Source organism: Zobellella maritima (assembly GCF_003075035.1).
Taxonomy (GTDB): Bacteria; Pseudomonadota; Gammaproteobacteria; order Enterobacterales; family Aeromonadaceae; genus Oceanimonas; species Oceanimonas maritima.
On record NZ_QCZE01000001.1, the window covers coordinates 229890 to 286269 of the forward strand.

Here is a 56380-nt window from a genome sequence, read left to right on the forward strand (position 1 = left end):
GCCGGTTTATCAATTTGAAGGAGTATCGAGTTTTACCGGCTTGGCCGATGGCCGGGCCTTTGCGCAACGGTGCGCAACAACAACCTCAAGGAAGGAGTAAGTGATGATGCGAAAACTGCTGGTCTCTGCATTGGTATGCGCCGCCATGTCGGGAACCCCGGCGATGGCGGAAGACACTATCAAGCTGAAGGTTATCGGGCAACCGCTGGCCACCGGGCTTATCCAGAAGAACAAGGAGCAGCCCTTCTTCGAAACCCTGGCCGAGAAAACCGGCCTGCCGCTGGAGGTGAACTACAAGCCGCTGGATACCACCGGCATCAAGGATGTGGAGCAGCTGCGGGTGCTCAAGTCGGGTATGTTCGATCTGGTCTCGCTGCGTATGTCCCAGATCTCCCGCGACGAGCCCACCATACTCGGGCTGGATCTGGTCGGCCTGAGCCCGGATTTCGCCCAGGGACGCAAGGTCGCCGAGGCCTACAAGGATACGGTCGACAAGCGGCTGCAGGCGCGCTTCAACACCAAGCTGCTGGGCGTCTGGCCGTTCGGTCCCCAGGTGATGTTCTGTAACCATCCGATCGCCAGCCTGTCAGATGTCAAGGGGCTGAAAGTCCGGGTCTATGATCAGAACCTGGCCCAGTTTGTCGAGTCGGTGGGCGGCATTCCCGTGCCCATCGGTTTCGGCGACGTGCACCAGAGTCTGGCTCTGGGGGTGATCGACTGCGCCATTACCGGCCCCAGCTCGGCCAACTCCGCCGGCTGGCCCGAGGTCACCACCCATGTGCTGCCGTTGGGCTTCCAAATGGCACTCAATGGCTATGGTATCAATCTCAAGGCCTGGAACAAGCTGGCACCCGAGCAGCAGGTCAAGCTGCAGGCCGCTTTCGATGAACTGAACGAGGAGATCTGGCGCTATTCCGAGGAGCTGTACCTGGACGCCGGCCGCTGTAATGTCGGTGGCGAACCCTGCACCACGGGCAACAAGTTCGATCTGGTCGAGGTGCCGGTGTCCGAACAGGACCTGAGCATTGTCGCCAACACGGTGAAAGACGTGTCTTTCCCCACCTGGGCCGAAGTCTGCAACAAGACCAATCCCGACTGTGCCAGCGATTGGAAGCGTGATGTCGGCGCCATTGCCGGCATGTAATGCCGCACTGAGGCGGGGGCTTGCCCCCCCATGTCTGTAAAACGGAATTAGCTGGCTTCCCACCGACACGCCGTAAACCCATCCATGGGGGCTCTGCTGCGCCGTCCTGGCGCAGGAGGTCGGCTTGAAAGCCAGCCAATCCCGTTCACTGACAGGCATCGGGGCCGGTTTTCCGCTTTTACGCTGCGACAAGGAGGTAGGTAATGAAACGAATTGAATATATGGCCGGCATGGTGTTTGGGGGGATCTTCCTCCTGCTGTCCCTGCTGGTGGTGGTGGAAACCCTGTTACGCAAGTTTTTCAGCGTGTCGTTGCAGGGTGTGGATGAACTGGGCGGTTACGCCCTGGCGGTGGGGGCAACCCTGTCTTTTACCCTGGCGTTGCTGGGCCGTACCCATATGCGTATCGACATTTTTCATGAAAAGCTGCCCAAGTCCCTGCAGACCCTGTTCAACTGGCTGTCCGCGGTGCTGATGGCGCTGTTCGGGATCTTCCTGTTCTGGGTCTGTCTGCAAATCGTGCAGGAAACCCTGGACTACGGCAGCACGGCGCAAACCCCCTGGGCCACGCCGCTTAAATATCCTCAGGGCATCTGGCTTGCCGGCCTCACCGTGTTTGCCTTCGCGGCCACCCTGTACAGCCTGCGGGCGACCTGGTTGTTGCTGAGCGGCCGCACCGGTCAGCTCAATGAGGAATTTCATCCCAAGGGGGTAAGCGAAGAACTGAAAGAAGAGCTGGAAGATTTCAAACACCGCCAACAGGCAACCGTGTCCCACGAGGGGGAAGACGTCCTCGGGGGCGTACCGGCACAGGCCGTCAGAGAGGGCGTGAAATGAGTTTATCCGTGGTTTTTGTAGGCTTCTTCGCCATGTTGGGACTGCTGCTGCTGGGCATGCCCATCGCCGTCAGCATGGCGCTAATCGGGGTGATCGGCGGGGTCATGGTATTTGGTGTTCCCTTTGTCGACTCCATCGGTGCTGTGGTCTGGAGTGTACACAACGAGGCAATCCTGACCGCCATCCCACTGTTTATCCTACTCGGTGAACTGCTGCTGCGTAGCGGCATCGCCGACAAGATGTACCTGGCGATGGCGGCCTGGCTGGGGCGGCTGCCTGGCGGACTCTTGCATACCAACATCGGCTCTTGTGCGCTGTTTGCAGCCACCTCCGGCTCGTCGGTGGCCACCGCCGCCACCATAGGCACAGTGGCCCTGCCGTCGCTGAACGAGCGCGAGTATTCCATGCGCCAGTCGCTGGGCAGCCTGGCCGCGGGCGGCACCCTGGGGATCCTTATCCCGCCCAGCGTCAACATGCTGATCTACGGTTCACTGACCAGCAACTCCATCGGCAAGCTGTTTATGGCCGGTCTGATCCCGGGCATATTGCTCAGCCTGCTGTTCATGGTCTATATCGGCATGTCCAACCTGGGCAAGGGCGGCAAGCGGGAAGAGATCATCCCGCTGAGTGAAAAGCTGCGCATGTCTCGCTTCCTGATCCCGCCCGCCGTGGTGTTCGGCATCGTCATGGGCAGCATCTATTTGGGGATTGCCACCGCTACCGAGTCGGCCGCCCTCGGGGTGATCACCGCCCTGTTTTTCTCCTGGCGCGCCGGCCGGTTGAACCTGGAGTTCCTGCAGGAAAGCTTCGTGCAGACCGCACGTATCACCGGCATGATACTGCTGATCATCACCGCCGCCTTCGTGCTCAACCTGACCATCAGCCTCACCGGGGTGGTGGACGAACTGACCGACTGGGTGACCTCATTCGGATTGAGCATCACCGGCCTGCTGCTGGTGCTGATCGTCTTCTACCTGGCGCTGGGGATGTTTATGGACGTGCTGTCGATGCAGGTGCTGACTATCCCCATCACCTATCCGATCGTCACCGCCCTGGGTGTGGATCCCATCTGGTACGGGGTGTTTGTGGTGCTGATGTGTGAGCTGGCGCTGATCACCCCCCCGGTGGGCATGAACCTGTTCGTGGTGCAAAGCGTGCGCAAGGACGGCGGCAATATCCAGGATGTTATGTGGGGTGTACTGCCGTTCATGCTGATCATGATGCTATTTACCCTGTCGCTGATGGCCTTTCCGGAGATCGCCCTATGGCTGCCGAACATGATGAGTTAATTCACCGCAGCTGGCGTCTGGGCGCCACTGAGCTGGCGGCGGCCTTTGCCGCCGGCACCCTGACCCCGCTTGAAGCCTGGCAGGCCTGCGCCGCACGTATCCGGGCGCTCAATTCCGAGCTAAATGCGCTGATCGTATACAACCCCCAGGCTGAGGCCGCCGCCGAGGCCAGCACCCTGCGCTGGCGCCAAGGCCGCCCCCTGAGCGTGCTTGACGGGGTGCCGGTGACCATCAAGGACAACCTCAATGTAGCCGGCTTGGTCACCACTTGGGGCAACCGGGCCTTTGCCGAACGGCTGGCTGAGGACGATGAACTGTCGGTGGCCCGTTGCCGCCGGGCCGGGCTGGTGATCCTGGGCAAGACCAATGTGCCCGAGTTTACCCTGGAGGGCTATACCGACAACCCCCTGTTCGGGGTGACCCGCAATCCCTGGAATACGGCCCTGACCCCGGGCGGTTCCAGCGGCGGCGGAGTAGCCTCGGTGGCCGCCGGTTTTGCGCCGCTGTCCATCGGCACCGACGGCGGCGGATCCATCCGCCGGCCGGCGTCCCACACCGGTCTGGTGGGTTTCAAGCCCTCCATCGGCGCGGTGGCGCGGGTCAACAGCCTGCCCCAGGTGATGCTCGATTTCGAGGTGATTGGCCCCATTGCCCGCTCGGTGGTCGATGCCGCCGCCCTATTCAATATCATGGCGGGCGAAGATGCCCGGGATCGCAAGTCGCTGCGGGTCAGCCAAGGGCCGGTCGACTGCCAGACGCATCCGCCGCGGCTGCGTATCCTGTATGTGCCGCGCTTCGGCGACAACCCACTGGATCCTCAGATCGCCGCCAGCGTGGGCGGGGCGGCAGCCACGCTGCGCGCCCTGGGCCATGAGGTGAGTGAAGGGGAGCTGCCCTTCAGCCTGGACTTCGTCGATGCCTTCTGGCCGATGCTGGCCGCGGTGGCGGTGGCGGCGCTGTTCGAACGCTATCCCGAGGCTGAGCCGCTGGCGGCGGAAAAATTCCGCACCCAGGCGGCTCGGGGACGGGACATGGGCGCGGCGGCCTATCTCAATGCCCTGGAAGATATCGATGCCTTCCGCCGTCGGGTCGGTGAGGCCTTCGAGCAGGTGGATGTGATTATGACTCCCTCGGCGGCGGCGCTGCCCTGGCCGGCTGAGCAGGGCTATCCCACCGAGATCGACGGCCGGGAGGTCGGCCCGCGAGGCCATGCCATCTACACCGGCTGGGTCAATGCCTGCGGCCATCCGGCCATCAATCTGCCGTCGGCGCAGGCACAGCAGGGGCTGCCCATCGGCTTTCAGCTGGTCGGCAACTTCGGCGACGATGAACTGCTGTTCCGGCTGGCGGCCGAGTATGAAAGTGCCGTCCGGGCGGGTTGGCAATGGCCCGGTGAAACGGCGAAAGGCCCCTGATACACAACGATAACCTTATGGGAAGCAATAAACACATGGAGAACAGTCAATGACCTCAGTAAACACCAGCGTGAACAACGCCGTAACCCTGCTGCACATCGCCTATCGGGCGGCGGGCCAGTTCGAGGCGCTGCCGGCATCCTGTGCACCCCAGACGGTCGAGCAGGCCTATGCCATTCAGGACGGGCTGGCCCGCAAGCTCTGGCTCGACCAGGGACTGCGCACCTCCTGCTGGAAGGTGGGGGCGCCCAAGCCAGGTGTGACTCCCTACAGCGCGCCCATTCCTCCCCAGCGGGTGCATGACAGTGGTACCCTGGTCGACACCGATGCCTTTCACATGATTGGCATCGAGGGCGAGCTGGCCTTCCGACTGGGGCGTCCCCTGGAACCCAGGGCCACATCCTATTCGGACGCTGAAGTGAGGGACGCCATCGGCGAGCTGTGCGTGACCATAGAGCTGGTGGATACCCGGCTGCAGGACTGGCAGCAGGCCGGTGCACTGTGGCGGCTGGCCGACAACCAGATCAACGGCGCCCTGGTGGTAGGCAGCGGCATCGCCGACTGGCAAGGCATCAAATTCGGCAGCCAGCCGGTGATCCTGCGCTTCAACGGCGTCGAGCAGGCCAACAAGACAGGCGGCCATCCGCTCGGCGATCCCACCCAGCTGCTGGGCTGGGCGGTCAACCACCTGGTGGCCCGCAACGGCGGCCTGCAGGCGGGGGATCTGATCACCACCGGCACCTGGACCGGGATGATCTTCGTCGAGCCGGGCACCGAAGTTGAGGTGGTGTTCCCCGGTATCGGCGAGGCCAGGGTCAGCCTGGGCTAGGTGCAGTTCGGTTCGTTTTGTTTTTGGAGGCCCCTGGTGGGCCTCTTTCTGCTTTAGGTGAGAAGGATCATCATCATCGTCTGGTTATTACCCCTGGGCCTGTGCCTGGCTTTTGGCGCCGCCCTGTTGCTGCCCGCGCCCGGCCTGTGGCTGAACGAGCTGGGCCTGCTGCCCTGGCTGGTGGCGTTGATCTTCCTGGTGAATGGCCTGCAGACCCGTTTGCAGCAGCTGCGGCCGGAGCCGGGATTTGGCCGTACCCTGCTGATGGGCGCGCTGATCAACCTGCTGCTGTCGCCATTACTGGGCTGGCTGATCTACGCATTCAGCGGACTGGATGACAGCCTGCGGCTGGGGCTGATGGTGATATCCATGGTGCCGCCGACCCTGTCGTCCTGCGTGGTGCTAACCCGCATTAGCGGGGGCAAGGCCAGCTGGTCGCTGTTTCTGACTCTGGGACTCAATTTCATGGGTATCGGCACCATTCCCTTTGTACTAAGCCTGCTGGTGGGTAGTTCGCTTCAGCTTTCCCCCTGGCCCTTGCTACTGACCCTGGTCACAATCGTGTTGTTGCCCTTTGTCGGCGGCCTGCTTTTGCGGCTGTGGTTTCCGGTCTTGGGGGCCAAGCCCTGGCTGGGCCTGGTTCCTACCTGGAGCGTAATCGTCACCTCCTGGATCACCCTGTCGGCCAGCCAGCAGGCCTTGTATCAGTTGTCGCCGGCGGCGCTGCTGACGTTGTCGGCCTGGTCGTTGCTGCTGCACCTGGCTTTGCTGCTGTTGTGCCTGCTGGGCGGCCGGCTGTTGCGATTGGCGTTGGCGGAGCGCCGGGCACTGTTGTTTACCGCTTCCCAGAAAACCATGCCGGTGGCGGTGAGCGTGCTGGTGAGTCTGGCTTCGGCCAGTGGCGCGGCCGTGGTCAGTTGCATCCTTTTTCACTTCTTGCAGATGTTGTTCGACTCCTTGTTGGCTGCCAGGATAATGCGGCGGCTGGCCAGGATGGACGAGCAGGAAGAAGCCCTGATTGGCTGATGAGGCACCTTGAGCAGGGGGCGAGCCGACATTGCGGCAAGAAAGACAACCACGAAGGTGTTTGCAGGAGCCCCGACCTCGGGGCGATTAGAGATCGACAGCAGGTATTTTCCCAGCTGGAACCTGATCCATAGGCGTGGTGATCAGCGCTGATGCCGATGCAGGGTATCGAGGAAGGTATCCAGTACCAGGTTGGGGCGGCGGCTGCGGGCGGTGATGGCGCAGAAGGAAGTGGTAAAGCCCTGGGTGCTGGGACAGATGGCTTTGAGCCGACCTTGCTCCACCCAGGGGCGGGCATAATGGTTGGGCAGATAGCCAAGGTAGCAGCCGGTCAGCAGCAAAAACATGATGCCCTCCCGATCATTGGCCCGGGCGCCCCTGGGGTGGGCCAGATACAGTGCCTGGGCTTCGGTCGGTTGGGCAAAGCTCGGGATGACCAGTTCGAAGCGGGTCAGTGTCTGTTCATCTATTTCCTGCTCCGGGCAGGTCGCCAGCGGATGATGGGCGGCGCAATAGAGGCTGGAGGCCTCTTCGTAAAGGGGCAGGTATTCCAGCCCTGGCAGCTCACGGATCCGGGGTACCACCCCGATATTGAGCCGGCCGTCGAGCACGCCTATCTCTATGTCGTCCGAGGGTTGCATATGCACATTGAGCCTGATCTCGGGGCCCCGGGCCTTGAGTTCGGCCAGGCCATGGGTGATTTTCATGCCCGGATGGCTAACCAGGTTGTCGGTAATGCCGATCGCCAGCTCGCCCCTGAGATGCTTGTGCAGGCCGTTGATCTCGGAGCGAAAATTCTCGATGGCACCGACCAGACGATCACTTGCCTCCAGTACCTGCCGGCCCTCGTCGGTGAGTGCAAACCCGGCCCGGCCGCGCTGGCACAGTTTTAACCCCAGGCGGCTTTCGAGGTCGGCCATCTGCATGCTGATCGCCGCCCGGCTGATACCCAGGCTGACTTCCGCTGCCGAAAAGCCACCGCAGGCCGCCACGGTGCGAAACACCTTGAGCAATTTCAATTCAAAATCGCTGACCTGAGCCAAGGCCGCCTTTTTTCCTTCCGCCATTGCGCCGTTCCCTAAAGAATCGAGTGACCTAGCTTATCAGACCAACTGGCGCTTCCTCTATACAGGAGGTCACCAGTCCTTTGAATAGCTTCAGATACCATCGCGGCGGGGTTGCCCCTTCTACAAGGATCGCGGCTCCCACAGCCAGCCCAGAATCGGTAATTGTCTATGTAGGAGGCCCGCCCCGGGGCGGTTGACCACAAGGCTATCGAAGATCTTCAGATTTACTGTGGGAGGTCCGACCCCGGGGCGATATGACTACCAGGCTATCGAAGATCTTCAGATTTACTGTGGGAGGCGCGACCCCGCGGCGATATGGCTACCAGGCTATCGAAGATCTTCAGATTTACTGTGGGAGGCGCGACCTCGCGGCGATATGGCCACCGGGCCATCAAGCATCTCGGAGCCGACGCTGGAGTTTGAGGAAAGCGTTAAAAGTTAAGTATCTGCTTAACTTTGGTTAATTAAGTTTAAATTTATCAAGACTAACTCCGGTCGCAAAATAACGACATCAGCCGGTACTGGTGCCGACAGTGAGCATAACCAAGGAGCAGTGATGAACACCATGATTACCCCATCTGCACAGGAGCGGGCCCAGGTGCTTAACCTGGACGCCTATTGGATGCCCTTCACCGGCAACCGGGCGTTCAAGGCCGCTCCCCGTTTAATTGCCGAGGCCAAGGGTGCCTGGTTTACCGACACCGACGGCAACAAGCTGTTCGACAGCCTGTCGGGCTTGTGGTGCACCGGCCTGGGACATCAACATGCCAAAATCAACGAGGCCATCAGCCGCCAGCTACATACCCTGGATTATGCGCCGGGCTTCCAGGTGGGCCATCCGTTGGCCTTTGAGCTGGCCGAAAAAATCGCCGGGCTGGCACCGGCGGATTTGAACCGGGTGTTTTTTACCAACTCGGGCTCGGAATGTGCCGACACCGCGCTGAAGATGGCACGGGCCTACTGGCGCGCCCGGGGCAAGCCGGAAAAAACCAGGCTGATCGGCCGGGCCCGAGGCTATCACGGGGTCAACGTGGGCGGCACCAGCCTGGGGGGCATCGGCGGCAACCGCAAGCATTATGGTCAGCTGCTGGATGCGGATCATCTGCCCCATACCCTGCTACCGGAAAATGCCTTCAGCAAGGGCCAGCCTGCCCAGGGTGCGAGCCTGGCCGACCACCTGCAACAACTGGTCGAGCTGCATGATGCCAGCAATATAGCGGCGGTGATCGTCGAACCCATGGCCGGCTCCGCCGGGGTGATAGTGCCGCCTTTGGGGTATCTGCAACGGCTGCGGGAGATCTGCGATCAGCACGATATCCTGCTGATCTTCGACGAGGTCATCACCGGTCTCGGGCGCATGGGGGCCATGTTCGGCGCCGATGCCTTCGGCGTGGTACCGGACATTATCAATGTGGCCAAGCAGCTGACCAACGGTGTGATCCCCATGGGTGCGGTGATTGCCAAGGAACACATCTATCAGGCCTTTATGGAGCAACCGGGTCCCGACTATCTGCCCGAGTTTGCCCATGGTTATACCTATTCCGCCCACCCGGTGGCCTGTGCCGCAGCCATGGCGTCGCTGGATGTCCTGGTAACAGAAGACATGCCGGCCCGGGTGCGCTCCCTGATGCCTCATTTCGAGGAGCAGATCCACCGGCTCAAGGGATTGCCCCATGTGGTGGATATTCGTAACTGCGGACTGGCCGGTGCCGTGCAGCTGGCCGCCTATCCGAATGAGCCGGTGCGTCGGCCGATGGAGCTGGCGCTGGCGCTCTGGAAGCAGGGCTACTATGTGCGCTTCGGCGGCGACTGCCTGCAGTTTGGCCCACCCTTTATCTCTACCCCCGACGAGCTGGAACAGCTGTTTAATGCGGTGGCGACTACCATCAAGGCTCAGTCATAGCGGCAGCTGTCTATCGGGATGGAATAACCCCACGCCAACACGCAGCAAGTACATCCGTGTAGCTCAGCGATGGCATCCATGCCATCGACGGTTGGCTTAGGGAATTATGCCGTCCCTCTTCGTAACCGGCAGCTATGCGAGTGTGAGGCAAAATATTTTCAAGATTAACAAGCAAAAGGACCACAAGATGAGAAAGGTAGGCCACCTGATCAAGGGTGAACAGCAGCTGCAAGGTGAGCTGCTGGATGTGTACAACCCCTCTACCGGCCAGGTAACCAGCCAGGTTTTCATGGGCGATGAAGCCCTGGTAGCACAGGCCGTTGCGGCCGCCAGGGCGGCATTTCCCGCCTGGCGCGACACGCCGCCGGCCAAGCGGGCACGGGTGATGTTCCGCTTCAAGCAACTGCTGGAAGAGCGGGCCGACGATATCTGTGCGCTTATCAGCGAGGAGCACGGCAAGACCCTGGAAGATGCCCGGGGCGAGCTGCTGAGGGGCATAGAAAACGTGGAATACGCCTGCGGCGTGCCCGGGCTGCTGAAAGGGGATTATACCCGCAATGTGGGGCCCGGTATCGATGCCTGGTCCGACTTTCAACCGCTGGGCGTGGTGGCGGGCATTACCCCCTTCAATTTCCCGGCCATGGTGCCCTTGTGGATGTATCCCATGGCCCTTGCCTGCGGCAACTGTTTTATTCTAAAGCCGTCGGAGAAGGATCCCTCAGCTTCGCTGCTGGTGGCGGAATTGTTGAAAGAGGCGGGCTTGCCCGATGGGGTTATGAGTGTGGTGCATGGCGGCAAGTCAACGGTGGATGCCCTGCTGACCCATAAGCAGGTGAAGGCCATCAGTTTTGTCGGTTCGACCCCGGTTGCCGAATATATCTATGCCCAGGGCACGGCCAATGGCAAGCGAGTACAGGCGCTGGGTGGCGCCAAGAACCATGCGGTATTTATGCCCGATGCGGATTTGGACAATGCGGTGAATGCGCTGATGGGCGCCGCCTACGGCTCCTGCGGCGAGCGCTGCATGGCGATTTCGGTGGCGGTGTGTGTGGGCGATACGGTGGCCGATGCGCTGATCGCCAAACTGGAACCCAGGATCCATGCCTTGAAAATCGGTCCGGGCACCCGGCAGGGGCTGGATATGGGCCCGGTGATAAGTTCTGAGCAGCTGACCAGGATAGAAGGCTATATCCAGGCCGGGGTGGAGCAGGGCGCCGAGCTGACTGTCGATGGCCGGGGCTTGCTGGTGCCCGGTCATGAACAGGGCTATTTCCTTGGCGGCTGCCTGTTCGATAAGGTCACGCCCGAGATGAGCATCTACCGGGAAGAGATCTTCGGGCCTGTGCTGTGCGTGGTGCGGGTGGCCAGCCTGGAAGCCGCCATCGAGCTTATCAATGCCCATGAATACGGCAACGGCACCTGTATCTTCACCCGCGATGGCGAAGCCGCCCGGCTGTTCGGTGACCAAATAGAAGTGGGCATGGTCGGTGTTAATGTGCCGCTGCCGGTACCCGTGTCTTACCACAGCTTCGGCGGCTGGAAACGTTCGCTGTTCGGTGATCTGGCCGCCTACGGCCCCGATTCGGTACGTTTCTATACCCGCCGCAAGACCATTACCCAGAAATGGCCGGAGCGAGCCAGTCATCAGGCCTCTGATTTTGCCTTTCCGAGCATGTGATCGCACGCTGTGGGAACGATTCCTGTGGGAGGGGCGAGCTTGCCGCAATGTGTTGTTGAACAGCGCATCGCCCCGAGGCCGGGCCGCCCATTGGCCCGGCAATCTCGTCGTGATGAATCCTTACCCCTTTCCATCACCGGAGCAAACTGTCAAAATACTCGCCTCTTGGGGGAGTAATCTTTCGGCGCCCGCCGAAACAGCTGTCAACAATCTCTAAGCCGAAGGCTTATGGCAGTTGTGTCCTGTTGGATTGATGAGACCTGAGGCAGATTCACTCGCCGGGCGGGAAGTGGGTTTGTCTCTGGTATCGGTTATCCCGCCCTGAAGAGCCATTATGTTACCCACAGCTGTGAAATTTCTGTTTGCAAACCATGCCGCCGTTACCGGAGGTTGCCCATGCTGATGTCCATTGCCGCCATTGTGCTCGGCCTGGCCGTGCTGGTATGGAGTGCCGACCGCTTTGTCGACGGCGCCTCGGCCACCGCCCGTTACGCGGGTATGCCGCCCTTGTTGATCGGTATGGTGATTGTCGGTTTTGGCACCTCGGCACCGGAGATAGTGGTATCGATTATTTCGGCGCTGGAAGGCAATCCGGGTCTGGCTCTGGGTAACGGATATGGCTCTAATATCGCCAATATCGGGTTGATTCTGGGGGTAACGGCGTTGATAAGCCCGATTGCCGTGCACTCTCAGGTGCTGCGCAAGGAACTGCCGATCCTGATATTGATCACCTTGCTGTCTCTGGCGCTGGTGTGGAACGGCATGTTGACCCGGCTGGATGCGATTATCCTGCTCGGCGTTTTTGTGCTGCTGATGGGCTGGAGCATCATGCAGGGCATGCGTGACGGTAATGATGCCATGGCCGCCGATGAGCTCAAGGAGCTGGATGACAACCTGATGACCCTCAAGCAGGCGCTGTTCTGGTTGGTGGTGGGCTTGCTGCTGCTGATTGTCAGCTCCCGCATCCTGGTATGGGGGGCGGTGAATATTGCCCAGGCCTTTGGGGTGAGTGATCTGATCATCGGCCTGACCATAGTGGCCATCGGCACCTCATTGCCGGAGCTGGCTTCGTCCATCGCCGCGATCCGCAAGAACGAACACGACCTGGCCATCGGCAACGTGATCGGCTCCAACCTGTTCAACACCCTGGCGGTGGTCGGTCTGGCCGGTGCCATCAGCCCGCTGGCGGTGGCGCCCGAAGTGATCAGCCGAGACTTCATGGTGATGGGCGGCCTGACCCTGTCGCTGTTTGTACTGGGCTACGGCTTCAAGGGCCGTCAGGGACGTATCAACCGCTTCGAGGGCGCGTTTTTACTGCTGGCCTATGTGGCCTATAGCGGCTGGCTGGCCAGGGAAGTGCTGGCGGCGGTATAAGTTGATGGTCGCGCGCCACCCACAACAAGCCCAAAATCGGCAATGGTCTTTGTGGGAGGCGCGACCCCGCGGCGATATGTGGGAGGCCCGGCCCTGGGGAGATATCGCCGCTTCCCCCAGAGTGGTGGTTCGCATCCCAATTCCTGGTTCGCGTAGCCATGACCCAAATAATACCCGTTCTTATTATTACTACGTTATTCAAAGAAAATCAGTAACTTAAGTTTTAGTTTGATTTGAAAAAACCTGTCGCGACGCCTATCATAGCGGGCTGAAACGAGAGGGGGATCTATGCAAGGCGATAAGCAAGTTATTGGCTATCTGAACCAGGTATTGGGAATTGAACTGACATCGATTAACCAGTATTTCCTGCATGCGCGCATGTTCAAGAACTGGGGCCTGCAGGCGCTGAACGAGCGCGAATACAAGAAATCCATCAAGGACATGAAGCAGGCCGACAAGCTGATCGAGCGGATCCTGTTCCTTGAAGGGCTGCCGAACCTGCAACACCTGAACCGGCTGCGTATCGGTGAAACCACCGAAGAAATGCTGCAGTGTGACTATCAGCAGGTAGAAGAGCAGCTGACCGTGCTGAAGGAAGCCATCGCCTACTGCGAGTCGGTCAGGGATTATGTTTCCCGCGAGCTGCTCACCGAAATCGAAGAATATGAAGAAGGTCATCTCGACTGGATCGATACCCAGCTGGGCCTGATCGGCAAGGTGGGTATTCAGAACTATCAGCAGTCACAGATATAAGAGGATATTCGGATGAAAGGTAACCAGAAAATCATCGAGGCCCTGAACGAGCTGCTGGCCGGTGAACTGAGTGCGATGGATCAATATTTTATTCATTCCCGCATGTACGATGACTGGGGATTCAAGAAGTTGTTTGATCGCATCGATCACGAATTCGAAGACGAGAAGCTGCATGCCTCCAAGCTGATCGAGCGCATCCTGTTTCTGGAAGGCACCCCCGACATGGTGACCCGGGTGCCGCTGAATATCGGCAAGGACGTCCCCGCCATGCTGCAGAGTGACCTGGATCTGGAATACAAGGTGATTGAGGATCTGCGCAATGTCATGGCCCTGTGTGAGCAGGAGCGGGACTACCAGACCCGGGACATGCTGCAGGTATTGCTGGAAGATACCGAGCACGATCATACCCACTGGCTGGAACAACAGCTGGGCCTGATCGACAGGGTCGGCCTGCAGAATTATCTGCAATCCCAGATGGGCTGAACATCCCTCGCATTTTTTAAACCGCCGTCAAGGCGGTTTTTCGTTTCAGGGGCACAGCAGCTTGGCAGCGGTTCGGATCTTCCTCCGGCGCCCCAAATTGGTGTTTTTATCGATTGGCATCCAAAATAGAGTTTCAAATGGATTTGCAAGTCAGTAAGTGACGGACCTGTTGCCGCCGATGCAACTCAATCCAGACGGGATATACAAAGATGAAACAGCTCATTATTGCCGCCTTCATGTTGCTCATCTCTGCCTGTTCCAGCCTGCAGACCCCCGGAGAAACCAATATAGCGGTGAGCAGCCTGCTCGATGAAATCCAGATCGCCATCAATGAAATAGACAAGAGAACAGCCGGCAGTTCCCTGCCGCCCTTCCGGAGTGCCGAGATACAGCTGTCTACCACGGCGGGAAGAAAAGCCGATGGCAGTGCCGCCTTGGTGCTGGCTGGTGGTGCCGGCAAGGCCACCACCCACGCCAATACCCTGACGCTCGAATTAATCCCTGCCGCAGACAGCGTCCGGATCCCGGGGAGGAGTACGGGACATGACATTGCAGATTATGTTATTGCCGCGGTTACGGCCATCGATGGCAAGCGGTTCCTCAAGTTGCATACCCTGAATGTGGAAGCCGGGCTTGAGGTGCGACGCACCCTGGAAGGGGGAATTGACGTCGAGCTGGCCGGCATGTCGCTGGAAGGCAAACATTCGGTTGAGGCATCGACGGGACATCGCCTTAAGCTGACCTTTGCCCATGCCGCCTATATGGAGCAGCAGCCGTTATAGTCCGGGGTGGAGAGCCCCGGTTCGGGCATGCCATAGCGTGCCCCGTGCTTTTAGATGAAGCCTTAATCTCACTTCAACCCGGGAGTCTGGATATGTCTAATCATCGACAGCGCCTGATCGTACTGTTTGACGGTACCTGGAACGATCCCCAGGACAATACCAATGTGGTGCGGTTGGCACGCAGCATAGTCCCGTTTGACGGCGAACGGCGGCAGCGCTTTTTCTACGATCCCGGGGTGGGCACAGCGGCCCTGACCCGGCTGGCCGGGGGCGTATTCGGTGCGGGACTGAGCAGGAATCTGCGTCAGGGCTATGATTGGCTGGCCCGGAATTATCGGCCGGGAGATGAAGTCTGGGTATTCGGCTTTAGCCGGGGCGCCTACACCGCCCGCAGCATGGTGGGCATGATCCGCAAATGTGGCCTGCTGCATATCATCACCCCGGCCGGCCTGGCCGCCGCCGAGCGGTTGTATCGCAACAAACACGCCGCGCCCGATGGAATACAGTGTCGGCAGTTCCGGGCCAGCTACAGCCGGGAAATAAGCATCCACCTGCTCGGGGTATGGGACACAGTGGGGGCCCTGGGTGTGCCGGGCACCCTGATCTCAGAACGTGGCCTCTATTGCTGGCATGACACCCAGCTGTCGAAGGTGGTCGAGCGGGCATATCAGGCCATGGCTCTCGACGAACACAGGGCCGCCTATGATGCGGTGCCCTGGACCAGCGCCGACGGCCTCAAGAAACCCGAACAAATAGAGGTAGAGCAACGCTGGTTTATCGGCGCCCATGCCAATGTCGGCGGCGGCTACGGCACGGATCCCCTGGCGGATTTGTCTCTGAGCTGGCTACAGGACAAGGCGGTCGCAGCTGGACTGAAGCTGGAGCCCTTTACACCGGCGGTCGACGCCCATCAGACTCAGCCCCATGACTCCTTTAGCGATTTCATCGGCGGCGCCTATGCCTGCTATCGAGGCTGGTTTCATGCCGGCGATGGCCGTCATTATCGACGGCTCGACCGGGATCATGAGGGCAATCGTGCCATCGGCATCACGGTCGATGCCTCGGTCTGGACCCGCTGGAAAAGCGTAGCCGGTTACCGTCCGCGTACCCTGACCGATGCCGGACTGAACCCGCCGGACTGATGTCGGGCAGGCCGAAATTAGTCCGGGTGAAGACATGGTGGGGACAGGGTGTGGGTTGCGGATAACCCGGCTTTCACCGCTAGGGATGAACTGCTGTTGATGAAAAGGTTCCATTTGGGAATAAATATTCTTGATTGTGAATATGATATTTGTTCTTATTCGCACTTACGTTTATTAATGCAGTTGCGAAATGGATTTGAACATGATGCCCAAACTCAGCCCTCTTGCCCTTGCTGTCTCTCTGGCCTGTGGCCTGCCGGTTACCGTTATGGCCGACTCCGTCTACACTCTCGACGATGTGCTGGTGGAGGCCGAGTTATATCAGGGATACGCCGAGTACGCGCCCACCTCCGGCACCAAGACCGATCTGGCCTGGCAACAGGTGCCCCAGTCGGTGTCTGTGGTGTCCCGGGCGGAGATGCAGGACAAGGGGGCCATCAGGCTGGTGGATGCCCTGGAAGGGGTGGCCGGGGTCAACAATACCCTGGGGGAGGGTAGCCGGGATCAGTTCGTGATTCGCGGCTTCGATGCGCTCAACGATACCTACCGGGACGGTCTGCGCGACGACGGCGGTTTCCAGACCTTCCGCAGCCTGGCGAACATAGAGCGGGTGGAAGTGGTGAAGGGGCCGGCCGGCGCGCTCTATGGCCGGGGCTCGGCCGGCGGCATCATCAACCTGATCAGCAAGCGGGCCGATGGTCGGGATGTGCTGGATGTGAACCTGAGTGCGGGTAGTGAAAGCCGCCTGGGCAGCCGGCTGGACGCGGGCGGCAAGTTGAGCGATTCCCTGAATGGCCGCATCAACCTGGAATGGCGCGAAGGCGACAGCCATGTGGATGAGGTGGACTACAGCGATTACTTTATCGCCCCCACGGTACGCTGGGAGTTGGGGCAGCAGCATACCCTGGATCTGGATCTGGAGCTCCTGCACCAGGAGGTCACCCCCTATCGCGGGGTTCCCTCGGTGGATGGTCGGCCGGTGGATGTACCGGTAGAAACCTACTACGGGGCCCGCAACGATTTGCAGGAAGCGGACAGCCAGCGCCTGGCACTGACTCACAAGCTGGCACTGGCCGAGGACTGGGAGTGGATCAACCGCGCCGCCTATAACCGCATTACCCTGGAGCAGAAGGGAACCCGCAACGCGAGTGTATCCGGTGATCAGTTGGCGCAGACGGTCAACAACTTCGGCTTTGATCCCCAAACCAGTGCCACCCTGCAATCGGAGCTGGTCTGGAACACCGACCATAACCAGCTGTTGATGGGGGTGGACTACAACGAATTCGAGCGCGATTTCACCCTGAGCAAGCTGAATGCCCCCAGCCAGGATCTGTTCGACCCGGTCAGCCGGGACACCGCCAACCCGGGCTTTACTCCCTCGCGGGAGAATCGAACCGACTCCCTGGGCTACTACCTGCAGGATGTGGTCACCCTGGGACCCTGGTCATTGCTGGGCGGGATGCGTTATGACCGCATGGCCCTGGAGCAGGAAACCAGCAGTGGCCAGAGCAGTGCCAATGACGACAGCAAGCTGAGCCCGCGACTGGGGCTGGTGTATACCCTCAACGATCAGCTCTCCTTTTACGGCAGCTGGGGGCGTTCCTGGCAGCTGCCCTACGGCGGCATCTATATCAACCCATCGCTGGCCCAGTTTTTCCGTACCGATTTACGCGAGCTGGGGGTTAAATCCTTCCTGTTTGAAGATCGTTTGATGCTGCACGGTGCCCTGTTCCGTATCGATCAACAGCAGCCCAAAACCAACCCGGACGGGGAAGTGATTGCCCGCAGCGAATTCCGCCATCAGGGCCTGGAGCTGGAAGCCCGGGGTCAGATCACCGATGCCTGGAATATCGCCGCCGGCTACAGCTACCTGGAGGCGGAAGATAGGGAAAGCGGGTTTCGTCCCAATGACGTGTCTGATCACCTGTTCTCCCTGTGGACCAGCTATCAGACCGATTTCGGCCTGAAGGTGGGCGGCGGCGTCAAGTACGTGGGCAACCGCTTTGCCGGCAACGACGAGGCGGTAGAGCTGGGCGATTACACCAAGGTGGATCTGATGGCCGCCTACAGCTGGCAGCAGCGCCATACCCTGCAACTGAACATCGACAACGTGCTCAACGAGAAATACATACTGGGCACCACCTCCGGCGGCAGCGGCATGCACCAGCTGGGTTACGGGGCCCCGGCCCAGTGGATGCTCAGCTACCGTTACCAGCTGTGATCCCGGCTGTTGTTGCCATCCATTATCCAGACTCAATAAACAGAACGGGGCCAGGTGCCCCGCTTCTTTACCATGGCTGAAGACCGGTGCGAACAGGTTCGCTTCACCGCGCCCTGCACCTGTCGGGCCGAACCCGGCCATGCGCTTATTGTCGGTACTCGCTGCGCTTCCTTATCTCACCAGGCTCCATATCGTGAATCACGACGAACCCGGCCACTCAGCCTGGCCAGTATAAAGTGAGCCGCCCGTAACAATCCCATAAGCAGCGGTCCAAACAGCCAAAGCAGCCAGCTGCCGAGGTAAAGTGCCGGGATCAGCAGCAACAGCCATCCGGCAAGCTGCACGGCCAGCACGGGGAAGCCCAGCACATCGGCGACACCGGCGAGCACGTCACTGACAATACTGGGGTGTGTCACCACCAGGTAGCCGGCACCGACAATCAGGGGCCATTTCGCATAGCGGGCACTGGTCAGCACCATACGCCCGCCCTGGCTAACCCGGGCAGCCAGGGCCGCCGAACGGGCGCCTCGGCTGGCGCCCTGGGTGGTGACCGCGGCAGTACGCCCCATATGCAGCACTTTCACGGCACTTGATAAGACCAGCACATCGACCGATGCCCAGCCGATATCGGCGGCGGTGAGCGCTTCACCGGCGCGGTATTTGGTTTCCAGGCTGCGAATGCCGCTGGTAAAAAACTGGTTCAGCCCTTCCAGCATGCGTTCGGACACAATCCACTGGGTTTCCCCCTGGGCGTCCACCACAAACTGGCCGAGAAAATCATGGCCTTCGCGCTTGATGAAGTTGATGGCATACCAGCCACGTTCTTCCGGAGTCAGCCGCTGATACGGAGCCGAATCTGTGGTATTGGCACTTTCCTGGGAGCCGGCAAAGAATTGCCTGATGGCCTGGTAGCCCTGATCCGCCTGGTTTATCAGCTCGATGGTCTGGACTGGCCGGGTCATAAAGTGATGGATCGGCGGCAGAATCGTTTCCCCGTAGCGTCCAAGAATCTCCTGAAATTCAGGCTCCTGGCCGTAGCGCGAAAATACCTTGCGGGCCATGGCCGGATAACGGATAAACGCCGCCTGCGCCTTCACCAGCAGCAACGGGTCATCGGCTAGATCCAGCAACACCGCCTGAACCCTGAGTGACTCTTGTTTAATGCCGGGAAACCCTTCCAGCACATCGCCGGCCCGGATCTGTATCAGTTTCTGCTCAATGGGAACCGGGTGGACGGCCACACTGGCCACCGTCGCCAGCAACAGGGCCAGGCCACAAATCATAAATAGCTTCTTCACAGGTTCACCACCAATATCACTCCATGGCCAAGGGTATATCCGGTTTGCGCCGAGTCTACAACCGTTAACGGTATTCTGGTTTGGAAACAGTGGGCTGCTAGGCCTCATCACCCTGGCGACGGGCTTTGTGGCCAACTTTGCCGGCTTTACCCAACTGGTAGCCTTGTTCTATCTGTTGATCGGCTATCTGAGTCTGCTCCTGGTGGGCGCGCTTATCTAGGCCCCCTTCAAGCTCAGGCTGGACGCCCGCCAGCCCGGCATGGCACAGGCCATTAACAGCACCGATTGAGCGTCCGCCGGAACACTGACCCGAGCTGACAAAAAAAACGCCATTTATTGATGGCGGCTTTTTATTATAACTCATTAGTTTACAATTAAATGCAGCTATTAAATGCTCAAGTGAAAACTTGTTAATGTGGATGTGCCTATACTCAATATTCTTTAAATTAATAATAAAATTGGTGTGGTGAGGGTTTAATATGAATGGATTGTTATCAGTTTATTTCGTTGGGGTGGCTCTTGCTCTTTTGGTCGTTCCCATGTTTATTTTGTTAAGCATTGTGACATACATTAAGAAAAGAGAGGCTCGTAGCAGAGTTAGCCCACTTACTACAGATCTTCTTCGTGTACCGGGGTTCTCGCTACAGCAAAAGATAGATGATATGAAATGGGATCTGGTGGAATGTCTAATGATGATCCCTGTGTTAACGGCTATTGTGCCCATGTTTGTTTTTCTTCAGGTAAAGATGGCGGATCAGACGTTTACCCTCACCAGCTGGTTGATGGTTATTTTAATAATAATCATTGGTCTTGCTTACTATGCGCGTAAGCTATTTAAACAGATAAAAAAGTTAGGTTACCTTCGCTTAGGTTATGCGTGTGAGATAGCTGTAGGGCAAGAGCTCGAACAGGTTGTGCGACCAGCTGACCGCCCTTATCGTGTTTTTCACGATATACCTTTTGAGGGTTTCAATATAGATCACTTGGTAGTCAGCCCGAAGGGTGTTTTTGTTATTGAAACCAAAGGAAGGTCAAAACCACTTGATAATGGCAGCAAGCAGTTTAAGGTTCAAGTAGAAGGTGATGTGCTGCACTTTCCTAGGCATGTCGAGCGTGAACCTATTGTACAGACAAGGCGTAATGTTAAAGCTGTGAAGACATGGCTGAGTAATGCCACAGGTTTTGATGTTCCAGTAGCTGGTATTCTTGTATTGCCCGGCTGGTTTGTGGAGCTTAAACAAAGTACGGTTTCCCCTTATGTCATGAATGCTGCCCAGCTGTCCAAGCAGTTGCCCAAGTTGTATGTCGGACAACTTGAGCTCGGGCAGGTTCAAGCCATCACTCACCAAATTATTCAGCGAGTGCAGGATGTGGATCGTGAGCGAGTAGACCGCATAGCATCACGGCCACTCAAAAGTTATTGAATTCGGAAGTCAGTATTAGCCCAACACACTGAACTCCTTGAACAGCCTTACCGGCAGTGGGTGCTCCAGCCGCCAGGTGATATTCATCGGCTTGCTGCCATGATAGCGCATAAAATGCACTGGGCCGCAGGTGCGGTAGGGGGCATTTTTATTGGTGCGAACAAACAGTTGGAAACGCCAGCCATTGGTTTCACTTTCAATGTAACGACGTCCGGCTGGAGTGTTGGGTCCGGCACTGTTCTGGGATTGCCAGTGAAACTGGTGCTGGCTGATGGCGTAGTCGTTATAGGCAACGCCTTCGTGTAGCGCCGTGCTTTTGTCCAGCGTCACGAACAGTAACTCGGTTTTTTTCTCTCTGAGTGTCAGTACACCGGCCTGAAACGGCATACGCTTTTCTGCGGTAAGAAAACCGACGGCGGTGAGAACTTCCCGGCTCTGATAGGCAGCATGTAATTTAAGAGGGGTATGTTCCAACCCTGGCAAGGGTAGGTATTGATGCTGCGTTTTCGCATCCAGGTAGTTGCTGAGTTGAACCAGCTCATTACACACAGTCGGTGCTTGAGCCAATCGCTCGAGAAAGTCTTGGGGCGAACCGACCTGGCTTTGTTGGCCATCTATCTGGTATGCCAGCATCTGCAGTCGCTGTCGTTGCTGCTCATCATTGATAACGTAACGAGCTGGACTCTCGGCTACCTGGTGGATAAGCTGTAGCTGTGTAGTGTCGTCCAGATGTAGCAAGCTACCCAGACGGCGGCTGAAATAGCGTTCCTCAGAGGTAGCTTCTCCCGAAAGTAGCCCGGCATCCCGTCGCAGGTTGGTCCAACCGCTGTTTTCGAGCGGACGAGCATTTTTATCACGCCGATAGATATCATCCAGCTCCAGCTGCTGTTCGTTAAGAAAATCCCCCAGTGTGACCTGGCGATTGCCGGTCAGGCTGACATAGGTATGTAGTTCTTGCTGCAATCGACGCCAGTTCTGATTAAGTGTCTGTTCCAGGCTGCCAAGAATATGTTCCCTGGCTTGTTTTTGTAGCTGGATATGGCAGCCACTGGGCAGCCGGCCAAATCCATTCTCTATACTTTCGATTACTTCACGGCGTGACAGTCCGGTAATAGCGCTGTAGAGTATATCGAAGCGGAATCCTTCTTTATGCTGGCCGACAAAATCCAGGATCAGGCAGCTTTCCTTACCCTCGGATGGACGAAGACCGCGACCGATTTGCTGTTGAAACAGAGTGGCACTTTGGGTGGGCCGTAATAACAGTAAGGTATCGACAAAAGGAAGATCGACCCCTTCATTATAGAGATCTACAGTCACGATGGCGTGGATCTCGCCACGTTCCAGCTGCTTGGGCAGATCTCTGCGCTCTTTAACGGTACTTTTACCTGTGATCACCCTGGCGATGATGCCGGCGTTTTCAAACTGATCGGCCATAAACTTCGCATGAGGAATACTCACGCAAAATACCAGGGTTTTGCCGCGCCGGGGATCATCTACCAACTGCTGCCAGGCGCGGATCACCGCCGCAGCACGAATATGGTTGCCGGTAAGCAGATTGTCTAGGGCCTTGAGCTCGTTGGCTTGTTGCCAAGGGATCTTGCTGTAGTCTGTATTATCGTCACAGGCATAATATTCGAAGGGTGCCAACAGTTGCAGATCCAATGCCTGCCACAGGCGTAATTGGGCTGCCGGTGAGCCGTCTGGCCGGTTATCAAAATGGCGCAGGATATTCTTGCCGTCGGTACGTTCGGGGGTAGCGGTTAGCCCAAGCAAACAAGCAGGCTTCAAGGTAGTGAGTAGCTGCTCAAAGCTTTTTGCCTCAATTCTGTGGCACTCATCGATAACCACCATATGCCAGTAATCTGCGGTATGCAGAGAGACCAGCTTGCGGGTATTCAGGCTTTGAATGGTAGCGAACAGGTGCTGATCCTGCTTCGGTTGATGTTCACCGGTAAAGAGATCACCAAACTCCGCCTCGCGTAATACCAACCGAAAGGTACCCATGGCCTGTATCAACAACTCTTTACGGTGGGCAACAAACAGCAGCCGTGGTAACCCACCTAGTTTGCGGGCCAGACGACGGTAGTCGAAGGCGGCCATCACAGTTTTGCCGGTACCGGTGGCTGCCACCAGCAGATTGCGTATTCGACCATGGGCTCGTTCGTTTGCCAACTGCTCCAGAATGTCTATCTGAAAAGGCTTGGGCTCGATATCGAAGAAGGTAGGTGTCGCAATCAGCTCTCGGCCTGATTCACGTTTGAGCGCTTTTTCCAGCTCGTGTCGGTGAGTCTGGTTGTCCGGGTTATAAGGTTGAAACTCACCATCCTCCCACAGGGTTTCAAAATGCGCCTGCGCCCGTTGGTAGAGTTGGTTCTGGCCCTTTTCGGTGAACTTAACCGTCCATTCCAGCCCTCCCATCAGAGCCGCCCCGGATAAGTTGGCACTGCCCACATAAGCGGAGCCAAAGCCGGTTTCCCGCTCAAAGATCCAGGCCTTGGCATGTAGCCGGGTACGGCGGCCGTCGAGTGATACCCGAACTTCACAATTGGGTAATCGAGCCAGTGTATCCAATGCCTTTTGCTCGGTAGCACCGATATAGGTGGTGGTGAGAATGCGAATGTTGGCCTGGCTTTGCCCCTTGGCATTTGTGCTGGTGATCAGCTTAAGCACTTCGATTATTTTGCGCACCCCAGATACGGTGATAAAGCTCACCAGAATATCCACGCTGTTGCATGATGCCAACTCGGCGGTCAGCTCATGTAACAGGGAGGGAGAGTCTTTACCGGCGGTAAATAACCAGGGCTGGGCTAGACCGATGGCAGGCAACTCCGGCTTCTGCTTGGCAGGATAAAGGGAGCGCAGCACCTGGGGAGGTGTGCATAGCAGATCAGGGGCTTCATCCTGGTTTAGACGCTGGCGGGAATATTGCAGGATGTCATTGATAAGCTCGGCCTGAGTCTTCACCTTGGTTTGTTTATCACCCCTGATACCGGACAATAGCCGAGAGAGCTGCTCTGCCAGAACATCGGCCAGACGTTCGTGACTAAACACCGGGTTTAGTTCTTCGGGTTGAGCTGTGAGCCCGCTTTCTGCCAGTGCCTGTGTTACTTCCCGAGTGATGAGCAGGTCGTACAGTCCCTGTGCCAGTGGTGCTTTCATCTTGTTCCTTATTATTTTTATTTAATTACAGCCATAAACCGTGCAAATGGTTTCATCTCGTCGGTGGCGGTCATGTCTTCATAATCCGGGTTGGTGGCGTGCAGCCGATAGCTGTCGTCCGGATTCTTCTTCACCACCCGCAGCTGGTACTGGCAGTCGCCGGATTCGTCCTGCCGCTCTATGGCCAGGGTCTGGTTGCTGATGGAGCCGGCGCTTTGCGGGGTTATCCATTCCAGCAACAGATGATTGCCGTCGTTTTAGGAAAGGCCGCTGGCAAGTATCAGAGGCCCAAAGTGGGCCCACATTAACGGTGATTATTCTTTAATGGAAGACTGGGGCATTGTATTGACGGGCACGGAGGGCATGAACTGGTATCAAATAGCTGTGGCTTATCAGAAGCCGGTGACAGGCCCCGTGGTCTACGGAAAAATCTGGCCCTGATTCGCCGAAAATTAACCATCGGCATCGTGGAACAAACGGGTCAGCTTTGCTTCCAGCTCGGTTAACATCTGCTCGCAGCTGGTGTCGGGCCGGTTCAGGCCGTGGAGCAGGGTCATGAAGTAGCAGTCCATCATGATCTCCGCATCCAGTTCGTTGTAGCCGGCCGGGTCGGTAAACAGCTGTCGCTTGAAGTCGTCCAGTTGTGGGCGAAAGTAGTCGTATTGCCAGATGGCCTCTTTGAACAGTTCCCGGCTGAATTCCCGGTTATCCGCATAAAATCCATACAGAAAGCCGGCATGGTGTAACAGCCGTTGGCTCGGTGTGTCGTTGTTATCTTCTTGACGAGCCCTGGCCAGTACCTGGTCGACCTGGGTCAGCATGCCTGCCTTGAGCATGTCCAGCTTGGTGGGGAAGTGGCTGAACACGGTGCCGTCTGCGACCCCGGCCTTGCGGGCGATCTGGCGGGTGCTGGTGTCGGGGTAGCCCTGCCGGCGAAAAAGCTGCCAAGCGGCGCTGAGGATCTTCTCCCGGGTGAGCTGCTTCTTGGTGGTGGTCATTTTAGTGTCTGGCATGCGGATGTGACGACATGCTAACAAGCCCGTCGGGGTTTTCAACGGAAACAGTTGATAAATGAGCGCGCTCAGTTTATTTTTGAGCGCGCTCATTTTTCGGAGGTGATAATGAAAACCCTGATACTGCGGCTATTGGCAACGCTGGTCTATATGCCTTTCATGCTGTTTTACTGTTATCTGGTCGGGCCCATTCTCAAGCTGGTACTGGTGCCGGGAGCCATTCTGTTGTTGCTGGTGATCGGTCGCGGGGAGGCCTGGCAGGCGCTGAAGGAAGGCGTGTTTCACTCTGGCTCCAAAGCCGGAAACCAGGGGCTGCCGTCAGGCTAGCCCAAAAGCCGGGCTGCTTTAAGCCTTATATCTCAAACGCCGTTCGGCTGGCCCGATACGGCGTTTTTATTGCATCTGGCCGGTCGCCACAACCCACTGCCGGCGTTGGGCGCTATCATGGCGGGCAGCGAGGGATTATGCTCAACCATAAGGCGCAATGTGGAGGTAATGTTGATGATCAATCAAGGGGATTTACGGTTTTTACAGCGTTGTGTGGCCCTGGCGGAGGAGGCGCTGGCCGGCGGTGATATGCCCTTTGGCTCCGTGCTGGTGTCGGCCGAGGGGGGCGATATTGGCAGAGGATCATAACCGTATTCACAGCCATGAACCCACCTGGCACCCGGAAATTGCGTTGGCACGCTGGGCCGCCGAGCACTTGAGCGAAACCGAGCGGGCTCGCTCTACCCTCTATACGTCGGGCGAGCATTGCCCCATGTGCGCCGCCGCTCATGCCTGGGCGGGCCTGGGTCGTATTGTCTATGTCAGCTCGGCCGAACAGTTTGCGGGCTGGTGTAGTGAGTGGGGGTTGCCGCCGTCGCCGGTGAAACCGCTGTCCATTAACGAGGTGGCGCCGGAAATTGAAGTTGAGGGCCCGGTGCCCGAGCTGGCCGAGCAAATACGTGAATTGCACAGGCTGTATTTTGGGATCGAGGATAGCGGTAAGCCGTAAGCTGTCAGTCAAACCAGCTGGGGTTGGTGTTGTGTCCGATGATTGGGCATGGCCTGTTCCGGCAGCTAAAGCGCCGGCTGCAAACAGTCTCCGATATCTGCTGAGGGCGCGCGGCGCATGAATGGGTGCCTACGGGGTGGAACACCGGTAATGCTTAAGTTATCCCTTGAAGGGGGTAATATTGATTTTACCCCCTATAGCGGTTAAAGTTGTTTTATTTGCTGGAGGGGATAATTTGCGTATTACTACCGCCAATATGCTGGCTCATGCGATTCGGGATGAGCGTAAAAAACGCAAACTCAGCCAGCAGGCTCTGGCTGAGCAGGCTGCTATCAAACAATCGACGATTTCCGCGTTTGAAAATAATCCGGATGGCACCAAGTTGGAAACCCTGTTCAAGCTGTTGTCTGAAATGGGGCTGGAACTGCATCTTGCAGAAAGGGATCAGCCGAGCAATAACGCTGGATGGGAACAGGAGTGGTAGCTATGGCCCGGCTAACCGTAGCACTTAATGGCATCGTCGTTGGTACATTGCAGAGGCAGAGATCCGGTGCCATGCTATGACACGCATTGGCTGGCTCAGCCCAGTGCGCGTTCCATTTCCTTGTCGTTGCCTTTGTCTGAACGGCTTTACAGCGGTGACGTTGTTTATAATTTTTTCGATAACCTGCTGCCAGACAGCGATGCTATCCGCACTCGAATGCAGGCACGTTTCAAGGTGCCAACCAAGCAACCGTTTGATCTATTGGCCAGTATCGGCCGGGATTGTATTGGTGCGATTCAACTATATCCCGAGGATAGCAATATTCCTCCGGTCAATATCATTACAGCCGATCCTCTCGAAGACGCAGAAATAGCCCGGCTGTTGAAAGGTTATCTGGCCGCACCTCTGGGGATGGTTGCAGAAACGGACGATTTCCGTATATCCATGGCGGGAGCTCAGGAAAAAACGGCACTGTTATGGTACAAGGAGCAGTGGCACCGCCCATCTGGCAGCACCCCAACCAGTCATATTTTTAAGCTTCCGATCGGTTATCTTGCTCAACATCATATCGATCTCAGTGAAAGTGCTGAAAACGAATGGCTATGCCTGCAAATTGCCAAGGGGTTTGGTTTGCCGACAGCGAATGCGAATCTGGCGCGCTTTGAAGATCAGCGTGTACTTGTGGTTGATCGGTTTGATCGGCGCTGGTCCAGGGACGGCAGTTGGCTGATGCGCTTGCCTCAGGAAGATTTTTGTCAGGCTTTGGGTGTGTCTCCGGCATTAAAGTATGAATCGGATGGAGGCCCGGGCATTGCTTCAGGCATGGAATTGCTGAAAGGGTCACAGCAAGCCACTCAGGATAGAGACTCATTTTTAAAGAGCCAGATCCTGTTCTGGATGCTGGCGGCCATAGATGGCCATGCCAAGAACTTCAGTGTGTTCATCGAGCCCTACAGTGCATATCGGATGACGCCGCTTTATGACATGATTTCCGCTTACCCTTTCATGTCAGCCAAGTCTATTCATCCACGTAAAGCTAAGATGGCAATGGCTTTTCTCGGAAAAAATCGTCATTTTCACTGGGCTTCAATCGGTCCACGTCATTTGTTGAGTACGGCAGAGCGGGTGGGGTATTCACCAGACAGGGTTGGGGAGATGCTGACGATGATGAAGCAGCAGACAGAGTCGGTTATTGCCGACATAGACGCTCGGTTACCTTCAGGCTTTTCCAGGAACATCAGTCAATCCATCTTTGATGGCTTACTTCGTCAGGCCAACAGATTGCCAAGTTAAATTATTGGCCAACACCTTCGCGTCTGTAGGCCTGAATTTACTCGGGTAATCTCCTCGTTGAAACGGGCCAGCAAGAACGTTGTGGGGCCTGTTTATTTGCGCCGCATGAATGGGTGCTACAGGGCCTGCAATTTGGCCTAAAGCGCCCCCCCTTCCAGCCTCCCCCTGGGGTAGCCCCGCTGTTGTGCCTGTTAGGCCGCAGCCAAGGGGGAGGGGCGCTCCGGCGCCATCGGTAGAATAAAGGGACAGCGGAAACAAAAAAGCCGTAGGCAGAACCGCCTACGGCTTTTTGTCTTTTCTTCCAGCTTCCCGATTTTAGCTTGGTTTAGTCGCGGCCTTCATCTCTTTCACGAAGGCGGTCAGGGCGTCGAGCATGGCCTGGGGGGTGTCCAGGTGCTGTTCGATGATCTTGACCACGGCCGAGCCGGAGATGGCACCGGCAGCGCCGGAGGCAATGGCGTCGCGCACTTGTTCCGGAGTGGAGATACCAAAGCCCAGCAGCGAAGGCGGCGCATTGTACTGCTTGAGGGTGGCCAGCAGGGTGTCTACCGGCTTGCCGGCCTTGGTTTCGGTGCCGGTCACCCCGGCGCGGCTCAGCAGATAGGTATAGCCGGAGCCGTTTTCGGCCACGGCCTTGAGGGTCGTTTCGTCACCGTTGGGCGGCGCGATAAAGATGGTTTCTATACCGGCCCGGTCGGCGGCGGCCTTGAAAGGCTCTGCCATTTCCAGCGGTACATCCGCCACCAGCACCGAGTCCACCCCCGCCTGGGCGGCCCGGCTGTAGAAGCTGTCCATCCCCGGCGCATAGACCAGGTTGGCATATACCAACAGGCCGATGGGCAGTTCGGGGTACTTTTCCCGAACCCGGGCGAGCATGTCGAAGCAGGTCTGGGTACGGGTGCCGGCCCCCCGGGCGCGCAGGGTGGCGGCCTGTATGGTGGGGCCGTCGGCGATGGGATCGGAGAAGGGAATGCCCAGCTCCAGGGCGTCGGCGCCGCCGGCCACCAGGGCGTCGATCACCTTGAGCGAGTGCTCCGGAGTGGGGTCGCCGAGGGTGACAAAGGGTACGAAGGCGCCTTCGCCGGCGGCCTTCAGGCGGTCAAACAGGCGGTCGTAGCGGCTCATTTGATTTCTCCTTGCTGTTCCAGAATATCGGCGACGGTAAAGATGTCCTTGTCGCCACGGCCGGACAGGTTGACCACCAGCACCTGCTCTTTCTCCGGCTCGGCCTCGGCCATTTTCAGGGCATAGGCCAGGGCGTGGGAAGACTCCAACGCCGGTATGATGCCTTCGTTGCGGGCCAGGGCCTGGAAGGCGTCGAGGGCTTCATCGTCGGTCACCGACACGTACTGGGCCCGGCCGGTGGTGGCAAGAAACGCGTGCTGGGGGCCGACCGAGGGGAAGTCGAGCCCGGCAGAAACGGAGTAGGATTCCTCCACCTGGCCGTCTTCGTCGTGCATCATCAGCGACAGCATGCCGAAGAACACACCCTTGCTGCCCTCACCCAGGGTGGCGCCGTGCTCGCCGGTATGAATGCCCTTGCCGGCGGGCTCCACGCCGATCAGTTTGACGTTTTCTTCATCGATAAAGTCGGCAAACAGGCCGATGGCGTTGGAGCCGCCGCCCACACAGGCGATGACCGCATCGGGCAGGCGCGCTTCGTGCTCAACTATTTGCACCTTGGCTTCTTCACCGATCATGCGCTGGAACTCGCGCACTATGGTAGGGAAGGGATGCGGACCGGCGGCTGTGCCCAGCAGGTAGTGGGCGTGGTCATAGTTGGCGGCCCAGTCACGCAGTGCCTCGGTGCAGGCATCTTTGAGGGTGGCGGAGCCGGAATGCACCGGTATCACCTCGGCACCCATCAGCTTCATGCGGAATACATTGGGCTTCTGGCGTTCGCAGTCCTTGGCGCCCATGTATACCCGGCATTTCAGGCCGAGCAGGGCACAGGCCAGGGCGGTGGCGACCCCATGCTGACCGGCGCCGGTTTCGGCGATGATCTCGGTTTTGCCCATGCGCTTGGCAAGCAGCGCCTGGCCCAGCACCTGGTTGGTCTTGTGGGCGCCACCGTGCAACAAGTCTTCCCGCTTCAGATAGATGCGGGTCCTGGTGTTGGCGGCCAGGTTGCGCACCCGGGTCAGCGGGGTGGGGCGGCCGGCGTATTCGGCCAGCAGTGAGCGGAATTCCCGCTCGAATTCAGGATCCTGCTCGGCGTCAACAAAGGCCTGCTCCAGCTGCAGCAGGGCCGGCATCAGGATCTGGGGCACATACATGCCGCCAAAATCGCCGAAAAAGGGGTTCAATAGGCTCATAGTGTAGTTATCCTGCGTCCGTAATGTCTCAGAGTTGCGAAGGCGGTGTTCAGCTTGGCCGGGTCTTTCTGGCCGGGGGCGCTCTCCACGCCGGAATTCAGGTCCAGGCCGATGCAGCCCAGGGCGGCGGCGGCGGCGGCATTCACCGGGCTCAGGCCGCCGGCCAGCATGGCGGTGGATTTGTCTGTCTCGGCCAGCAGTGACCAGTCAAAGGCCTGGCCGGTGCCGCCGCTCTGGCCGCCCGCCTGGGTATCGAACAGCAGGCGATCGGCCTGCTGTGGCAGGGGCGGCAGGGCATCGCTTACCGGCACCGCTTTCCACACAGATATTTCGGGCAGTTGCTGTTTCAGTTCACCGATATAGGCGTCGTCTTCCTGGCCGTGCAGCTGGACCGCAGAGAGGCCCAGTTCACGGGCGGTACTCGCCACCTCTGCCTGGGGCCGGTTTCTGAACACGCCCACATAGTTGAGCGGGGCGGCGGCCATCACGGTCCGGGCCTGATTGATATCCACGCAGCGGGGGCTCCCTGCCACGAAGATCAGGCCGCCGAACGCGGCGCCGGCCTGGTAGGCGGCGGCGGCGTCCTGGGGACGGGTCAGGCCGCAGACCTTGTTGTCACCCAGGATCAGCCGACGGGCGGCCATATCCAGATCTGTTTCGGCCATCAGCGAGCTGCCCACCAGGAAGCCGTCCGCATGGGCAGACAGCTCCTTCACCTGGCTGTGCCGGTAGATGCCGGATTCGGATATGACAATGCGATCCTCGGGGATCATCGCGGAAAGCACCCGTGTACGCTCGAGATCTATGCTCAAATCGCGCAGATCGCGGTTATTGATGCCGATCACCTTGGCATCCAGCGCAATGGCCCGCTGTACTTCTTCCGGGCTTATAACTTCGGTGAGCACCCCCATGTTCAGGGATTTGGCCACGGCGGCAAGCTCGCGATACTGGTTGTCGTCGACCACCGACAGCATCAGCAGGATGGCGTCGGCCTGGTAGTGACGGGCCAGCTTGATCTGGTAGGGATCTATGATGAAGTCCTTGCAGATCACCGGTTGGCTGACCCGGCTGCGCACCTGGGTAACGTATTCGAACCGGCCCTGAAAGTATTTCTCGTCGGTGAGTACCGAAATGGCCGAGGCGTAACGGCCGTAGGTATCGGCGATGGCTTCCGGGTTGAAGTCTTCGCGGATCAGGCCCTTGGAGGGCGACGCCTTCTTGCACTCAAGGATAAAAGCCGGCTTGCCGGCCGCCAGGGCGGCCTCGAAGTGGCGCTCGCTGGGCACCAGCGAGGCTTCGAATTCTGTCAGCGGCTGGCTCTGCTTGCGGGCTTCCACCCAGGTTTTCTTGTCGGCGACGATTTTGCCGAGTACCGTGTTTAGCATTGACTTAACTCCGCCAGTTTCTTGACTACTTCCATGGCTTTGCCCGACTTTAACACAGCCAGCACCTGGCTAACCGCTTCTTTTAAGGTCTCGGCCTGACCGCTCATCACCAATAGCGGCGCCACGTTCATGGCAATCACGCCTTGTTGGGCCGGCGTGCCCCCGCCTTGCAGCAGGTTTAAGGTAATGGCCTTGTTTTCACTGGGCTCGCCGCCGGCAATGGCGCTGATAGGGTAACGCTCCAGGCCCAGCTCTTCGGGCGTGATGCTGTATTCGCTGATCACGCCGTTGTTGATTTCCGCCACCGTGGTGGGGCCGTGAATGGCGACTTCATCCAGGCCGCTGCCATGTACGACCATGCCGCGTTTCAGGCCCATGGTCAGCAGGGTGTCGGCAATGGGGCGCACCAGATGCTCGGAATAGACCCCCAGCAGCATAAAGTCGGGCCGGGCCGGGTTGACCAGTGGGCCCAGCACGTTGAAGATAGTGCGGGTTTTCAGGGCCTGGCGCACCGGCATGGCATTGCGCATGCCACCGTGGTAGTTGGGGGCAAACAGGAAACAGGCGTTTACTTCATCCAGGCAGTGGCGGGCACGCTCCGGGCTCATGTTCAGGTCGATACCCAGTTGCTCAAGCAGGTCGGAAGAACCGGATTTGGAAGACACGCCGCGGTTGCCGTGCTTGGCTACTTTTATGCCGCAGGCGGCGGCCACCAGTGCCGAGGTGGTCGACACGTTTATGATGTTCATGCCATCGCCACCGGTGCCGACGATGTCGCAAAAGGCGTAGTCGGGCCGGGGGAAGGGCGAGGCGGCCTCCAGCAAGGCCTGAGCCGCACCGGCAATTTCATCCGGCGTTTCGCCTTTCATTTTCAGCACGGTCAGCAAAGAGGCCATGGTCATCTGATCCATGTCGCCCTTGATCAGCTCACCAAACAAGGCCTTGGCCTGGTTGCGGCTAATATGCTCGCCGCGATACAGCTGCTCCATGGCTTTGGTTTCCGGCGCGCTTAAAAAGGCCAGGCTTTGGGACAAAAGCTGTGCTCCCTCTGTGGTCATGATGGATTCGGGATGGAATTGAAATCCCAATACCCGCTTGGCGGTATCCTGTACCGCCATGGTCATGCCATGGTAGTCGGCGATGACCGGCAAGGTGCTGGGGATTTTGGTGCCCACCAGCGAGTGATAACGGGCCACCGGTAGTGGGTTGGACAGGTTGGCAAACACCCCCTGGCCGTTATGGCTGATAAGCGAGGTCTTGCCGTGCTTGATTTCACCGGCGCTTTCCACGATGCCGCCGTAGTGCTCCACCAGGGCCTGATGACCAAGGCAAATGCCCAGGATGGGGAAGCGGCCGATGCAGGCATTAATGAGGGCCGGCATATTACCGGCTTCGCTGGGAATGCCGGGGCCTGGCGAGAGCACCAGTATGGGCCGCTCGCCTTGCAGCTCACCTTGCTCCATGGCGGCGACGAGTTGCGCCACCGGTACCGTGTTGCGATATACCTTAACGGTGGCACCCAGGGTACGAAACTGATCCACCAGGTTGTAGGTGAAGGAGTCGTAGTTATCCAGCAAAAAAATGGTATTAGTCATGGCTTACCTCCGCCAGTGTGGTGCCGTGGGCCAGGGCGATGGCATTGAGTACCGCTGCGGCCTTGTTGCGGGTTTCGTCGGCTTCCGACTGGGGGGATGAGTCATAGACCACGCCGGCGCCGGCCTGCACGTGGGCTACACCGTTGCTGACAAAGGCGGAGCGGATGACGATGCAGGTGTCCATGTCGCCCAGGCCGTTAACGTAGCCCACGGCACCGCCATAGCTGCCTCGGCGTTGCTGTTCCACCTGGCGGATCAGTTCGCTGGCACTAATCTTGGGGGCGCCGGTCAGGGTGCCCATGTTCATGCAGGCCTGATAGCCGTGCAGGGCGTCCAGGTCGTGGCGAAGGGTACCCACCACCCGCGACACCAGGTGCATTACGTGGCTGTAGCGATCAACGCTGAGCAGATCCTTCACATAACGGCTGCCGGGCTCGCAAATGCGGGCGATATCGTTGCGTGCCAGGTCAACCAGCATCAGGTGCTCGGCGGTTTCCTTTTCGTCCTGGCGCAGATCCAGCTCGATACGGCCGTCCAGATCCAGGTTGATGCTGCCGTCCGGGTTGAAGCCGCGCTTGCGGGTACCGGCAATAGGGTACATTTCCACCTGACGGTTGCTGTGGTCAAACTTGACCGAGCTCTCGGGGCTGGCACCGAACAGGATGAAGTCCTGATCGTTGACATAGAACATGTAAGGGCTGGGATTGGTTTGTTTGAGCTTGCGGTAGGCGGCCAGCGGGCTCGGGCAGGACAGGCTGAAGCTGCGCGATGGCACTACCTGGAAAATATCACCCGCCAGGATGTGTTCTTTCAGGTTGACCACGTCGGCCCTGAATTCGGCATCGCTCTTGCTGGCCTGTATCTTGCCCTCGAGTCGCTCGCCGGCTGTGGGTTCCGGGTGTTGCTGAGCGCAGGCGTGGGCCAGTTGATCCAGCCGAACCTGCAAGCGGGGCTGTTCGGTCGGGTGGAAGACACAGGCAGACAACCGGCCTGTTTCCTGCTTGTGATCCAGGGTTATCAGGGTTTCGGCCAGGTAGAAACAGAAGTCGGGGCAGGTGTTGATGCCCTCGGAAACGTCCGGCAGCTGTTCGAAGGAGGCAATCAGATCGTAAGAGAAGGTGCCGGCCATAAACAGATGCTGCTGGCCCTGGCTGGCGGTGAAGCGGGTCAGAATAAGGCGCAGGGTGTGCAGCACGGACGGGGCCTTGAGGCGGCTGTCTTCGTCCAGGTTGGCATCGGCCTGGGGCAGGGTAACCACCAGCTGCTGCTCGGTGCGTTTGCCGCCGAGCGTCTCTTCAACCAGATCCAGGGCGGGCAGGCCGTTGGCATTGAGGGCTGTCAGGGTTACCTGATGGTGCCGGCATACCAGGCGCACACAGGCGTCCAGCATCAGCAGGCTCTGGGTGCCCGATTTGGTGTCAATTTCGGCGGATTCCAGCAATACGCTGTTGTCGCCGGGTTGGGTGAGGGCTGCGAATAACGCGAGCGGATCATCGGTATAGGGGGCTTCTTGCGATAAAACCTGGAGCTGACCTTGCGCCATTATGGATTCCTTTTGCTGTTAGTTGCGGTCATCGGGTATCTGTCTGATGACCTGACTGGCAATGTCATTGTCGGTAATGCTGATAAACGACGGCTGTACCGGCGTGAAAAACGGTTGTTGGGTCAGCCATCGCCAAAAAATACCGCTTGTCGGTTTCATCGGATCACCTTTTGCTGGATAATAAAAAAGCCCGCATGGTTGCGGGCTTTTGGTTTTCGCTGATCGTAAAACAAACACAGCAAATCACACCACCCGCTTCAGGGAGTGTGCCACCACCAAATGGTCAGAGTGGAAAATTGCCGGTTCATCACGCTCATCTCGTTAATCAGAAACTGGACATAGTAAAACGATAATCAGGGGGGCAAGTCAACCCCAACCACAGGATTTTTTATGCGTATCGATCTGCACAGCCATTCCACCGCCTCGGATGGTCAGCTCAGCCCCGCCGAGCTGCTGGCCCGGGCTGCGGAAAAAGAAGTGGATGTGCTGGCCCTGACCGACCACGATACGGTGGCCGGGCTGGCCGAGGCCCGGCAGGCAGCCGAACTTCACGGGGTCCGTCTGATCGACGGGGTGGAGATTTCCTGTCTGTGGGAAAGCAAGGAAATTCATGTGGTTGGCCTGAATATCGATCCGCAGCACGGGCCACTCCTCCAACTGCTTGATGAACAGCAGCAGCGGCGCGAAGCGCGGGCGCAGCTGATGGGCGAGCGGCTGGCCAGGGCCCGGTTCCCGGGGGGCTATGAGGGGGCCCGGGCATTGGCCGGGGATGCCCCCATCACCCGTACCCATATGGCGCGCTGGCTGCTGAGCCAAGGGGCGGCCGACAACATGGGCAAGGTATTCAGGAAATACCTGAGCCGGGGCAACCCGGGCTATGTGCCGCCGGCCTGGTGTTCATTGGCCGAGGCGGTCGGCACTATCCAGCAGGCGGGTGGGGTGGCAGTGGTTGCCCACCCGACCCGCTACGAGCTGTCGAACAAGTGGATCAAGCGGTTGCTGGCGGATTTTGCTGCGGCCGGCGGCGATGCCATGGAGGTCTCCATGGCCCAGCAGAGTCCCCAGGAACGTGCTACGTTGGGTCAATGGAGCAAGGAACATCGGCTGGCGGCTTCGGTGGGATCCGATTTTCATTTTCCCAGCCAGTGGCGGGAGCTGGGACGGCAATTATGGCTACCCAAGGAAGCCACGCCAGTATGGACGCGTTTTATCTAAATCATTCCGGGAGGAATTATGAGTCAATTTTTTGAAATCCATCCAGACAACCCCCAGCCCCGACTGATCAATCAGGCGGTGGCCATAGTGCGCCAGGGCGGGGTGCTGGTGTATCCCACCGACTCCGGTTATGCCCTCGGTTGCCTGGTGGGCGACAAGGGGGCCATGGAGCAAATCTGCCGCATTCGCAAGATTGAAAAGGATCACAACTTTACCCTGGTGTGCCGGGATCTGTCCGAACTGTCGTTTTACGCCCGAGTCGAGAATTCCGTGTTTCGGCTGATGAAAAACAATACCCCCGGCGCCTATACTTTTATCCTGCGGGCCACCAAGGAAGTCCCCAAGCGGCTGCAGAATCCCAAGCGCAAGACCATCGGCCTGCGGGTGCCGGATCATGCCATCAGCCTGGCACTGCTCGAGGCCCTGGGCGAGCCCTTGATGTCCTGCAGCCTGATCCTGCCCGGGGAGCAAGAGGCGGAATACGATCCCCAGCTGATCCGCCAGCGGCTGGAAAAGCAGGTTAACCTGATTATCGACGGCGGCGTGCTGGATCCCAAACCCACCACCGTCATCGATTTATATGATGAAACGCCGATTATCGTGCGCCAGGGCGCCGGCGATGTCCGCCCCTTTGAGTAAGGCCAGATTGCAATGACTGAAAAATTACAGAAAGTACTGGCCCGCGCCGGTAAAGGTTCGCGCCGCGAGATTGAAGAGCTGATCAGCCACGGTCGGGTCAGCGTCAATGGCCAGGTGGCCAAGCTGGGGGATCGGGTGACCGGCTCCGAAAACATCCGGGTCGACGGCCATGTGGTGGAAACCCAGGCCCCGGCGGAGATCGTCTGCCAGGTGCTGGCCTATCACAAGCCCGAAGGCGAGGTCAGCACCCGCAAGGATCCGGAAGGCCGGCCGACCGTATTTGACCGCCTGCCCAAGCTGCAGGGTGCCCGCTGGGTGGCCGTCGGCCGGCTGGATGTCAATACCTCGGGGCTGCTGTTGTTTACCACCGATGGTGAGTTGGCCAACCGGCTGATGCATCCCCGCCATGAAATCGACCGGGAATACGCGGTGCGGGTATTCGGCGAGGTGAACGAGGCCATGCTGCAACGGCTGCGCAAGGGCGTGATGCTGGAAGACGGCCTGGCCAAGTTCGAAACCCTGAAATACAGCGGCGGCGAGGGCATGAACCACTGGTTCCATGTCACCCTGAAGGAAGGCCGCAACCGGGAAGTTCGTCGGTTGTGGGAATCCCAGGATGTGCAGGTTAGCCGGTTGATCCGGGTCCGTTACGGCAAGATAGAGCTGCCGCGTACCCTGCCGCGTGGCGGCTGGGCCGAGCTGCCGCTGGAGCAGGTAAACTACCTGCGCAAGGAAGTGGGTCTGGATGAGGAAGCCCGCAGCAAGGTGGATGTGCATGCCTCCGAGCGTTACAAGCAGGTAGCCCAGATCCGCAAGGCGGTGCGTAAACACAACTCGCGGGTCAAGGGCACCCAGAAGAAAGAAACCCCGGCCCGTCCGCGCAGCCCGGGTCAGCGCCAGAAGCGCAAGACCCGTATGTAAAGACGGCTTCAGGCGCTAAGCCAGAAGCGGCAAGATAAAACGGCGCAGGGGGTTCGGCTCCTGCGCCGTTTTTGATCATTGAATGCTCTTGTGGGTCTGCTCTTTTGTCGAAGGCCCGACCCCGGGGCGATTGGCCCAGGCCATCAGGCATTTTCACCAGTCTTCAGGCCTGTGGGAGGCGCGACCCCGCGGTGATATGGCCGAAGGCCATCAAAATATGGGAACCCTGCCAACTATTATCGCACCGAGGCCAGCCCTTGTGGGAGGCGCGACCCCGCGGCGAGTTGGCCGACAGGCCATCAAAAAATGAGAACCCAGCCCCTGGCCGATAATCCCGGCCAACTATCATCGAGCCAAGGTCGGCGCTCACACAAAGGTCGGCCCTTTGGCAGGGGGAATCCCGCGGGAACCTGATAGAAGGGAGCCTGGTTCCTACGCGCAGCATGGAAACCAGAACATTGCCCGGTAGGAGGCCCGGGGCGATGGGATCAGACTGCGAATTCCCGGCGGGAAAACTCCACGCGCTGCTCCGGGGTCATCTTGATATCCCGGCCCATTTTTTCGATCTTCCGGAGTCGGGGTACCAGGCCGGCGCCGTTGGCGGTCTGGATTGCCAGCCCGGGGCGGGCATTCAGCTCCAGCAGCATGGGCCCCTTCTGCTTGTCCAGTACCATATCGGTGCCGATATAGCCCAGGCCGGACATTTCATAGCAGGAAGATGCCAGGCTGAGCATCTCTTCCCAATAGGGCACCTTGAGCTCCAGCAGGTCCCGGCCCGTGTCCGGATGATATCGGATCGGCAGGTTGTGCTGAACGGCGCGGATGGCCCGCCCGGTGTTGATATCCAGCCCGACGCCCACCGCCCCCTGGTGCAGGTTGGCCTTGCCGTCAGAGGCTTCGGTCGACAGCCGCATCATGGCCATGATCGGAAAGCCCTTGAAGACGATGATACGAGTGTCGGGGACGCCCTCGAAGGAAAAGCCGTCGAACACATCGTCGAAGTTGATCAACGCCTCGATCAGCGCCACATCCGGCTTGCCCCCCAGGGAGAACAGGCCGGCGAGGATATTGGAGATATGCCGCTCCAGATCCCCAATGGTTTCTTCCTTGCCGCTGGGTTTGACGAAGCGCTCCCGGTCATGGCGCTCGATCACCAGTATGCCCTTGCCGCCCGAGCCCTTGGCCGGCTTGATACAGAAACCGGGCCAGTCCTTGATCATCTCCCACAGGTGAGATACCTGGTGTTGGTATTCCACCACCCCGATCAGCTCGGGCACGGTAACGCCCGCATCCAGGGAGATGCGCTTGGTGTGCAGCTTGTTATCCACCAGTGGATAGAGCCGGCGCGGGTTATAGCGGCTGATATAGGAAATGTTGCGCTTGTTCATGCCCATGATGCCCATGCGACGCAGGGCAAAGGGAGAGGCATATTCCTTGAAGATATTCCTGAGCATATCAGTCACCGCTCACCAGGGGTTTGAACCGCTTCAGCTCCAGCAGACGGTAGCCGGTGTAGTTACCCAGTACCAGTACCGCGGCCATCACCACCAGCTGCAATCCCAGGAAGTTGAAGGTGAGGTGGCGGATCAGTTCGTTGTTCATCGCCAGGAAGGCGGCCACCGCCACCAGCAGTGAGCCGCCGCCCTGCTTGACCACTTCCTTGACGCCCTCTTCCTCCCACAGGATGGACATCCGCTCTATGGTCCAGGCCAGGATGATCATTGGGAAGAAGGTGATCTTCATGCCTTGGGTCAGCCCCAGCTGATAGGCAACGATACTGAAGAAGCCGATGATACCGATCACCATGATGATCACCGCCGATATTCGTGCCACCAGCAGCAGGTTGAGGTGCGACAGGTAGGAGCGCAATATCAGGCCGGTGCCGACGATCAGCAGGAAGCCGACCAGACCGGTGAGCAGGCTGGTCTGGATAAAGGCCATGGCGATCAGTACCGGCATAAAGGTGCCCGAGGTCTTTACCCCGACGATGATGCGTAGGAACACTACCATCAGCACCCCTATGGGGATCAGCAGTATGCCCTTGAACAGCGCCTGTTCTTCCAGGGGCAGGTTATACAGGGACACGTTGATCCAGTCCGGCTCATCGAATTTCTGGGCCAGGGCGACATTGACCGGCCGCTCCTGCTCCAGCATGGTGAAGGTCACCCGGGAGTTGGAGCCGCCCACCAGATCCAGCACCGGTGCCGAATGGTATTCCCACAGCAGCAGGTTGTCCTGCTGTCCCTGCTTGCCGGTGATGGGGTTGAATATTTCGTAACGTTCCCCTTCATATACCTGCAGTATATCGACCAGCGGCTGACGGCGGCGGCCGTCTTCCAGCTCCAGGCCCTTCAGCAGCCGGGCCGGTACATCCGCCCGGTTGAGCAGATCCAGCAGCAGCTTGCCTGGGGTCTTGTACTGGGCAAGCAGCTCGGCATTCTGCCCCTTGTTGGACAGCTCCTTGAGCAGCTCCCGGGTCAGGGTGATGCCATCGGCGGATCTTTCCTGGGCCGCCGCCAGTACCTGATCCATGGCGGTGGCGTAGGGCTCGGCCACGGTCACGCCTTGGACCTCGGGGATCTCGGTCGAGAGCAGTTCCTTGGCAAAGGGATCCCGCATCATGTCGACCTTGTAATACAGCTCCTGGGGTCCGTCTGCTGTCCGAATCGACCATTCCGCCCGGGTATCGCCGGTGGCGTCGACAAATGACAGGCCATAGCCGGGAGATGCGGCGGACTCGTTCATCAGGGTAAAGCCGGGCTGGCTGCCGGGAATGGCCAGCGAGGCCTTGATTGGGTTACCCGAGGCTTCAAATTCCACCTTGGCTTCAATCGACCATATCTGGCGTTTTTCACCCGGCAGCCAGGGCACTTCATAGACGAAGTGGCGATGCAGCATCATGGCCAGCCCGACGATAAACAGGGCGGCAACAATCAGATAAAACGGCTTGCGTGAGTACATATAACCTACTTACTCGGAGGCTTTGGGACGCCTGGGGGTGCCCTGTACGTTCTGACGGGCAATATCCACCACGGCGATGTCTTTCAAAAATTCGCGACCCAGCAATATCGGGTAGGACATCTGGGAGCGATCGGTCAGGGTAAACTCGGTCTTTTCCGACAGCCTGCCGATTCGCATGGTCAGTGCCACCACCGGGCGGCGCTCACTGTCATCGGCGGATGCCTGGCGGATACGTACCCGCCGCACCAGGGGGGTTTCTACAATCAGCTCTTCGGCCACGCCTTCATGGGCCATGCTAAAGCTGACCCAGCGCTTGCCGTCCCGCTCGAATACGGTGATGTCTTTGGCGCTGAGCGAAGAGGTGGTGGCGCCGGTATCGATACGCGCCGGGAAGATGTCATTGACCGCCTCCAGCCAGACATCTTCGGTTTCCCCGACGATCAGCTTGCCGTCCCGGGTTTCGTCATGGGGGTAATCGTCGGTGTTTTTTGCCGCAGGAGAAGCCGGCGGCTGTTGCGTGGGCGACGGGGGAGGCGTCACTATGCGCTTTTTCAAGGATCTTATCTCCTGTTGCAGTGCCTTCATATAGGCATGATGGTTGGCACTAAGCTGGGTATTCTGGTTAAACATGGTCGCGGTCAGCCGGCTCTCCAGGCTGTTGAGGGAAGCCTCCAGCTGATCCTCGGTCACCGGTGCGGGCAATGGCGGCTCTTCCTGTCCGGATTGCAGGGCGCAGCCTGTCAGCGCCAGTGGTAACAACAGTGATATCACGGCTTTGTTCATATTTCCCCTCTTGCTGTCTGTTGGCTATCGGCGGGCTTGGTGGCGACGATAATGGCCCGTTTGGGCGCCGGATAGCCTTCTATAGTTTTGCCCGGATCCGCTGGATCGAGGTAGTCGGTCAGCGATTCGTTACGCATCCAGTCGGTACTGCGCTGTTCATCTACTGTTGTCAGGCTTTCATCTACTACCCGTATCTGTTCAAAACCGCACTTTTCCAGCCAGCCCACCAGTGCCCGGGTGCTGGGAATAAACCAGACATTGCGCATTTTTCCGTAGCGTTCACCGGGTACCAGTACCTGGTGCTCATTGCCGTCGATGACCAGGGTTTCCAACACCAGCTCACCGCCGGCGCGCAGCTGGGCCTTGAGTTGCAGTAGGTGATCTATCGGCGAGCGTCTGTGGTAGAGCACGCCCATGGAAAACACCGTATCGAAGGCCCTGAGTTCAGGTAATTCCTCAATACCCAAGGGTAGTAGCTGGACGCCCTGATAGGCATTGGCAAAATGACGCACGGCTTCGAACTGGCATAAAAACAGCTGTGACGGATCTATGCCTACCACCAGCTTGGCACCGGCACCGGCCATGCGCCACATGTGATAGCCGCTGCCGCAGCCCACATCCAGTACATATCGATGCTGTAGCGGGCTGATATGGGCTTTCAGCCGGTCCCATTTCCAGTCGGAACGCCATTCGGTGTCGATATGGATGCCGTGGATATGGTAGGGGCCCTTGCGCCAGGGATGAAACTGACGCAACAGGCTCTCGATCTTCTTCTGCTCGCCAGCGCTGACTTCACCGGGGCGGCCGATGGTGACGCCGTCGGTCAGCTCGATATGGTCGGTGGTGATGTTGGGCAGTTTGTGCAGGGCGCGCACCCAGCGGGCAAACTCCCCGTGCAGGTGCAGCTTTTGCCATTCGTGCAGCTGGGCAGGCAGGGTATGCAGCCAGTGTTGCAGGCGACTCTTGGCAATCCTTTGGTAAAAATTGCTGAAATCAATCATTTGATGGCGACCATGGAGCCAAAATTGAAGCACTGGAACCACATGTCCACATGCTGGAAACCGACCCGGGCCAGGCGGGCCTTATGCAGCTCGGGGGTGTCCGGTCGCATCACGTTTTCCAGGGCATTGCGCTTCTGGCTGATTTCCAGTTCGCTGTAGCCGTTGGCCCGCTTGAAGTCGTGATGCAAATCGATCAGTAGCTCGTTGACCTGGTTGTCGGGGCTCAGGAATTTCTCGCTCAGGATCAGTATGCCCCCGGGGTTGAGTCCCCGGTAGATGTTGGCCAGCAGGGCTTCGCGCCGGGCAGGATCGATAAACTGCAGGGTAAAGTTGAGCACCACTACAGACGCGTTTTCGATCTGCAGATCGCAGATATCGGCCTGCTGCAGCTCTACCTCGACATCCGACTTGAAACTGGCCAGGTGATTCTGTGCCCGCTCCAGCATGGCGGGAGAGTTGTCGACCGCGATAATCTTGCAGCCCGGCCGGGTCAGGTTGCGGCGCATTTCCTGGGTGGCTGCGCCCAGCGAGCAGCCCAGATCATAGAGCTGGCTGTCGGGCTGGGCAAAGCGGACGGTCATCATGCCGATGGCGGAAATGATATTGGAGTATCCGGGGACGGATCGTTTGATCATGTCCGGGAAGACCTCCGCAACGCGCTGGTCGAAGCAGAAGTCGCCAAGCTGGGCGATGGGTGCGGCAAAAATATGATCTTTTTCGTGCATGTATAACAAACAACCTTGGCTTATGGCGCAGATGGCTGCGCAAATTGGCCCGCATTGTAAAAGAAGCATTGCTGTTTGTCTTCTGGCCAGCTCGGGGCCGACCGCAAAATTTTATTAAAATAATTGACCCTGGCCGGCCTGGTGTCGACCCGGAAATTCAGCCAAAGGATGACCAAGGGTTTGCGCCAGACGGGCGGCCAAATCCGGTGCCTGGCGGTTATCGGCGGTATGCACAAACAGATAGACTGCTTTGTCCTGTTTCAGCCAATGATTAATGTGTGGCAGCCAGGGTTTCCAGAAGGAACTGTTCCGTGCCGGGTCGGGGTGGCCGATAAAACGGACAACCGGTGACGCACCGGTACCTATGATGTGCACCGGCACCCTGGGTTTTTTCGACTGGGCCTCAAGCAGGGCCGGGGTGTCGGGCGGACAGGAAAATACCGGCCGCGAGTCCATGATGATGCGGTTGGCCCCATGGCGGATCAACAGCCGGTTGAGTCGTCGTTCAGCTTCGCCCTTGGCGAAAAACGCCGGGTGGCGGACTTCCACCCCATAATTGAAAGAAGGCGGCAGGGTGGCCAGCAACCGATCCAGGCCGTCGAGCTGCTCCGGTCCCGTCGTGCCGGGCAGCTGCAGCATCAGCAACCCCAGCTTGTGGTGCAGGGGCGCCAGCTGGTTGATAAAATCCAGCGCCGCGGCCGTATTCTCCGCCAGTTGTCCCCGGTGGCTGATGGAGGAGGGAAACTTGAAGGTGAAGCGAAACGCGTCCGGGGTCTGGTTGTCCCAACGCCGCAGGCTGGCGGTGTCGGGCACGCCATAGAAGCTGGTATTGCCTTCCACCGTGTTGAACACGCCGCTATAGTCGGCCAGATGTTCACCGGTTTTCAGGCCCTTGCTCAGCAGTTGACCAGGCCAGGCGGGATGGGACCATTGGCTGAGGCCCAGATATAATGGCATATAACTCCTGAAAACATAGCTTGAAGCCGGAAGCCGCACGGCAGTGATAGTAATACCGAGGCCGGCCCGACATGATGCGCAGTCTGCCGGCCTTACCGGACCTACAACCGCAGCACTGAATACACCAACCACTCTATGGCTTTCAGCTTATAGCTGACGGCTAAAAGTTACCGCTTCGCGGTAAGATTTTACCGGCCTTCTGGTTTTCCATTATACTAGCGCGCTATTTACTGACAAATTCATGTCCCGCGGCGAGACTCGGCCGTGTGGCAACACCAAAGGAATACATCGATGCGCACTCATTATTGCGGGCAGGTTGACGCTGCCCTGGTTGGCCAGAGCGTGACCTTAAGTGGCTGGGTACATCGTCGTCGTGACCTGGGCGGCCTTATCTTTATCGATATGCGCGATCGAGAAGGCATAGTGCAGGTGTTCTTCGACCCGGACAAGGCCGAAGCCTATGAGCTGGCGGCGGGTCTGCGGGCCGAATTCTGCGTTCAGATAACCGGCCAGGTGCGTGCCCGCCCCGAATCCCAGGTGAACAAGGACATGGCCACCGGCGAGGTGGAAATCTTCGCCCACGAACTGACCATCATCAACAAGGCTGCGCCCCTGCCGCTGGATTTCAATCAGAACAACACCGAAGAGCAGCGCCTCAAGTTCCGTTATCTGGATCTGCGCCGTCCCGAGATGGCCCGCTTCCTGAAAACCCGCGCTCGGGTAACCAGCCGGGTACGCCGTTTCATGGACGAGCAGGGTTTCCTCGATATCGAAACCCCCATGTTGACCAAGGCCACCCCGGAAGGCGCCCGTGACTACCTGGTGCCGAGCCGGGTGCACAAGGGGCACTTCTATGCGTTGCCCCAGTCACCCCAGCTGTTCAAGCAGCTGCTGATGATGAGCGGCTTCGACCGTTACTACCAGATTGTGAAGTGCTTCCGCGATGAAGATCTGCGGGCCGATCGCCAGCCGGAATTCACCCAGATCGATGTGGAAACCTCCTTTATGAGCGCCGAAGAAGTGCGGGCCCTGATGGAGCAGTTGATCCGTGAACTATGGCTGGATGTGGCCGGTGATGACCTGGGCAGCTTCCCGATCATGACCCATGAAGAAGCCATGCGTCGCTACGGCTCGGACAAGCCGGATCTGCGCATCCCCATGGAGCTGACCGATATCGCCGATCTGGTCAAGGATGTGGACTTCCAGGTGTTCTCCGGGCCGGCCAACGATACCAAGGGGCGGGTGGCCGCGCTCAAGGTGCCGGGTGGTGCCCAACTTTCGCGCAAGCAGATCGATGAGTACGGCAAATTTGTCGGCATCTACGGTGCCAAGGGGCTGGCCTGGTTGAAGGTGAATGAGGCGGCCAAGGGCCTGGCGGGTGTTCAGTCGCCGGTGGCCAAGTTTCTGAACGAAGAGATTGTTGCCGAGCTGCTGGCCCGTACCGGCGCGGCCGACGGCGACGCCATTTTCTTTGGCGCCGACAATGCCAAGGTGGTGGCTGACGCCATGGGTGCCCTGCGTCTCAAGCTTGGCAAGGAGCTGGGGCTGGTGGAAAGCGGCTGGAAACCCCTGTGGGTGATTGACTTCCCGATGTTCGAGGAAGAAGCGGAGCGCCTGTACGCCATGCACCACCCCTTTACCGCCGCCAAGGACGTCAGCGCCGCCGAGCTGGAAGCCAATCCGTTGGTGGCGGTGGCCAATGCCTACGACATGGTGATCAACGGTTACGAAGTGGGCGGCGGTTCGGTGCGTATCCACAACAACGAAATGCAGCAGACCGTATTCCGCCTGCTGGGCATCAATGAAGAAGAGCAGAACGAGAAGTTCGGCTTCCTGCTCGATGCCCTCAAGTATGGCACCCCGCCCCATGCGGGTCTGGCCTTCGGCCTAGATCGGCTGGTGATGCTGCTCACCGGCACCGACAATATTCGGGATGTGATCGCCTTCCCGAAAACCACCACCGCCTCCTGCCTGCTGACCGATGCGCCCAGCCTGGCCGGCGCCGAGTCACTGGCGGAGCTGGCGATCAGCACCCGGCTGCCAAAAGCGGAACAATAAACCATGGCCTTCAAGCACCCCGAGTCGGTTCTGGTGCTGATCCACACCCCGGATCAGGTGCTGCTGCTGCAACGCAAGGACAACCCGGACTTCTGGCAGTCGGTGACCGGCAGCCTGGAGCCGGGAGAGTCCCGCATGCAGGCGGCGGCACGCGAGCTGGAAGAAGAAACCGGCCTGCGTCTGGATAAGGGGCTGGCATTGGTCGAGACCGGTCACAAGGTGCGCTTCGAGATTTATCCCCGCTGGCGGCACAGATACCGCCCCGGGGTGACTCATAACTGGGAATACGAATTTCACCTGTGTGTGCCCGAACCTCTCGAGGTGTGTCTGAGCGAGCACCTGGCCCAGGCCTGGCTGCCGTTAGAGCAGGCCCGGCACCAAGCCAGCTCCTGGACCAACAAAGAGGCCATCGACAGGTTAATCAACATCAGGAACAGCGGAGAAGAGACGTATGGCAGGTCATAGTAAATGGGCCAACATCAAACACCGCAAGGCGGCACAGGATGCCAAGCGCGGCAAAATTTTCACCAAGCTTATCCGTGAGCTGACCACGGCATCCCGGGAGGGCGGTTCGGATCCGGCCACCAACCCGCGACTGCGCGCGGCCATCGACAAGGCGTTGTCCAACAACATGACCCGCGACACCATAGATCGCGCGGTCAAGCGCGGGGCGGGGGAGCTGGACGGCCAGGTGCTGGAAACCATCGTCTATGAAGGCTATGGGCCCGGCGGTACCGCCGTGATGGTGGAGTGCATGACCGACAACCGTAACCGTACCGTATCCGAGGTGCGCCATGCCTTTTCCAGGAGCGGCGGTAACCTGGGCACCGACGGCTCGGTCGCCTACCTGTTCGAGAAGAAGGGGGTAATTTCCTACGCCGATGCCGACGAAGAAACCGTGATGGAAGCAGCATTGGAAGCCGGTGCCGAGGATGTGCAGGTCAACGAGGATGGTTCCATCGATGTCTACACCCTGTGGGAGGAGTTCGGTACTGTCAAGGATGCCATGGACGCCACCGGCCTGGAGGCGGAGAACGCCGAGGTGACCATGATCCCTTCGACCAACGCCGAGCTGGACGAAGATACGGCGCCCAAGTTCATGCGGTTGATCGACAACCTGGAAGACCTGGACGATGTGCAGGAGGTCTATCATAACGGCGAGATCTCCGACGAACTGGCGGACAAGCTCTGAAGCCTGAAGCTCGAAGCCTGAAGCTGGAAGAGGTTCCTGCTTCGGCTTCCAGCTTCCAGCTTCCAGCTTCCAGCTTCCAGCTTATGTCGATAATTCTCGGTATCGATCCCGGTTCGCGTATTACCGGCTACGGGGTGGTGCGCCACCTCGGTAATCGCATGGAATACCTGGGTTCGGGCTGCATCCGCATGAAGGATGAAGCCCTGGCTCCCCGGCTCAAACGCATCTACGACGGGGTCAGCGAAATCATATTGCAGTTCCAGCCCGAGCTATTCGCCATCGAACAGGTGTTTATGGCCCGCAACCCGGATTCGGCCCTCAAGCTGGGCCAGGCCCGGGGGGCGGCAATCGTGGCGGCGGCCAACGGCGGCCTGCCGGTTGCCGAGTATTCGGCCCGTCAGATCAAGCAGGCGGTGGTGGGACAGGGCGGCGCCGATAAAAGCCAGGTACAGCATATGGTATGCAAGCTGCTCAACCTGCCGGGTACACCCCAGGCGGATGCTGCCGATGCGTTGGCGGTGGCCCTGTGCCATGGCCATACCCAGCAAAGCCTGATCAGCATGGCCGGGCGGGTCAAGGGCGTGGTGCGCGGACGGCTACGTTAAAGACAGCTATAAGCTGTCAGCTTTAAGCTATAAGCTGATCGAGATGCTTGAAGGTATTTGGGCGCATTGTGGTTCCGGCAGTGTCTGCAGTTCGGGTAGGTCGGCGATGAGCGGAGCGAATCCCAACATTTATGCCGCAGACAGAGCCAAAGCGACCGATACGAAGCAATAACAACCATTCAACTCGGGCTGCTTTCGGCTTATCGCTGACAGCTTAAAGCTTTAAGCTGGAACCATGGATATTTATCCAGTTATTCATTATTCTTTGCGCAACAAAGTTTGGCGAGCGGAGAGCCCCAGTGATAGGTCGGTTAAAAGGCATCATTATCGAGAAGCAGGCCCCCGAAATCCTGCTTGACGTCAATGGCGTGGGCTATGAAGTGACCCTGCCCATGAGTTGTTTCTATGAGCTGCCCAAGGTGGGTGAACCGGTGACGGTGCTGACCCATTTCGTGGTGCGCGAAGATGCCCAGCTGTTGTTCGGCTTCAATACCAAGACCGAACGGGCCCTGTTCCGGGAGCTGATCAAGACCAACGGCGTCGGCCCCAAGCTGGCGTTGGCCATCCTTTCGGGTATGACCGCCGATCAGTTTATCTATAATGTCGAACAGGGCGAAATCGGCGCCCTGGTCAAGCTGCCCGGTGTCGGCAAGAAAACCGCCGAGCGGCTGATCGTCGAGATGCGCGATCGACTCAAGGGCTTTGGCGGCTATGATCTGTTCAACCCGGCTCCCGAGGGCGTTTCCGGTGGGAGTGCTGTGGCCGAGAGTGCCCGGGATGAAGCCATCGCCGCCCTGCAGGCCCTGGGCTACAAGGTCAGCCAGGCTGAGCAGGTGGTCAAGAAGGTACTCAAGCCCGAGATGGGCGCCGAGCAATTGATCCGCGAAGCCCTGCGGAGCATGGTGTAAGTCATGATAGAAGCGGATCGTTTTATTAATCCGGCTCCCCGCCGGGAAGAAGAAGTGATAGACAGGGCTATCCGGCCCAAGGCCCTGGCCGACTATCGGGGCCAGGATCATGTGCGCAGCCAGATGGAAATCTTTATCGAGGCGGCCCGTCGTCGTGAAGAAGCGCTCGATCACCTGCTGATCTTCGGTCCACCCGGCTTGGGCAAGACCACCCTGGCCAATATCGTGGCCAATGAGATGAAGGTCAATATCAAGACCACTTCGGGCCCCGTGTTGGAAAAAGCCGGCGATCTGGCGGCCATGCTCACCAACCTGGAGCCGGGGGATGTGCTGTTTATCGACGAAATCCACCGATTGAGCCCGGTGGTGGAAGAGATTCTCTATCCGGCGATGGAAGACTATCAGCTCGATATCATGATCGGCGAGGGGCCCGCGGCCCGCTCGATCAAGCTGGATTTGCCGCCTTTCACCCTGGTTGGGGCCACCACTCGCGCCGGCTCGCTGACATCGCCGCTGCGTGATCGATTCGGCATAGTCCAGCGTCTGGAGTTCTACCAGGTGGGGGATCTGGCCCATATCGTCAGCCGCAGCGCCGACAAGCTTGGATTGACCCTCAACGAGGAAGGCGCACTGGAAATGGCCCGTCGTGCCCGGGGTACGCCGCGGATTGCCAATCGCCTGCTGCGCCGGGTACGGGACTTTGCCGAGGTAAAGGGAACCGGGGTGATCGATGCGGCCATCGCCGCCCAGGCGCTGGATATGCTGGATGTCGACAAGCAGGGTTTCGACTATATGGATCGCAAGCTGCTCAATGCGGTACTCGACAAGTTCCTGGGTGGTCCGGTGGGGTTGGATAACCTGGCCGCCGCCATCGGTGAGGAAAAGGAAACCATCGAAGACGTGATCGAGCCCTATCTGATCCAGCAGGGGTTCCTGCAGCGTACGCCCAGAGGCCGTATTGCTACCCCACGCGCCTACCTGCATTTCGGTTTTGAGCTGCCGGAATCACGACTTGGGGATTAGGGGCCAGGCCACCCACCCTCAATTCACATTTCCCAATTCATTCCGGCTCCCGGCCGGGACAGTGACTGTCGTGCCCGGGGGCGGGTGTCTTCTTTCCTAAATTTTACTCAGGTATAGTATCCGCATCTTGATAAGAGCTATTGATCCTCAATGTCTGAATCCCGGTTTGACTGGCCGGTACGTATCTATTACGAAGATACCGATGCCGGTGGCATAGTTTACAACGCTAATTACCTGAAATTTATGGAAAGAGCCCGGACCGAGTGGTTGCGGGCCCTGGGCATAGAGCAAGACCGGCTGTTGGCCGAGGGGGTGGCCTTTGTGGTCCGTCATCTTACGCTTGATCTGCGGCGGGCCGCCCGTTTCAACGATCAGTTAAGGGTGACGGTGAGCGTCAAATTATTGAAGCGGGTTTCTATTGTTTTTGAGCAAGAAATTCTGGATGATGCCGGCCTTTGCCTGGCCAAGGGCGAAGTGGTGATCGCCTGCGTGGATATTGCTCAAATGAAACCCTTTGCCATTCCTGAACAGTTAATGGGAGTATTGTCGGGTGCACGCTGAAATTTCGTTTATCGGTTTGTTTTTACAAGCCAGTCTGCTGGTCAAGCTGGTGATGTTGCTGTTGATGGCGATGTCTGTCTTGTCCTGGGCCTTGATCATCAATCGACGCAAGACCCTGAATGCCGCCCGTAATGATGCGGATGTATTCGAAGACAAATTTTGGTCCGGCTCCGACCTGAGCCGCTTGTATCAGGAAACCAATGCCCGGCGGGACACGTTGGCAGGCATGGAGCAGATCTTCCATGCCGGTTTCAAGGAATTTATTCGCCTGCAAAAGCAGGGGCGCCATCAGGACAGTCTGCTGGAAGGGACCTACAGGACCATGCGGGTAGCCCTGTCCCGGGAAGTCGACCGCCTTGAGGCCAACCTGTCGCTGCTGGCAACCATTGGCTCGATCAGCCCCTATATCGGCCTGTTCGGCACCGTTTGGGGCATAATGAACGCCTTTATCGCCCTGGCAGAAGTGCAGCAGGCGACCCTGGCGATGGTGGCTCCCGGTATTGCCGAGGCATTGATTGCCACTGCATTGGGCCTGTTCGCGGCCATTCCTGCCGTTATTGCCTATAACCGTTTCAGCTATCAGGTGGAGCGTATCGAAAATCATCTGGCCAATTTTATGGATGAATTTTCGACCATTCTTAACCGTCAATCGGCAGCAGGTACCCAGTAATGCATGGTTATCAACGCAGGCGCCGGAAACGGGTGGCCGAGATCAACGTGGTGCCCTACATCGATGTGATGCTGGTGCTGCTGATCATCTTTATGGCAACCGCGCCCATGATTACCCAGGGGGTGAAGGTCGATCTGCCCCAGGCCGAGGCCGAGGCCCTGCCGGAGGACAGTGAAGCACCTATTATCGCCTCCATCGATGCCGAGGGTCGTTATTTTCTGGATGTTGGTGACAGCAGTGAACAGGCCATTGATCTGCTGGAGCTGGCCGGCATGGTGCAGTCCAAATTACGTATTACCCCCGAGGCCCCTGTGGTGGTCAAGGGCGATGCCAATGTACGCTACGATGCCGTGATTCAGCTGATGGCGACATTGAAGGCGGCAGGTGTGCCGACCGTTGGTCTGATGACGCAGCCGGAACAGTGACAGACCGATGAGAGAGCAAGGCAATATTCGCAGATCACTGCTGATATCACTGGGGCTTCACCTGCTGGTGGGCGTATTCATACTGGTGGGGGTCAACTTTGAACCGCCCCGGCGTCCCTCTCAGGCGGTATCCATCATAGAAGCGACCATGATAGATGACGGCATGGTGGCCGCGCAGGCAGAGCAGCTGAACCAGATGCTGGCCAAGCAACAACAGGAGCAGGCTGCCGAGCAAGCCAGGGCCGAGGCCCAGCGGCAGGCGGAGGAAGCCGCGCAGCGCCGCGCCGAGGAACAGGCCCGTGCCGAGGAAGCCGAGCGTTTGGCCCAGCAACAGAAAGCGGTCGCCGAGCAGAAAGCCCAGGCCGAGCGGGAACGGCAACAGGTGGTAGAGCAACAACGCAAGGCCGAAGAGGCTCGCAAGGCTGAAGAAGCGCGCAAGGCCGCAGAAGCCAAGAAACAGGCCGAAGCCGAGCAGCAGCGCAAGGCCGAAGAAGCCCAAAAGGCATTGGCGGCCAAGAAGAAGGCCGAGGCCGAACAGCAACGCAAGGCCGAAGAAGCCAGGAAAGCGGCGGAGGCCAAGAAACAGGCCGAGGCCGAGCAGCAGCGCAAGGCCGAAGAAGCCAGGAAAGCGGCGGAGGCCAAGAAACAGGCCGAGGCCGAACAGCAGCGCAAGGCCGAAGAGGCCAGGAAAGCGGCGGAGGCCAAGAAACAGGCCGAGGCCGAACAGCAGCGCAAGGCCGAAGAGGCCAGGAAGGCGGCGGAGGCCAAGAAACAGGCCGAGGCCGAGCAGCAGCGCAAGGCCGAAGAAGCCAGGAAACAGGCCGAAGCCGAACGCAAGCAGCGTGAGCAAGAGCAGGCCCTGAAAGATCTTGAGTCGCTGATGGGCGGCAGTGCCGGTGGCGCCAATTCCGGCGCTTCGGCGGCAGAAGTTGACCGTTATAAGGGCATGATCATTGCCGCCATTCAGCGGAACTGGTTGGTTGATCCTAGTATGGTAGGCAAACAGTGTGTCATTAATGTACGGGTCGCCCCCGATGGCCTGATCCTTCAGGTCAGTGAGGGACAGGGCGATGGGGCAGTTTGTCGTTCGGCAAAAAACGCGGTGCACAAGACCGGCTCATTACCCATGCCGAACGATGCCAATGCACGCAAGCAGTTACAAAACTTGAATCTGACACTGATACCGAGGCTCTAGTTATGACGAAAAGATGGTTATGGTTGTGGCTGCCACTTATCCTGCTTGCGGGACGGGCCCAGGCGGCGCTGGATATTGTGATCACCGGCGGCATCGACAGTGCCCGGCCGGTGGCGGTCATTCCCTTCCAATGGGCGGGCGGTGGCGCCATGCCCCAGGATGTGGCCGAGGTGATAGCCAGTGACCTGCGCAACAGCGGCATGTTCCGTCCCCTGGACAGGAATGCGTTGCCCCAGCAGGTAGCCAGGGCGGAACAACTGACCCCGGCCGCCTGGTCTGGCCGTCAGGTTGAAGCCGTGGTACTGGGCTCCATAGAGCCGGCCGGTGGCGATCAATATCGTATCAGCTTCGAGCTGGCGGATGTGGTCAACCCGAGTGGCATGCAGCTGCTGGAAAGCCGCAGCGCCACCGTACCCGCGGCCCAGTTGCGTCAGTATGGCCACCGTATTGCCGATATCGTGTTTGAAAAACTGACCGGCATCAAGGGGGCCTTCCTGACCCGTATTGCCTATGTCACAGTGCAACACGGCGCTCAATATCCATATCAGATGATGATCTCTGATTATGACGGCTTTAATGAGCAGGTGTTGTTGCGTTCCCGCGAGCCGTTGATGTCACCATCCTGGTCTCCCGATGGCCGCAAACTGGCCTATGTTTCCTTCGAGAACAAGAAGGCCGAGATAGTGATACAGGACATTTATAGCCAGCAGCGGCAGGTGGTCAGCTCGCAGCCGGGGATCAACGGAGCACCCCAATGGTCGCCGGACGGCCGTCGCCTGGCGTTGGTATTATCCCGCGATGGTCAGCCGGAAATATATGTGCTGGATCTGGCCAGCAAGCAGTTGACCCGGGTCACGCAGAATCGGACAATTGATACCGAACCGGCCTGGTCTCCCGACGGTAACGCCTTGTATTTTGCGTCCGAGCGCGGGGGACGGCCACAGATATACCGGGTTGAGCTGGGTTCAGGCGCCACCCGCCGGGTCACCTATGATGGTGATACCAACCTGGGCCCATCCATTACCAGCGACGGTAAGAGTCTGGTTTTGGTCAGTCGTTCCCAGGGGCAGTACCGTATTGCACGTCAGGAGCTGGACAGCGGTCATATGCAGGTTTTAACCGAAACCCGTCTGGATGAATCGCCAAGCCCGGCACCGAACGGCACCATGATCATCTATAGTACTACCTACCAGGGCCGTCAGGTACTGGGGCTGGTTTCTATGGATGGTCGCTTTAAGGCTAGACTACCGGCTCGCAGTGGCGATGTTCGTGCGCCGGCATGGTCACCATTTCTAAACTAACCATAGTGATGAGTTAAGGAAATATAATGCAAATGAAAAAACTGCTTCAGAGTCTGGCCGTGGCCCTGCCTATGCTTACCCTGGCTGCCTGTAGTTCTACTGACGATGCGGATGTCACCTCTGGTACTTCCGGCGCCGGCAGCTATGACTCCCAGACCGGTGTCGCCGGTGGTGCCCTGTCTGCCGAGGAGCAGATGCGCCAGCAATATGAAGCGCTGCGCCGTGAGAACACCATTTTCTTCGAATATGATCGTGATGAAGTAACCGGTCATTATGCACAGGTGCTGGAAGCCCATGCCAGCTTCCTGCGCTCCAACCCGTCCGCCAATGTGCTGGTAGAAGGCCATGCGGATGAGCGCGGTACTCCCGAATACAACATCGGTCTGGGCGAGCGTCGTGCCCAGGCCGTTACCAGTTACCTGCAAAGCCTGGGTGTGAGCGGTTCTCAGCTGTCTATCGTCAGCTACGGTGAAGAAAAGCCGGCAGATACTTCTCGCAGTGAAGCCAGCTATGCCAAGAACCGTCGTGCGGTCCTGGTTTACTAAGGTATAGATTGATTCTATGAAACATAATTTAGCGGCCATTTCGATGGCCGCTGTTTTATCCACCTCGGCTTGGGCGCAGGCGCCGGTGTCGAGCGTGGGTAGCAGCGGCTCTGTAAGTGATCGCCTGGCCGAGCTGGAGCGCGGAGCGAATGCCAGAAGCCAGGCGCAAATTGAACATCAACGTCAGCTCACTTCACTGCAACGAGAAGTCAGTGAGCTGCGCGGCTTGCTGGAAGAGCAAAGCTACCGGCTGGAGCAGGTGGTTGAGCGCCAGCGCAGCATGCTGGCGGCCCAACAGGATGCCGGCCAGCCGGCGCAAGCCACCGAGCCCGAGGCAGCGGCGCCTGCCGCACCCTCTGCCGCCAATGGCAGCAGTAACCAGCCTGGCGCATCGAGCAGCGATGAGCAGGCGGCCTACGACAATGCTGTCAATCTGGTATTGCAGCAAAAAGATTATGATGCGGCGATTCCTGCCTTTGCCCGCTTTATTACCCAGTATCCCCAATCCGAGTATGTTCCCAATGCCCACTACTGGCTTGGGCAGTTGCTGTTCGCCCAGAAACGCTTCGATCAGTCCAAGGCGCAGTTCACCCGGGTAGTGGAGGCGTACAGCAAGTCCAACAAGCGACCCGATGCCATGTTGAAGCTGGGGGTGATTGCGCGTGAGCAGGGCGATAGTGCGTCTGCCAAACAACACTTCGAGCAGGTGGTGCGCGAATATGCCGGCAGCAGTGCTGCCCGTTTGGCCGAGGAATATCTGGCAGGATTATAATTGCGGCACGGATTGTCGAAATTTTGTTTCAGTCGCTTGTTCCTTAAGCAAACGGACATAAAGGATAATTTTCCTGTTGCGTCACAGAATTAAATCCGTAATATAGGCCGCCGTTGGCAGGGGGGCTTAAGCAACCCCGCCAAGCGGGTCGTTAGCTCAGTTGGTAGAGCAGTTGACTTTTAATCAATTGGTCGCAGGTTCGAATCCTGCACGACCCACCAGATTCCCGGACGCTTAGCTCAGCCGGGAGAGCACCTCCCTTACAAGGAGGGGGTCACTGGTTCGATCCCAGTAGCGTCCACCAGTTTTGCGTTTTTACAAAACGCGTACAAGTTTCGTGGGTGGTTAGCTCAGCCGGGAGAGCACCTCCCTTACAAGGAGGGGGTCACTGGTTCGATCCCAGTACCACCCACCACGAACTTGGGTCGTTAGCTCAGTTGGTAGAGCAGTTGACTTTTAATCAATTGGTCGCAGGTTCGAATCCTGCACGACCCACCATTATTACCCGGACGCTTAGCTCAGCCGGGAGAGCACCTCCCTTACAAGGAGGGGGTCACTGGTTCGATCCCAGTAGCGTCCACCAGTTTCTCACTTTTATTAAAAGTGTACCCAGAGGGTGATTAGCTCAGCTGGGAGAGCACCTCCCTTACAAGGAGGGGGTCACTGGTTCGAGCCCAGTATCACCCACCACTTGCCTTGAGCGGCAGGTAACAAAGAATTTCGGGTCGTTAGCTCAGTTGGTAGAGCAGTTGACTTTTAATCAATTGGTCGCAGGTTCGAATCCTGCACGACCCACCATTATTACCCGGACGCTTAGCTCAGCCGGGAGAGCACCTCCCTTACAAGGAGGGGGTCACTGGTTCGATCCCAGTAGCGTCCACCATCTTGTTTATACCGCCTTGCCGGGTCGTTAGCTCAGTTGGTAGAGCAGTTGACTTTTAATCAATTGGTCGCAGGTTCGAATCCTGCACGACCCACCATCTCGAATATCTGCAAAAGCTGACATAGCACTCCCGATGAAAGGGCTTGCCTGCCAATACCGTCTGTTTCTCCTCTGTTTTCTGCATAATTACCGCCATTTATGACTCTTTTATTGCGAACCGATTGGGTTAATGCGTGAGCGGCGTTATAATCGTCCGCATATTGAAGTGTTTGGATACGAATTACTGGGATAAGGTCATGACTGAAGCCGTCGATATTACCGAATTCGACTACCCCTTTCCGGCCAAGCCGGCACCGCTCACCAGCGAAGAGCGGTTGCAGTTAAAGGATGAGATAAAGGCACTACTGAAGGCAAAGAATGCGGTCCTGGTTGCCCATTACTATACCGATCCCGAGATCCAGGCGCTGGCCGAGGAAACCGGAGGCTGTGTGTCCGACTCACTGGAGATGGCCCGGTTCGGTAAAAACCACCCGGCCGATACCCTGATCGTGGCCGGTGTCCGTTTCATGGGGGAAACCTCCAAGATACTGAG

General features: G+C 58.5%; 54 protein-coding genes, 9 tRNA genes, 1 pseudogene and 1 other annotated feature (1 of these 65 running past the window's edge). Of the genes and pseudogenes, 46 read left to right on the forward strand and 18 right to left on the reverse strand.

The features are described from left to right. Window positions 1-103 precede the first annotated feature (103 nt). The 6 genes from DCS96_RS01030 to DCS96_RS01055 all read left to right on the forward strand — a co-directional run bounded on the left by DCS96_RS01030 (window position 104) and on the right by DCS96_RS01055 (window position 6539). Complete coding sequence (locus tag DCS96_RS01030; RefSeq protein ID WP_232818153.1) at window positions 104-1144, forward strand: TRAP transporter substrate-binding protein; 1041 nt, start codon at window positions 104-106, stop codon at window positions 1142-1144. A 203-nt stretch (window positions 1145-1347) separates the two neighbouring features. Beyond that, window positions 1348-1980, forward strand: coding sequence for a TRAP transporter small permease (locus DCS96_RS01035; RefSeq protein WP_116472530.1), 633 nt, complete (start codon window positions 1348-1350; stop codon window positions 1978-1980). Beyond that, window positions 1977-3269 (forward strand): TRAP transporter large permease, encoded by a 1293-nt coding sequence (locus DCS96_RS01040; protein WP_116472531.1) that lies wholly within the window; start codon window positions 1977-1979, stop codon window positions 3267-3269. The genes DCS96_RS01035 and DCS96_RS01040 overlap by 4 nt, the downstream gene beginning before the upstream one ends. Next, window positions 3245-4684 (forward strand): amidase, encoded by a 1440-nt coding sequence (locus DCS96_RS01045; RefSeq protein ID WP_116472532.1) that lies wholly within the window; start codon window positions 3245-3247, stop codon window positions 4682-4684. Before DCS96_RS01040 ends, DCS96_RS01045 begins: the two co-directional genes overlap by 25 nt. Before the next feature lie 49 nt (window positions 4685-4733). After that, entirely contained in the window at window positions 4734-5513 is a 780-nt protein-coding gene (locus DCS96_RS01050; RefSeq protein ID WP_116472533.1) for a 2-keto-4-pentenoate hydratase, read from the forward strand. A 57-nt stretch (window positions 5514-5570) separates the two neighbouring features. Next, a complete protein-coding gene (locus tag DCS96_RS01055; protein ID WP_232818154.1) occupies window positions 5571-6539 on the forward strand; it encodes a bile acid:sodium symporter family protein in 969 nt (322 codons plus the stop codon). A gap of 143 nt (window positions 6540-6682) precedes the next feature. Here DCS96_RS01055 and DCS96_RS01060 read toward each other — a convergent pair whose 3' ends face one another. Beyond that, entirely contained in the window at window positions 6683-7606 is a 924-nt protein-coding gene (locus DCS96_RS01060; RefSeq protein WP_116472534.1) for a LysR family transcriptional regulator, read from the reverse strand. Between the two features lie 556 nt (window positions 7607-8162). Between DCS96_RS01060 and DCS96_RS01065 the strand changes: the two genes are divergently transcribed. From DCS96_RS01065 to DCS96_RS01100, 8 genes are all read left to right on the forward strand, one after another. Then, a complete protein-coding gene (locus DCS96_RS01065) occupies window positions 8163-9509 on the forward strand; it encodes an aspartate aminotransferase family protein (protein ID WP_116472535.1) in 1347 nt (448 codons plus the stop codon). 187 nt (window positions 9510-9696) lie between these two features. Continuing rightward, complete coding sequence (locus DCS96_RS01070; RefSeq protein WP_116474478.1) at window positions 9697-11187, forward strand: CoA-acylating methylmalonate-semialdehyde dehydrogenase; 1491 nt, start codon at window positions 9697-9699, stop codon at window positions 11185-11187. Window positions 11188-11583: 396 nt separating this feature from the next. Beyond that, complete coding sequence (locus DCS96_RS01075) at window positions 11584-12561, forward strand: calcium/sodium antiporter (protein WP_116472536.1); 978 nt, start codon at window positions 11584-11586, stop codon at window positions 12559-12561. Between the two features lie 288 nt (window positions 12562-12849). After that, a complete protein-coding gene (bfr, locus tag DCS96_RS01080; RefSeq protein WP_116472537.1) occupies window positions 12850-13314 on the forward strand; it encodes a bacterioferritin in 465 nt (154 codons plus the stop codon). A 12-nt stretch (window positions 13315-13326) separates the two neighbouring features. Next, complete coding sequence (bfr, locus tag DCS96_RS01085) at window positions 13327-13797, forward strand: bacterioferritin (RefSeq protein ID WP_116472538.1); 471 nt, start codon at window positions 13327-13329, stop codon at window positions 13795-13797. Between the two features lie 209 nt (window positions 13798-14006). After that, complete coding sequence (locus DCS96_RS01090; RefSeq protein WP_116472539.1) at window positions 14007-14579, forward strand: hypothetical protein; 573 nt, start codon at window positions 14007-14009, stop codon at window positions 14577-14579. Window positions 14580-14671: 92 nt separating this feature from the next. Beyond that, window positions 14672-15721 (forward strand): DUF2235 domain-containing protein, encoded by a 1050-nt coding sequence (locus tag DCS96_RS01095; RefSeq protein WP_116472540.1) that lies wholly within the window; start codon window positions 14672-14674, stop codon window positions 15719-15721. A 202-nt stretch (window positions 15722-15923) separates the two neighbouring features. Continuing rightward, window positions 15924-17942: a TonB-dependent receptor gene (locus DCS96_RS01100; protein WP_198649893.1), complete on the forward strand. Its 2019-nt coding sequence runs from the start codon at window positions 15924-15926 to the stop codon at window positions 17940-17942. A 176-nt stretch (window positions 17943-18118) separates the two neighbouring features. Here the strand turns inward: DCS96_RS01100 and DCS96_RS01105 are convergent, their stop codons facing one another. Continuing rightward, window positions 18119-19240 carry a hypothetical protein gene (locus tag DCS96_RS01105; protein WP_116472541.1) on the reverse strand — a complete coding sequence of 374 codons (1122 nt, stop codon included), beginning with the start codon at window positions 19238-19240 and terminating at the stop codon, window positions 18119-18121. Window positions 19241-19719: 479 nt separating this feature from the next. Between DCS96_RS01105 and DCS96_RS01115 the strand changes: the two genes are divergently transcribed. After that, window positions 19720-20664: a nuclease-related domain-containing protein gene (locus tag DCS96_RS01115; protein WP_116472543.1), complete on the forward strand. Its 945-nt coding sequence runs from the start codon at window positions 19720-19722 to the stop codon at window positions 20662-20664. Window positions 20665-20679: 15 nt separating this feature from the next. On the opposite strand, the gene DCS96_RS01120 is transcribed toward DCS96_RS01115, so the two are convergent. From DCS96_RS01120 to DCS96_RS01130, 3 genes are all read right to left on the reverse strand, one after another. Continuing rightward, on the reverse strand, window positions 20680-23823 hold the full coding sequence (locus tag DCS96_RS01120) for a DUF3427 domain-containing protein (RefSeq protein ID WP_116472544.1): 3144 nt from the start codon (window positions 23821-23823) through the stop codon (window positions 20680-20682). Between the two features lie 17 nt (window positions 23824-23840). Continuing rightward, on the reverse strand, window positions 23841-24062 hold the full coding sequence (locus tag DCS96_RS01125) for a hypothetical protein (RefSeq protein ID WP_232818155.1): 222 nt from the start codon (window positions 24060-24062) through the stop codon (window positions 23841-23843). Window positions 24063-24275: 213 nt separating this feature from the next. Further along, window positions 24276-24821, reverse strand: coding sequence for a TetR/AcrR family transcriptional regulator (locus DCS96_RS01130; protein ID WP_116472545.1), 546 nt, complete (start codon window positions 24819-24821; stop codon window positions 24276-24278). A gap of 123 nt (window positions 24822-24944) precedes the next feature. Here DCS96_RS01130 and DCS96_RS01135 point away from each other — a divergent pair, with 123 nt between their 5' ends. The 5 genes from DCS96_RS01135 to DCS96_RS01150 all read left to right on the forward strand — a co-directional run bounded on the left by DCS96_RS01135 (window position 24945) and on the right by DCS96_RS01150 (window position 27610). Then, window positions 24945-25163: a hypothetical protein gene (locus DCS96_RS01135; RefSeq protein ID WP_157953548.1), complete on the forward strand. Its 219-nt coding sequence runs from the start codon at window positions 24945-24947 to the stop codon at window positions 25161-25163. A gap of 174 nt (window positions 25164-25337) precedes the next feature. After that, the gene (locus DCS96_RS18905; RefSeq protein ID WP_269801889.1) at window positions 25338-25472 is read left to right on the forward strand and encodes a tRNA-specific adenosine deaminase; all 135 of its coding nucleotides are present in this window, start codon (window positions 25338-25340) and stop codon (window positions 25470-25472) included. Beyond that, window positions 25456-25833 carry a nucleoside deaminase gene (locus DCS96_RS01140; RefSeq protein WP_232818156.1) on the forward strand — a complete coding sequence of 126 codons (378 nt, stop codon included), beginning with the start codon at window positions 25456-25458 and terminating at the stop codon, window positions 25831-25833. Before DCS96_RS18905 ends, DCS96_RS01140 begins: the two co-directional genes overlap by 17 nt. Window positions 25834-26014: 181 nt before the next feature. Next, window positions 26015-26317: a helix-turn-helix domain-containing protein gene (locus tag DCS96_RS01145; protein WP_232818157.1), complete on the forward strand. Its 303-nt coding sequence runs from the start codon at window positions 26015-26017 to the stop codon at window positions 26315-26317. A 132-nt stretch (window positions 26318-26449) separates the two neighbouring features. After that, window positions 26450-27610, forward strand: coding sequence for a type II toxin-antitoxin system HipA family toxin (locus tag DCS96_RS01150; RefSeq protein ID WP_232818158.1), 1161 nt, complete (start codon window positions 26450-26452; stop codon window positions 27608-27610). Between the two features lie 315 nt (window positions 27611-27925). Here the strand turns inward: DCS96_RS01150 and trpA are convergent, their stop codons facing one another. From trpA to DCS96_RS18475, 7 genes and pseudogenes are all read right to left on the reverse strand, one after another. Then, window positions 27926-28735: a tryptophan synthase subunit alpha gene (gene trpA, locus DCS96_RS01155; RefSeq protein ID WP_116472548.1), complete on the reverse strand. Its 810-nt coding sequence runs from the start codon at window positions 28733-28735 to the stop codon at window positions 27926-27928. Beyond that, window positions 28732-29925 (reverse strand): tryptophan synthase subunit beta, encoded by a 1194-nt coding sequence (gene trpB, locus DCS96_RS01160; RefSeq protein ID WP_116472549.1) that lies wholly within the window; start codon window positions 29923-29925, stop codon window positions 28732-28734. The genes trpA and trpB overlap by 4 nt, the downstream gene beginning before the upstream one ends. Further along, window positions 29922-31310 carry a bifunctional indole-3-glycerol-phosphate synthase TrpC/phosphoribosylanthranilate isomerase TrpF gene (gene trpCF, locus DCS96_RS01165; protein WP_116472550.1) on the reverse strand — a complete coding sequence of 463 codons (1389 nt, stop codon included), beginning with the start codon at window positions 31308-31310 and terminating at the stop codon, window positions 29922-29924. The genes trpB and trpCF overlap by 4 nt, the downstream gene beginning before the upstream one ends. Beyond that, window positions 31304-32299, reverse strand: a complete 996-nt coding sequence (gene trpD, locus DCS96_RS18735; protein ID WP_232818237.1) for an anthranilate phosphoribosyltransferase — start codon at window positions 32297-32299, stop codon at window positions 31304-31306. The genes trpCF and trpD overlap by 7 nt, the downstream gene beginning before the upstream one ends. Window positions 32300-32308: 9 nt before the next feature. After that, window positions 32309-32905 (reverse strand): annotated as a pseudogene (locus tag DCS96_RS18740) (aminodeoxychorismate/anthranilate synthase component II); the annotation flags it as partial. Further along, window positions 32898-34448 (reverse strand): anthranilate synthase component 1, encoded by a 1551-nt coding sequence (locus DCS96_RS01175; RefSeq protein WP_116472552.1) that lies wholly within the window; start codon window positions 34446-34448, stop codon window positions 32898-32900. The pseudogene DCS96_RS18740 and the gene DCS96_RS01175, both read right to left, overlap by 8 nt. Window positions 34449-34466: 18 nt before the next feature. Then, the gene (locus DCS96_RS18475) at window positions 34467-34607 is read right to left on the reverse strand and encodes a hypothetical protein (RefSeq protein WP_157953549.1); all 141 of its coding nucleotides are present in this window, start codon (window positions 34605-34607) and stop codon (window positions 34467-34469) included. Window positions 34608-34628: 21 nt separating this feature from the next. Continuing rightward, window positions 34629-34729 (reverse strand) — a sequence feature (Trp leader region). Between the two features lie 109 nt (window positions 34730-34838). Here DCS96_RS18475 and rnm point away from each other — a divergent pair. From rnm to rluB, 3 genes are read left to right on the forward strand one after another with little or no spacing between them, the layout of a single operon-like run. Beyond that, on the forward strand, window positions 34839-35663 hold the full coding sequence (gene rnm / locus DCS96_RS01180; RefSeq protein ID WP_116472553.1) for an RNase RNM: 825 nt from the start codon (window positions 34839-34841) through the stop codon (window positions 35661-35663). Window positions 35664-35681: 18 nt separating this feature from the next. Next, window positions 35682-36302: an L-threonylcarbamoyladenylate synthase gene (locus DCS96_RS01185; protein WP_116472554.1), complete on the forward strand. Its 621-nt coding sequence runs from the start codon at window positions 35682-35684 to the stop codon at window positions 36300-36302. Between the two features lie 12 nt (window positions 36303-36314). Continuing rightward, window positions 36315-37223: a 23S rRNA pseudouridine(2605) synthase RluB gene (rluB, locus tag DCS96_RS01190; RefSeq protein WP_116472555.1), complete on the forward strand. Its 909-nt coding sequence runs from the start codon at window positions 36315-36317 to the stop codon at window positions 37221-37223. A 488-nt stretch (window positions 37224-37711) separates the two neighbouring features. Here the strand turns inward: rluB and DCS96_RS01195 are convergent, their stop codons facing one another. The 6 genes from DCS96_RS01195 to DCS96_RS01220 all read right to left on the reverse strand — a co-directional run bounded on the left by DCS96_RS01195 (window position 37712) and on the right by DCS96_RS01220 (window position 43650). Continuing rightward, the gene (locus tag DCS96_RS01195; protein WP_116472556.1) at window positions 37712-38677 is read right to left on the reverse strand and encodes an alpha-L-glutamate ligase-like protein; all 966 of its coding nucleotides are present in this window, start codon (window positions 38675-38677) and stop codon (window positions 37712-37714) included. Between the two features lies 1 nt (window position 38678). Further along, on the reverse strand, window positions 38679-40184 hold the full coding sequence (locus DCS96_RS01200; protein ID WP_116472557.1) for an inactive transglutaminase family protein: 1506 nt from the start codon (window positions 40182-40184) through the stop codon (window positions 38679-38681). A 9-nt stretch (window positions 40185-40193) separates the two neighbouring features. Next, window positions 40194-40967, reverse strand: coding sequence for an ATP-dependent zinc protease family protein (locus tag DCS96_RS01205; RefSeq protein WP_116472558.1), 774 nt, complete (start codon window positions 40965-40967; stop codon window positions 40194-40196). Continuing rightward, window positions 40964-41968 (reverse strand): tRNA 5-methoxyuridine(34)/uridine 5-oxyacetic acid(34) synthase CmoB, encoded by a 1005-nt coding sequence (gene cmoB / locus DCS96_RS01210; protein WP_116472559.1) that lies wholly within the window; start codon window positions 41966-41968, stop codon window positions 40964-40966. The genes DCS96_RS01205 and cmoB overlap by 4 nt, the downstream gene beginning before the upstream one ends. Further along, window positions 41965-42693 (reverse strand): carboxy-S-adenosyl-L-methionine synthase CmoA, encoded by a 729-nt coding sequence (cmoA, locus tag DCS96_RS01215; RefSeq protein ID WP_116472560.1) that lies wholly within the window; start codon window positions 42691-42693, stop codon window positions 41965-41967. The genes cmoB and cmoA overlap by 4 nt, the downstream gene beginning before the upstream one ends. A 114-nt stretch (window positions 42694-42807) precedes the next feature. Next, window positions 42808-43650, reverse strand: a complete 843-nt coding sequence (locus tag DCS96_RS01220) for a DUF72 domain-containing protein (RefSeq protein WP_116472561.1) — start codon at window positions 43648-43650, stop codon at window positions 42808-42810. Window positions 43651-43941: 291 nt separating this feature from the next. On the opposite strand from DCS96_RS01220, the gene aspS reads away from it, so the two are divergent. The 23 genes from aspS to nadA all read left to right on the forward strand — a co-directional run. After that, window positions 43942-45708 (forward strand): aspartate--tRNA ligase, encoded by a 1767-nt coding sequence (aspS, locus tag DCS96_RS01225; protein ID WP_116472562.1) that lies wholly within the window; start codon window positions 43942-43944, stop codon window positions 45706-45708. Window positions 45709-45711: 3 nt separating this feature from the next. Next, window positions 45712-46173, forward strand: coding sequence for a dihydroneopterin triphosphate diphosphatase (nudB, locus tag DCS96_RS01230; protein ID WP_116472563.1), 462 nt, complete (start codon window positions 45712-45714; stop codon window positions 46171-46173). Further along, window positions 46160-46900: a YebC/PmpR family DNA-binding transcriptional regulator gene (locus tag DCS96_RS01235; RefSeq protein WP_116472564.1), complete on the forward strand. Its 741-nt coding sequence runs from the start codon at window positions 46160-46162 to the stop codon at window positions 46898-46900. The genes nudB and DCS96_RS01235 overlap by 14 nt, the downstream gene beginning before the upstream one ends. An 83-nt stretch (window positions 46901-46983) precedes the next feature. Further along, window positions 46984-47505: a crossover junction endodeoxyribonuclease RuvC gene (gene ruvC, locus DCS96_RS01240; protein WP_116472565.1), complete on the forward strand. Its 522-nt coding sequence runs from the start codon at window positions 46984-46986 to the stop codon at window positions 47503-47505. A gap of 299 nt (window positions 47506-47804) precedes the next feature. Continuing rightward, complete coding sequence (gene ruvA, locus DCS96_RS01245; RefSeq protein WP_116472566.1) at window positions 47805-48413, forward strand: Holliday junction branch migration protein RuvA; 609 nt, start codon at window positions 47805-47807, stop codon at window positions 48411-48413. A 3-nt stretch (window positions 48414-48416) separates the two neighbouring features. After that, complete coding sequence (gene ruvB, locus DCS96_RS01250; RefSeq protein WP_116472567.1) at window positions 48417-49436, forward strand: Holliday junction branch migration DNA helicase RuvB; 1020 nt, start codon at window positions 48417-48419, stop codon at window positions 49434-49436. A gap of 150 nt (window positions 49437-49586) precedes the next feature. Next, window positions 49587-49997, forward strand: coding sequence for a tol-pal system-associated acyl-CoA thioesterase (gene ybgC / locus DCS96_RS01255; protein WP_116472568.1), 411 nt, complete (start codon window positions 49587-49589; stop codon window positions 49995-49997). After that, window positions 49987-50667 (forward strand): protein TolQ, encoded by a 681-nt coding sequence (gene tolQ, locus DCS96_RS01260; RefSeq protein ID WP_116472569.1) that lies wholly within the window; start codon window positions 49987-49989, stop codon window positions 50665-50667. The genes ybgC and tolQ overlap by 11 nt, the downstream gene beginning before the upstream one ends. Then, entirely contained in the window at window positions 50667-51092 is a 426-nt protein-coding gene (gene tolR / locus DCS96_RS01265; protein WP_116472570.1) for a protein TolR, read from the forward strand. Before tolQ ends, tolR begins: the two co-directional genes overlap by 1 nt. 7 nt (window positions 51093-51099) lie before the next feature. Further along, window positions 51100-52287 (forward strand): cell envelope integrity protein TolA, encoded by a 1188-nt coding sequence (gene tolA / locus DCS96_RS01270; RefSeq protein WP_116472571.1) that lies wholly within the window; start codon window positions 51100-51102, stop codon window positions 52285-52287. Between the two features lie 2 nt (window positions 52288-52289). Continuing rightward, window positions 52290-53588, forward strand: a complete 1299-nt coding sequence (gene tolB, locus DCS96_RS01275; protein ID WP_116472572.1) for a Tol-Pal system beta propeller repeat protein TolB — start codon at window positions 52290-52292, stop codon at window positions 53586-53588. Between the two features lie 26 nt (window positions 53589-53614). Continuing rightward, complete coding sequence (gene pal, locus DCS96_RS01280; RefSeq protein WP_116472573.1) at window positions 53615-54133, forward strand: peptidoglycan-associated lipoprotein Pal; 519 nt, start codon at window positions 53615-53617, stop codon at window positions 54131-54133. Between the two features lie 16 nt (window positions 54134-54149). After that, complete coding sequence (gene ybgF / locus DCS96_RS01285) at window positions 54150-54905, forward strand: tol-pal system protein YbgF (RefSeq protein ID WP_116472574.1); 756 nt, start codon at window positions 54150-54152, stop codon at window positions 54903-54905. A gap of 145 nt (window positions 54906-55050) precedes the next feature. Next, window positions 55051-55126: transfer RNA gene (locus DCS96_RS01290), tRNA-Lys, on the forward strand. Window positions 55127-55133: 7 nt separating this feature from the next. After that, window positions 55134-55209: transfer RNA gene (locus DCS96_RS01295), tRNA-Val, on the forward strand. 35 nt (window positions 55210-55244) lie between these two features. After that, window positions 55245-55320 (forward strand) — tRNA-Val (locus DCS96_RS01300). A 7-nt stretch (window positions 55321-55327) separates the two neighbouring features. Then, window positions 55328-55403: transfer RNA gene (locus tag DCS96_RS01305), tRNA-Lys, on the forward strand. A gap of 9 nt (window positions 55404-55412) precedes the next feature. Continuing rightward, window positions 55413-55488: transfer RNA gene (locus DCS96_RS01310), tRNA-Val, on the forward strand. 31 nt (window positions 55489-55519) lie between these two features. Further along, window positions 55520-55595 (forward strand) — tRNA-Val (locus DCS96_RS01315). A gap of 32 nt (window positions 55596-55627) precedes the next feature. Further along, window positions 55628-55703, forward strand: a tRNA-Lys gene (locus DCS96_RS01320). Between the two features lie 9 nt (window positions 55704-55712). Next, a tRNA-Val gene (locus DCS96_RS01325) sits at window positions 55713-55788 on the forward strand. Between the two features lie 21 nt (window positions 55789-55809). Next, window positions 55810-55885 (forward strand) — tRNA-Lys (locus tag DCS96_RS01330). 199 nt (window positions 55886-56084) lie between these two features. Beyond that, window positions 56085-56380, forward strand: partial view of a quinolinate synthase NadA gene (gene nadA, locus DCS96_RS01335; protein ID WP_116472575.1) — the beginning only. Its footprint extends 766 nt past the window's final position; the window shows 296 of its 1062 coding nt (coding positions 1-296); it begins with the start codon at window positions 56085-56087; the stop codon falls past the right edge of the window.

Bases quoted from the DNA above. Each gene is read 5' to 3' on its own strand.
- trpD (WP_232818237.1), bottom strand. From the start codon at position 32,299: ATGGAGCAGCTGTATCGCGGCGAGCATATTAGCCGCAACCAGGCCAAG.
- DCS96_RS01120 (WP_116472544.1), bottom strand. From the start codon at position 23,823: ATGAAAGCACCACTGGCACAGGGACTGTACGACCTGCTCATCACTCGG.
- DCS96_RS01035 (WP_116472530.1), top strand. From the start codon at position 1,348: ATGAAACGAATTGAATATATGGCCGGCATGGTGTTTGGGGGGATCTTC.
- DCS96_RS01070 (WP_116474478.1), top strand. From the start codon at position 9,697: ATGAGAAAGGTAGGCCACCTGATCAAGGGTGAACAGCAGCTGCAAGGT.
- DCS96_RS01095 (WP_116472540.1), top strand. From the start codon at position 14,672: ATGTCTAATCATCGACAGCGCCTGATCGTACTGTTTGACGGTACCTGG.
- DCS96_RS01220 (WP_116472561.1), bottom strand. From the start codon at position 43,650: ATGCCATTATATCTGGGCCTCAGCCAATGGTCCCATCCCGCCTGGCCT.
- DCS96_RS01060 (WP_116472534.1), bottom strand. From the start codon at position 7,606: ATGGCGGAAGGAAAAAAGGCGGCCTTGGCTCAGGTCAGCGATTTTGAA.
- DCS96_RS01175 (WP_116472552.1), bottom strand. From the start codon at position 34,448: ATGGCGCAAGGTCAGCTCCAGGTTTTATCGCAAGAAGCCCCCTATACC.
- ruvB (WP_116472567.1), top strand. From the start codon at position 48,417: ATGATAGAAGCGGATCGTTTTATTAATCCGGCTCCCCGCCGGGAAGAA.
- DCS96_RS01195 (WP_116472556.1), bottom strand. From the start codon at position 38,677: ATGCTCAGGAATATCTTCAAGGAATATGCCTCTCCCTTTGCCCTGCGT.
- cmoB (WP_116472559.1), bottom strand. From the start codon at position 41,968: ATGATTGATTTCAGCAATTTTTACCAAAGGATTGCCAAGAGTCGCCTG.
- tolB (WP_116472572.1), top strand. From the start codon at position 52,290: ATGACGAAAAGATGGTTATGGTTGTGGCTGCCACTTATCCTGCTTGCG.
- DCS96_RS18905 (WP_269801889.1), top strand. From the start codon at position 25,338: ATGATCAATCAAGGGGATTTACGGTTTTTACAGCGTTGTGTGGCCCTG.
- DCS96_RS01090 (WP_116472539.1), top strand. From the start codon at position 14,007: ATGAAACAGCTCATTATTGCCGCCTTCATGTTGCTCATCTCTGCCTGT.
- DCS96_RS18475 (WP_157953549.1), bottom strand. From the start codon at position 34,607: ATGAAACCGACAAGCGGTATTTTTTGGCGATGGCTGACCCAACAACCG.
- DCS96_RS01235 (WP_116472564.1), top strand. From the start codon at position 46,160: ATGGCAGGTCATAGTAAATGGGCCAACATCAAACACCGCAAGGCGGCA.
- DCS96_RS01040 (WP_116472531.1), top strand. From the start codon at position 1,977: ATGAGTTTATCCGTGGTTTTTGTAGGCTTCTTCGCCATGTTGGGACTG.
- DCS96_RS01100 (WP_198649893.1), top strand. From the start codon at position 15,924: ATGATGCCCAAACTCAGCCCTCTTGCCCTTGCTGTCTCTCTGGCCTGT.
- trpCF (WP_116472550.1), bottom strand. From the start codon at position 31,310: ATGCTAAACACGGTACTCGGCAAAATCGTCGCCGACAAGAAAACCTGG.
- DCS96_RS01065 (WP_116472535.1), top strand. From the start codon at position 8,163: ATGAACACCATGATTACCCCATCTGCACAGGAGCGGGCCCAGGTGCTT.
- DCS96_RS01075 (WP_116472536.1), top strand. From the start codon at position 11,584: ATGCTGATGTCCATTGCCGCCATTGTGCTCGGCCTGGCCGTGCTGGTA.
- rluB (WP_116472555.1), top strand. From the start codon at position 36,315: ATGACTGAAAAATTACAGAAAGTACTGGCCCGCGCCGGTAAAGGTTCG.
- ybgC (WP_116472568.1), top strand. From the start codon at position 49,587: ATGTCTGAATCCCGGTTTGACTGGCCGGTACGTATCTATTACGAAGAT.
- bfr (WP_116472538.1), top strand. From the start codon at position 13,327: ATGAAAGGTAACCAGAAAATCATCGAGGCCCTGAACGAGCTGCTGGCC.
- bfr (WP_116472537.1), top strand. From the start codon at position 12,850: ATGCAAGGCGATAAGCAAGTTATTGGCTATCTGAACCAGGTATTGGGA.
- DCS96_RS01200 (WP_116472557.1), bottom strand. From the start codon at position 40,184: ATGTACTCACGCAAGCCGTTTTATCTGATTGTTGCCGCCCTGTTTATC.
- ybgF (WP_116472574.1), top strand. From the start codon at position 54,150: ATGAAACATAATTTAGCGGCCATTTCGATGGCCGCTGTTTTATCCACC.
- DCS96_RS01130 (WP_116472545.1), bottom strand. From the start codon at position 24,821: ATGACCACCACCAAGAAGCAGCTCACCCGGGAGAAGATCCTCAGCGCC.
- trpA (WP_116472548.1), bottom strand. From the start codon at position 28,735: ATGAGCCGCTACGACCGCCTGTTTGACCGCCTGAAGGCCGCCGGCGAA.
- DCS96_RS01030 (WP_232818153.1), top strand. From the start codon at position 104: ATGATGCGAAAACTGCTGGTCTCTGCATTGGTATGCGCCGCCATGTCG.
- trpB (WP_116472549.1), bottom strand. From the start codon at position 29,925: ATGAGCCTATTGAACCCCTTTTTCGGCGATTTTGGCGGCATGTATGTG.
- ruvC (WP_116472565.1), top strand. From the start codon at position 46,984: ATGTCGATAATTCTCGGTATCGATCCCGGTTCGCGTATTACCGGCTAC.
- tolR (WP_116472570.1), top strand. From the start codon at position 50,667: ATGCATGGTTATCAACGCAGGCGCCGGAAACGGGTGGCCGAGATCAAC.
- tolA (WP_116472571.1), top strand. From the start codon at position 51,100: ATGAGAGAGCAAGGCAATATTCGCAGATCACTGCTGATATCACTGGGG.
- cmoA (WP_116472560.1), bottom strand. From the start codon at position 42,693: ATGCACGAAAAAGATCATATTTTTGCCGCACCCATCGCCCAGCTTGGC.
- DCS96_RS01050 (WP_116472533.1), top strand. From the start codon at position 4,734: ATGACCTCAGTAAACACCAGCGTGAACAACGCCGTAACCCTGCTGCAC.
- pal (WP_116472573.1), top strand. From the start codon at position 53,615: ATGCAAATGAAAAAACTGCTTCAGAGTCTGGCCGTGGCCCTGCCTATG.
- DCS96_RS01205 (WP_116472558.1), bottom strand. From the start codon at position 40,967: ATGAACAAAGCCGTGATATCACTGTTGTTACCACTGGCGCTGACAGGC.
- DCS96_RS01185 (WP_116472554.1), top strand. From the start codon at position 35,682: ATGAGTCAATTTTTTGAAATCCATCCAGACAACCCCCAGCCCCGACTG.
- aspS (WP_116472562.1), top strand. From the start codon at position 43,942: ATGCGCACTCATTATTGCGGGCAGGTTGACGCTGCCCTGGTTGGCCAG.
- rnm (WP_116472553.1), top strand. From the start codon at position 34,839: ATGCGTATCGATCTGCACAGCCATTCCACCGCCTCGGATGGTCAGCTC.
- DCS96_RS01115 (WP_116472543.1), top strand. From the start codon at position 19,720: ATGAATGGATTGTTATCAGTTTATTTCGTTGGGGTGGCTCTTGCTCTT.
- DCS96_RS01045 (WP_116472532.1), top strand. From the start codon at position 3,245: ATGGCTGCCGAACATGATGAGTTAATTCACCGCAGCTGGCGTCTGGGC.
- nudB (WP_116472563.1), top strand. From the start codon at position 45,712: ATGGCCTTCAAGCACCCCGAGTCGGTTCTGGTGCTGATCCACACCCCG.
- DCS96_RS01135 (WP_157953548.1), top strand. From the start codon at position 24,945: ATGAAAACCCTGATACTGCGGCTATTGGCAACGCTGGTCTATATGCCT.